Origin of the sequence: Mesorhizobium sp. M0159 (assembly GCF_040322295.1) — a bacterium.
Classification (GTDB): domain Bacteria; phylum Pseudomonadota; class Alphaproteobacteria; order Rhizobiales; family Rhizobiaceae; genus Mesorhizobium.
Genome location: NZ_JAMYTF010000038.1, coordinates 1 through 54,261, shown reverse-complemented (window position 1 = coordinate 54,261; position 54,261 = coordinate 1). Strand labels below are relative to the sequence as shown.

Genomic DNA, 54,261 nt, shown 5'->3' with positions numbered 1-54,261 from the left:
CACCGCGTCGGCGAGGATGTTGACGCCGCGCAGCATGCGCTCACGAGCGTCGCGGGAGAATTTTACGTCTTTGGCAGCCATTTTTTACTCCTGGGCATTTCGCCCGAAATTCAGATTGGATGGTGCGGATGAAAGGCGGCGTGTCAGCCGATGACGCCCATGATATCGGCTTCCTTCATGATCAGAAGGTCTTCGCCGTTGAGCTTGACTTCGGTGCCCGACCACTTGCCGAACAGGATGCGGTCGCCGGCCTTGACGTCCAGCGGGACGAGCTTGCCGACCTCGTCACGGGCGCCGGAACCGACGGCGATGATCTCGCCTTCCTGCGGCTTTTCCTTCGCCGTATCGGGGATGATGATCCCGCCGGCGGTCTTCGCTTCGGACTCGACCCGGCGAACGACCACGCGGTCATGCAGCGGCCGGAAATTCGACTTTGCCATTTTTGGATTTCCCTGGTGCGGATGTTGAACGGTTCTCCGTTGCCGGAGCGTGGTTAGCACTCACCAGAAGCGAGTGCTAACGCGGCAGTGAGATAGGCCGTAGGCTCCTGCTAGTCAAGACGGAAGAGGGACGGGCGAAGAGCAAAAGAGCGTGGAAGCACCGAGCCTTTTACGTGAACGACGTCGGAGATAGGACATGGATGAGGCGGCTCACCATTTGTAATTGAAGGCTTTATTCATTTGGCACGATCGGTGCAGCGGATGATCCGCAAACGTTGCGCGCGACCGATATAATGAGAGGTGAGCGCCATCAGGATTCCCGCGTTAACGGTCCACTCGGTCTTTACGGTGTGGCCGCCGCGCGGGCGCCAGGACTCCGGCCACCCGATAGTCACCGCAAGAACTGGCTGCGCATCGCCGCTGAAGGCGCCAGGATGGACATTCTGCTGAATTTACCTGCGGCGCTGTTTCATGGACGCGCGCTTGGGCCCCCATTTTCTATTGCCCGCCTCGGCTCATGCGGGGCGTGGCGTTCTGGGAGGATTTGCTCACCATGGTTCATAGTGGCGGCGCATACGTCCGGTGAGCGCCTCACCTGAGGCTACATGGCGGTCGTGGAGATTGCCTCAGAAGCGGCGCCCAATCGGAAACCTTAGCACCTCCGCGTTTTGGCGTGGCTGCTTGAACTCTTCGACGGCAACCGCCTCAATTAACAGGTCCAAGGCTTAGCGTCCCCTTCGACTCATCGGGTCATCGCCACAAAGGTAGTCATACGCTCGATCTAAATGCACTCGGGCGGCGGAAAAATCGCTTGTCATAGGACCCTCTCTAACTGCCCGCATTGCCGTCTACGAGGTGAAGGTCGCGCAATCGTCAATATCTACAGACAAATCTGAATTAAATCGGAGATGATCGGGGGAGTAGCTAGGATGTCACCCACGGTGACTGAACCGATCGACATCGACGCCGAGGTCTCGGCATTCCTCGCGCGGCTGGAGGCCGAAGTCCCCTGACATGATGCCGCCGTCGAGCCCGCCGACGGGTCACTCGCTGGCGCTCGGTCGGATCATAAATGCCGAGCACCCCGTTCCGAGACCACCTTTGACTTCCGTCATTCGATGCAGACGCGCGGAATCGGCCCCGATCTTTGCGGCGTAGAGCCAGAGGCCGGCCGCCAGGTCCCAGGCCGGTTGGCTCCAATCGCGCTAGGTCGTGTGGATCAGGTTTGTCCACACCACTTAGCTAGGGGCGACAATATGCCATCGAAGAAGAAATGGCGCAGGTATTGGGTATCGATCCGTCGGAGCACCCAATCCCGCCCGCAACGCGGTTCGCAGCCATCTCGACCGATTGGTGGACTCCTGACTGCGGGATCTAAGGAGCTTTTCCTAGCCTATAGCTAAATTGAAAGACGCCGGACCCCCGATCGAGCCAACCGCGACCCAACCTACTGGACTCCAGAGCGAATAGAGCGCGTGCGGCTCGAGCGACTTGAGAGGAAAAGGAAATGGCGCCTCGGCATGACTGACTCCGACTGCCTGAGCGCCGGCATCGCCTTTCAGTGCGCGCAAGGGGAGCGTTCCGGTGGCCAATGCTGCTGTTGGAACGGAGCAGGTGGGTTGTTCTAGCAACACGGTTGAGTGTCCGGGGTGCCAACAATGAACAAATGCGCAGGAACACTCGATCCGCGCCTTCGGCAGGCCTGCCTACAACCTGTGCAAGTGCACAGGTAGCGAAGGTGCGCGCGTTCAAGCACGTTTGAGTGTCGGCGCAATTTCCATGCCGAGGTTATATAGACGCCCGAGAGCCGTGGCGCACTGGCAGAAGACGGCTGGACACCTTTGACTTCGCATCAACCTTGACGAAACTCTTCCCTGGAGTTGGATACCTGTCACCGTGACCTACGCCGAGGCCGCTTGATGCCGACAATAACCCACGTCTTCACAATCGACCACGTTTCGCAAATGATCGGGGAGGATCTCGAGCTCCTTCAGGCGATCGTCAGCAACGATGACAATCTCAGCTCTGGCAGTATCATCAGTGTCCATGACGGTACGGAGAAGGCAATAACCGCTCTCACCGACGACGGCATTGACGAGCTAACACAGATGCTTACCCATGCTCGCCGCTCGGCCGAAAAGTGGAGCGACTTCCTCGATGACTTCGTCTCGGATCCCGACAGCATCGCGCGCATCAAGGCGAGGTCTTCGGCGTAAGACCGACGGCTGCGGCAAAGTTGAGGACAAGCCGATCAATATGGTTAACTTTGCCGCCACCTCGTCCAGAGTAGCGGTAAGCCGGTTTATCTGCGAGGCGGTTGCAGCCAGCTCCGGGCCGTAACGGGTCACGAGATATTCCCGGTTCTGGCTGAGGGAGTGAAGATGTTGGGCGGTTTTCGCGCGAAGGCGCAGCCTCGCTTCCAAGGCGAGTTCCGTGCGCGCCGACAGATCGTGCTGCATTTTGCGGATCTGATTGGGGCTGTGCCCACGGTGGAGCAAAAGCGCGGTCAGATAGAGTTCGATCGCATGGATTGCCGACAATCTGAACGGCGCTCGAGTGAGCGGCTTGCCTGGCCGGCCGAGCCGAAGCAGCAGGGTTGCCGCCTTGCGGTACTCTTCCGCAAGCTCGTGGATCTGCAGCGGGAAGGCTAGCTCTCCTGGGTATTTTCGTTCTTCAATCTCCATTCATGCAATTAAAATGCCACGCAGAAGTTTTGGTAAAGAGCGAACAATCGTATTCTTCGGCACTTTCCATTTCTTGGCATCGCTATCGCAATTCCGAGCAAGACCTGCGGCAGTGGGGATCTGCGTCGACGCGACCGCAGTGGTTCTCGACGGATGAGAAGGGCGCATGCCGCGCCTGGCTTATCGATGCCTCGCGGATCGGCGCGGGAAGAGATCAGGTGGGCGTCTCCCTGCGGGCCGGGCTGCGGGCTTCGCTGAAGCCGGCCTGCGGTCGTCTTCACCCCTTCGGGCACGCATCCCTGACGCACCCGCTGCCGCAGCCCCGGCGCTTGGCCTGGCTTGAGTAGGGATAAAGCGCCTTACCTCGTTACCGAGGCGGTTTCTTCATCTCCGCTGCGAACCCCGGCGTGCGCGTTTTACCGCATCCGCCTCTCCATGCGTGACTTCGACTACGGGCCGAGGGTGCCTGGTAGCATTCCAGGGGCTCGTTCAATCCATTCCCAGGCGCGGGCGCCGTGCGCATACCGCAGGCGTTTTGTGTCGGCGAACTTGGCGAGTTTTCTTCTATGCAATCTGCATCACTGACCGGGTTGAGCTCGTCAATGAGGTAGGCAAGGATTCGAGCTTCCCTCGGCTGGGGTGTCGATCCCGCCGCAAAGGAACTGCAACTTGCCGTTCGAATGCAGAGCATACCGAACGAAGCGGAGAGAACCGGCCACCGCTTGACCATTGAGAGCGCCTTGAGATGCTTCGGCCAATGGCCGATGGCATCACGCCCGCGTTTCCCTCTTGAAGCGTCATCGCGCCGACGACACTTTGTGCGACGATCGGCGGGCGCCGATGTGGCCCCTGCCTCACGTGAACTGGCTGTTCAGCAGGTCGGGAGGAACAAATGAAGGCCGAGGCTTTCAGCAGCCCCATTTTCGTGAAGCGCTCCACCTACATCGTGCAAGAGATTGCAAGTCTTGCCGAAGCCATCGATCATCTCGATGAATGGCCGCCAGATCGCAGAGATCGTGCCCACGAAACTGCCCTTAGGACGTGCCATGATGCCTACGATGGGCACAAGCCTGTAGGTGCGGCGCGTAACGCGCTTTACGACTTTGCAAAGCAGGTTGGCATATTAGAGGATGCGACCTCTGCGATGCAGTGGATTGCTGCCTGCAAAGCGGGCACCGCAAAAGTCTAAATCCTATTCGCCGATGCGACTGGGGCGAGGCGCGAGTAACATTCGGTTTAGCATTCGGCCTGCCGCCGCAGACTGGCTGTCAAGGAGGGAAGGGGGAGGGGAGATGGCCGGCTCGAGCAGATTCGAAAGGCCAGTCATTGTGCAGGTCGGCCGCCATGGCTCAGAGCGTATCGTGCTCGACGTCAATGACGCCGCCGCTATCTTGCTGCGGGATATTGGTCGTCAGACCGAGAAGAGTAGGATAGCAATGGACGTGTGTCTGCAGGTGCTGCGTGGGAAGGCTCGGTCGCCAGCTGCTCGAGGCGCTTTCGTCGTGGCCGCACTCGAAGCAAAGATTCTGCGCGGCGATTAAACCGAGCTCTGGCACGGGTCATCTCTTCGGCCTCTTGCTGCCTGGTACAGCCGTCGGATATGACCCATCAGAGCGCGGCAAGGGAGTTTGAAGCGCGTCGTCGCCGTGCTCGCGAGCGACCCGCAAGCCCAAGCGATAGGCCAACTGGCCAACTGCGCTGCGCCCTCGGCTCGCGTTGCCGCCTATCCTGTTTGCGGATTGAGACGCATACTTCCTGGAGCGCCGGACAGCAGACTTTCTATTCGTTGGAGGCTGAGCGGGAGCCGGCGCAGCGCTGCGGCCCGATCCGGCGTGGAGAGCGCGGGCGGGGCTTGGCTTCTCAACGAAAGCACCGGCCCAAACTAAACTCATCACATACCGTCGCTATGTTATGGCAGCTGCACCATATCCCGCTTTCGCCGGCAAGGGGCTCGGAACGAAACTCCGGAGTAGCCGGGAACGGTCGAATCCGGCGCAAAGGTGTGGACGGAATCAGGCCGGCGTCACCACGGCTTCCTCAATGACGTGATGAACTTATCCTACGGCATAGTCAGGAGCTCCTCGTCAGCGCGATGATCACCGCTCGGCACCATTCCCAGAACGTTCAAAGCAAATGTAGCCCTGCAAGTCGCTCTTGAGCGATATGCCGGTCAGGGCGATTTGATAGCTGCTTCAGGCCATCGCTTCGCGATGCGGTTTTGTTTTGTGTTGCCAGCCCCCGCTCGCGGGGTGGGCGACGCTCCTTTCTAAGCCCGCTGCGGCGTGCCGCAATGCCTGCTTGGCTCACATTCTCCACTCCGTTGCGGCCCTCCGGGTGCGGCCCGCCTCGTTCAGCGGGCCAAGCCAGTCGCTTTCTGCCGCCCACCCCACTCACGGGTAAGGCGCGGGAGATTAGCGACCGGAAACGAAGATCATGCGCAGACCGGCAAGCGTGGTGCCCGTGGCGAAGTGGGCGGGAACAAGAACGAGGCTCCAAGGGCGAGCCTTTATTGCGAGATCACCGACCGCATCATCGCAGATCTGGAGCGGGGCTCGCTGCCTTGGGTCAAACCCTTGGGGCAGCGCCAAATCAGCTCTTGGCTTGCCGAAGAATGCCGCCACCGGTCGCAACGTTCCGGCATCAACATCCTGATCCTGTGGGGCGCGCTGATCGAGCGCGGCCACCCCGGCCAGAACTGGCTCACCTTCCGGCAGGCGCTTTCGCTTGCGGCAATGTCGAAAAGGCGAGCACGGCTCGACTATCGTTCATGCCGATCGCTTCATCCCGAAGAACGAGAAGGAACGCGCTAGAAAAGAAGACACCGAGCCGCAGGCGGTGCCCTTCCTCAAGCGTTTCACCGTCTTCAATGTCGCGCAGTGCGAGGGCCTGCCCGAGCAGTTTTACACCCAGTCTGAGCCGCTGCCCAAACGCGAAATCATCCCGCAGGCCGAGGCGTTCATCGCTCCCAGCGGCGCAGAAATTCGCATCGGCGGCAATCGCGCCTTCTACACGCCGGGCGGCGACTTCATCCAACTGCCGCCGCAGCCCGTTTGTTTGCCGAGGCCTCGCGGACAAGCGACAGGCAAGGTACGCGTTCAACCCAAATCCCTCCCTGGCCGAGCAGTTCGCCATACTGGCGGCATGACAGCGGTCGGTCTCGACCACCTTCATGACGCAGAAAAACTTTGCAACACAACCCATCCGCCGCCGCCAGCACCTGCTTGCGTGTCGCTTCGGAGGGTCGGCCGGTTCCCGAAAGCACGTAAGATGCCGTTGCGACCGACGCCTGCCACCGCCGCGACTTCCTTGATTCCGGACCGTTTCAGGGAATGTGCCGCCGGCCGGTAACGTCAAGCGGCAACGAGCCGCATGATCGTATCGATATTGAACTGGATGCGCTGCTCCAGGGCGTCCTTGGCCATCAGGTCCCGCTCGTAGATGATCGAACCGGTGAAGCGGTTTGTCAGGTAGTAGTAGCCGACGGCCGCGATGGTGATGTTGAGCTGCACGGGATCGATGCCGTCGCGGAGGACGCCCGCCTTCACCCCGCGCTCAAGGATGCTCGAGACCAAGTTCACGAGCTTCCTGCTGGAGACCTTGACGATCTCCGACTTTTTCAGGTGCTTGGCTCGATGCAGATTTTCGCTGTTGACGAGCGTCAGAAATTCCGGGTTCTTCAGGTAGTATTCCCAGGTGAAGCGCACCAGTTTTTCGAGCGCTGCCTTCGGGTCAAGATCTTCCAGGTGCAGCTTCTGCTCGGCGTTGCGAATATCGAGATAGGCCTCTTCGAGAATGGTCTGGAACAGGCCCTCCTTGCTCTCGAAATAGTGGTAGATCATGCGCTTGTTGGCCTTCGCCTTCTCTGCGATGTCGTCGACGCGCGCCCCACCCAAGCCTTTCTTTGCAAATTCTTTTTTTGCCGCCTCGAGGATGCGCGCTTTGGTGGCTTCCGCGTCGCGGATGCGCGGTTTTCGTCCCGGTTTTTCGTTTCGTTCGCCCGTCATGTTTTGCGCCTGCCCTCTGCCGCGGTCGGGATTTCTTCCCTGCAACTCATACACGCGCGTCGCCGTCCGTCACAGCCGTTCGACGCGATTGCTTGTCTTGATCATACTGAAACCGCTTGACTTGGGCAAACTAAAAGAAGTAACTGGTTAGTGCGTTAAATGGCGTAGGTCACGCCGGAGCGCCTCGCCCGAAGGCAAGGCTCTCCTGTCGACAGCAGCGCCAGTCGTGACGCGCGAAGCGTTTCAATCGAAGATTGGGAGGAACCAATGTCGACCTTTATCAAGGATTTCATCGAGCGCGAAACGGTCAGCCGTCGCAATTTTCTGTTCGCAGCTGCGGCCGGCATGGGCGCGGCTGCCGTGCCGGGACTATTCGGTGGCGGCATCGCACGCGCCGCGCTGACAGACCCGGCGATTGCCTGGAGCTACCGCGACCGCGCCTCGGCATACTGGAACTCTGTCGTCTCCGGCGGCGAGGCCTTCGTGGAGTCGCTCGGCAAGCCGAAGAGCACACTCATCAGCCTTATCAACGAGGGCTCGACGGAAAAGTCGCTCGCTGACATCAAGGCCTTCCTTGCCAAGAACAATGGCAATTGCGCCATTGCCTGCGATGCCAATGACAGCCCGAACGCCCGTCCGGTCGTCGAGGCCGTTCAAGCTGCCGGCGCCTATGTGTCGACGATCTGGAACAAGACCGACGACCTGCACCCCTGGGACATCGGCGACAACTATGTCTCGCACATGACCTGGTCGGACGAAAAGCCGGCGGAAGAAACCGCCCGCATCCTCTTCAAAGCCATGGGCGGTGAGGGTGGCGTGGTCCATCTCGGCGGCATCGCAGCCAACAATCCGGCCGTCGAGCGCCTCAACGGCCTCAAGAACGCACTGAAGGACTTCCCGAAGGTCGAGCTGCTCGATGCCGAGCCGGCCGACTGGGACACACAGAAGGGCGCGGCACTGATGGCCTCGTTCCTGACGCGCTACGGTGACAAGATCAAGGGCGTGCATTGCGCCAATGACAACATAGCCTACGGCGTCATCGAGGCGCTGCGTGCCGAGGGCATCGAGAACATGCCGATCGTCGCCTATGACGGCAATCCGGAAGCCGTGCAGATGGTCATGGATGGTCAGCTACTCGCCACCGTCTTCACCAATCCGCATTGGGGCGGCGGCATCAGCGCTGCACTCGCCTACCATGCCGCCATCGGCACCTTCAAACCTTCCGAGGAGCCGAAGGAGCATCGCGAATTCTATGGCCCGACGATTCTCGTTACGGCCAAGGACGCGGCGGAATTCAAGGCGAAGTACCTGGATTCCGTGCCGACCTACGACTGGAAGGACTTCTGGGGCCCGTCGAACGGTCAGATCCAGTACAAGTCCTGACCATAGGCAGGGCGGCAGCCGTACGCTGCCGCCACATCTCCTGCGAAACCATTAGAGGGGTGTCTGACGTGACACGTCGCCTTTCGCGCGAAACCTTGATCAAGTGGGCGCCGCTACTGGTGCTGATCGCGCTGCTGATCTTTTTCACCGCACTCAACCCGACCTTCTTTTCCTTGCGGAACTTTGCCCGTATCGCGATCGCGGCGGCCCCGGCGCTCATGGTCGCCGTCGGCGTCACCTTCATCATCGTCATGGGTTCGATCGACCTTTCCATGGAGGGAACGGTCTCGCTCACGGCGGTCTCCTTCGCCTTCATCTTCGCCCAGCTTGGCGGCACGCTCGCCGGCTTCGGCTGGATAGCCATTCCGCTTGTGCTTGTGCTCGGCGGCATGCTCGGGCTCTTGAACGGGCTGGTGCATGTGAAACTGAAGATCCCGTCCTTCATGGCAAGCCTCGCCATGGGCTTTGTCGGCACCGGTGCCGCGATCCTGCTGACCGGCGGTGATATCGTGAAGGTCAGCGATGCCACCTTCCGCGGCCTGCTCACGGTGCGCTGGCTCGGCTTCCCGCTGATGGTCTATGTCGCGGCCCTCTTCCTGTTCGTCGGCAGGTTCATCCAAACCCACACGACGCTCGGCCGCAATTTCTACGCTGTCGGCGGCGGCGAGGACCTCGCTCACGCCTCGGGCCTCAACGTCACCCGCGTCCGCGTCACCGGCTTTGCGCTCGCCGGCGTCTTCTACGCCATCGCCGCGATCCTCGTCGTCGCCCGCATCGGGCAGGCGGAATCTGTGACGGGCGCAAACTTCATGTTCGTCTCCATCACCTCTGTGGTCGTCGGTGGCGTGGCGCTCTGGGGCGGCATCGGCGGCGTGTGGAACGCGCTCGTCGGCGTTCTTATCGTCAACGTCATCGACAACGGCATGGTCGTCATCGGTCTGCCCGATTTCCTCCAGGACGGAGTGCTGGGCCTCCTCGTCATTCTTGCGGTGGTGCTTTCCACCGACCGCAAGATGGTTTCCTTCGTTAAGTGAGGAGCGCCATGTACGAGCTGAAAGCCGTCGACAAGAAATTCCCCGGCGTCCACGCGCTGAAGTCTATCAATTTCCACATCAAGCGCGGTGAGATCGTCGGTCTCGTCGGTGAGAACGGCGCCGGCAAATCCACGCTGATGAAGGTCATCTACGGCGCCTACCAGCCGGATGGCGGCCAGGTCCTTATCAACGGCGCGTCCGTTCGCTTCGCCAATCCGCGCCAGGCGATGGAAAAGGGCATCGGGATGGTGTTCCAGGAACAGTCCCTGATCCCGAACCTCTCTGTCATGGAGAACATCTTTCTCGGCTACGAGCGCCAGTTCGTCCGCTTCGGCGTGGTCGACTGGAAGGCGATGGCGAGCGCGGCCAAGGCGCAGCTCGCCAAGGTGAAGCTCGACATCGACCCGGTGACGGTGACCTCGAAACTCTCCTTCGCCCAGCGCCAGCTTGTCGAACTCGCCAAGGTTCTGACACTGGAGGAGCGGGTGAAGGGCGACCTCGTCATCCTGCTCGACGAGCCGACCTCGGTTCTATCGAAGGAAGAGGTCGAGCTGCTCTTCAAGCTTGTGCGGGAGCTGACGACGCGCGCCTCCTTCATCTTCGTTTCGCATCGCATGGAAGAGGTGATGGAGCTCTCCGACCGCATCTATGTCATGAAGGACGGCGAGGTGGTCGACGTGGTAGAGCGGGGCGGCGCGACGGCGGAGGCCATCCAGCACAAGATGGTCGGCCGCAACGTCGACAAGCAATATTACCGAGAACACCTGCAGAAGCCGTTCGATGGCTCGAAGGTGCTGGTCGAGATGGCGGCCGTCGGACTGCCGGGCAGCATCCAGGATATCTCGTTCAAAGTGCATGCCGGTGAAGTCCTGTGTCTCGTCGGCACGGAAGGTTCCGGGCGCGAGGCGATCCTGCGCACGATCTACGGCATGCTGACGCCGGCGACCGGCCGTCTCAAGATCAAGGGCGCTGACGCCACAGGCTATTCGCCGCGCCAGTCGGTCGCCCATGGGGTCGGCTATGTGCCGCGCGAACGCAAGATCGAAGGCATCGTCGCCGGCATGAACGTCTACGAGAACATGACGCTCTCGCAGATGCGGAACCATTCGAGCGGGGGGGTACTGCGCGTTAACGAGGAGCGGGCGCTGGCGCGCGACTGGATCAAGAAACTCTCGATCAAGGCACATTCGGAATTTGCCGATTGCGGCAATCTCTCGGGCGGCAATCAGCAGAAGGTCGTGCTGGCCAAATGGCGTTCCGCCGGCTCCGACATCATGTTGCTCGACCACCCGACGCGCGGCCTCGACATCGGCGCGAAGGAAGACGTCTACGACATGATCCGCGCGATGGGCGAGGCAGGCGTCGGCATCGTGCTCGTCGCCGATACGCTGGAAGAAGGGATCGGCCTGTCGCACACCATCATCGTCGTCAAGGACGGGCGCATCCAGAAGCAATTCGCCTGTAAGCCGGGCGCCAAGCCCACGCCCTTCGACCTGCTGCACCATATGATCTGAGGGAAGAGATGGATATTCAGCGCCTCAAACCGCACCTACCCTGGATCACGCTGGTCGTGCTCGTCGCGATCGTCGGCGTCAACGATCCCGGCTTCCTGCGCCCTTCGAACCTACTCGGCATCGCCGGGGATATCGTGCCGCTCTTCATCATGGCGCTCGGGCTCACCTTTGCTATCTATATCGGGGGCATCGATCTTTCGGCCCAGTCCATGGCGAACATGGTGACGGTCGTCGCCTCGGTATATCTCGCCTCCATGGGGGCGTGGGTCGCCGTGCTGTGCGTGCTTGCCGGCTTCCTGCTCGGCATGCTCTCCGGTTATGTGACGACGCGGCTTTTCGTGCCGTCCTTCATCTCCACGCTCGCTGTCGGCGGTGTCGCCTTTTCTATTGCGCAATGGCTCTCCGGCCAGCGCGCACTCAACATGGATGCCACACAGCGCAACGAGACCTTCGGCTGGATGATCGGCCGCACCTGGGGCGTGCCGCATGAGCTGCTGATTGCCGCGGCGCTCGTCGCGATCTGCCTCTTCATCGAGCGACGCACGACGCTTGGCCGTGCCCTGAAGGCCGTCGGTGCCGGCGAACTCGCGGCCGCGGCCTCAGGCCTCAATGTCGCCCGCTACAAGATTCTTGCTTTCGCGATCTCGGGCGCACTCGCCGCCATTGCCGGCCTCCTCTTTGCTGTAAAGCTTTCGGGCGGTGCGCCGACGATCGCCAACGGCTTCCTGCTGCCGGCCATCGTTGCGGTGCTCGTCGGTGGTACGCCGCTGACAGGTGGCGTCGGCGGTGTCGTCAACACCGTGGTCGGTACGCTCATTGTTGCCGTCATCCGCGCCTCGATGCTCTATTTCGAGATCGACGCGACGCGCCAGCAGATGGTTTTCGGCGTCGTGCTGATCGTCGCCATCGCGCTGACCATCGACCGCGCAAAGCTGCGCACCGTGAAGTGAGGATCTGGCCATGAGCACCATGCGCGCCGCTGTCCTCACTGCGCCGAAGCGCTTCGAACTCCGCGACGTTCCGGTGCCGTCCGTCGGGCCGGATGATGTACTGGTGCGGGTAACGCGCACAGGCATTTGCGGCACGGATATCCATATCTTCAACGGCCACTACGCCGCTGACCAATTGCCGCTGATCCCCGGCCATGAGTTCTGCGGCACGATTGCTGAGATGGGCACCAATGTGCGCCATCTGGCGCCTGGTACGCGCGTGGTCGTCGACATTAATATCGGCTGCGGCACATGCTTCTGGTGCCGGCGTAATGAGGTGTTGAACTGCGCCGAGGTCACCCAGGTCGGCATCGGCAGGGATGGGGCTTTCGCCGAATTCGTCGCCGTGCCCGCGCGCCTCGCGATCCCCGTTGAGGCTAACATCGCTGACGAAGTTCTCGTCCTCACCGAGCCGGTCGCCTGCGTCGTCCGCGCCGCGCGCAAGGCGAGGGCGACCTTCGGCCAGTCGGTCGTAATCTTCGGCGCAGGGCCGATCGGCAATCTTCATGTGCAGATGATGCGGCTCGTCGGCGCGGCCCCCATTATCGTCGCCGATCTGTCCGCCGAGCGCTCCCGGATGGCTCTCGAAGCCGGCGCGGATGCGGCGGTGTCCGATCCGGCCGAGCTCAAGAAAACCGTGCTGCGGATGACCGGCGGACGCGGCGCGGATCTGGTGGTCGAAAGCGTCGGCAACAGAAAGCTCTATGAACAGGCTTTCGACCTGACGCGCCGCGGCGGGCACATCGCCTTCTTCGGCATCACGTCGCGGGGCGAGACGGTCCCCCTCGATATCCTCCGCACGGTTCTGGAGGAGACGAGCCTCAAGGGCTCCGTCGCGGGCATGGGGGAGGATATGCATGACGCATTGACCCTTCTATCGCATGGCCGGTTCCGCACGGATGATTTCACCAAGGCGAGCTACTCCCTGGAGAATATCCAGGCGGCTTTCGACACCCTCGGGGAACGGCCGCACGACCTGAAGACGCAAATCGCCATTGCGGCGTAAGACCTATCGAAGTGGAGGTATCCCGTGGACCAGAAAAACCCGTTCCTTTCTGCCCCGGCCGCAGCGCGCACCTTCGGCTTTTTCGTCGATGGCGAGTGGAAAGACGGCGCGCAATACTTCGAACGCACGTCGCCCGGCCACGGCACGCCTGTCACGCGCACGGTTCGTTGCACGGTCGATGATCTGAACGCCGCCGTCGCCGCGGCGCGCCGCGCCTTCGAAGATCGCCGCTGGGCTGGCCTTTCGGGTGCGGCCCGCGGAAGCGTCCTGTTGCGCGTTGCTGAAATCTTGCGCCGCCGTCGCGACGAAATCGCCTATTGGGAGGCGCTGGAAAACGGCAAGCCGATCTCCCAAGCGCGAGGTGAAATCGATCACTGCATCGCCTGCTTCCAAACGGGCGCCGGTGCGGCGCGCATGCTGCACGGAGACAGCTTCAACTCGCTCGGCGACGATCTCTTCGGCATGGTGCTGCGCGAGCCGATCGGCGTCGTCGGCCTCATCACGCCCTGGAACTTCCCGTTCCTGATCCTCTGCGAGCGCGTGCCCTTCATCCTCGCCTCTGGCTGCACGATGATCGTGAAGCCGTCGGAAGTCACCGCTGCAACGACGCTGCTGCTCGCCGAAGTGCTGGCGGAAGCGGGCCTTCCGGCCGGTGTCTACAACGTCATCACCGGTGCCGGCCGCAGGATTGGCCAGGCGCTGTCCGAGCATCCTGACGTCGACATGCTGTCCTTCACCGGCTCGACAGCCGTCGGCCGCTCCTGCGTCCACGCGGCAGCCGACAGCAACTTCAAGAAGCTCGGCCTGGAGCTTGGCGGCAAGAACCCCATCATCGTCTTCGCCGATGCCGATCTGGAAGACGCCGCCGACGGCGCGGCCTTCGGCATCAGCTTTAACACCGGGCAATGCTGCGTCTCCTCCTCGCGCCTGATCGTCGAGCGCTCCATCGCCGCCGAATTCGAAAAGCTGCTCGTCGAAAAAATGAAGAAGATCCGCGTCGGCGATCCGCTGGACGAGGCGACTCAGGTCGGGGCCATTACGACAGAGGCGCAGAACGCCACGATCCTCGACTACATCGCGAAGGGCAAGGCCGAGGGCGCAAAACTTCTCACCGGCGGCGGGCCGATCAATCTTGGTCGCGGCCAGTATATCGCGCCGACGCTCTTCTCCGCCGTTTCATGCGACATGGTCATCGCCCGCGACGAGATTTTCGGCCCCGTGTTGTGCTCCATGCATTTCGATACGTTGGAAGAAGCCATCAAGCTTGCCAATGACACGGTTTACGGTCTTGCGGCGAGCGTCTGGACGAAGAATATCGACAAGGCACTGATGGTGAGCCGCCGGGTTCGCGCCGGGCGCTTCTGGGTCAACACGATCATGGCCGGCGGTCCCGAAATGCCGCTCGGCGGCTTCAAGCAGTCCGGCTGGGGCCGAGAGGCCGGGATGTATGGGGTAGAGGAATATACGCAGGTGAAGTCCGTTCATGTCGAGATCGGCAAGCGCACGCATTGGATCGCATGATGGCCGCTGGCTATGATTATGTGATCGTCGGCGGCGGTACCTCCGGGTGCGTGCTGGCGGCGCGGCTTTCGGAAAACCCGTCCGCGCGAGTGTGCCTCATCGAGGCGGGCGGGCGCGATACCAATCCGCTCATCCACATGCCCGTTGGCTTCGCTAAGATGACGACGGGGCCGCTCACTTGGGGCCTGAAGACCGCGCCCCAGAAGCACGCCAACAACCGTGAGATCCTTTACGCGCAGGCCAAGGTGCTCGGGGGCGGGTCGTCGATCAATGCCGAGGTTTTCACGCGTGGTGTGCCCGCCGATTATGATCGCTGGGTCGAGGAAGGCGCGGAAGGGTGGGGCTTCAAGGACATCCAGAAATATTTCCTGCGATCGGAGGGCAATTCGATCCTCTCCGGTGCCTGGCATGGAACGGATGGCCCGCTCGGCGTCTCCAACATCCCCGAGCCGCAACGCATGACGCGCGCCTTCGTGCAGAGCTGCCAGGAGTTCGGCATTCCCTACAATCCGGATTTCAATGGCCCGGTGCAGGAGGGGGCGGGCGTCTACCAGACGACGACGCGCGACAACCGGCGCTGCTCGGCGGCCGTCGGCTATCTGCGTCCGGCCCTGAAGCGTCCGAACCTGACGGTCGTCACCGGTGCGCTTGTCCTGCGCATTGTCTTCGAGGGACTCCGTGCGGTGGGCGTCGACTATGAGGCCGGCGGCTACCGCACGACGGCGCGGGCGGAAAGCGAAGTGATTCTTACCTCTGGCGCCATCGGCACGCCGAAGCTGATGATGCTCTCCGGCGTCGGGCCGGCCGATGCGCTCAACAGCCACGGCATCGAGGTGGTGCAGGACATGGCCGGCGTAGGGCAGAACCTCCAGGACCATTTTGGCGTCGACATCGTCGCGGAACTGAAGAACCACGATAGCCTCGACAAATACAACAAGTTGCACTGGTCGATCTGGGCAGGCATTCAGTACACACTCTTCAAGTCCGGCCCCATCACCTCCAACCTCGTGGAGGGTGGGGCGTTCTGGTATGGCGACAAGGCGAGCCGCATCACCTCCAACGTCGTGCAGGGTGGGGCGTTCTGGTATGGCGACGAGGCGAGCCCGACCCCGGACCTGCAGTTCCACTTCCTTGCGGGCGCGGGGGCGGAGGCAGGCGTACCGAGCGTGCCGAAGGGCGCGTCCGGCATCACGCTCAACTCCTATACGCTTCGGCCGAAGTCGCGCGGAACCGTGACCTTGCGCTCGGCCGATCCGCGCGCCTTGCCCGTTATCGATCCGAACTTCCTCGGCGACCCCGACGATGTAAGGATTTCCGCTGAAGGCGTGAAGATCAGTCAGGAAATCTTTGGCCAGCCTTCCCTGCAGAAATGCATCAAAACGTTGCATTTTCCCGATAGAAACGTGCGCACGCAGGAAGACTATGTCGCCTATGCGCGCCAATACGGGCGTACCTCCTATCACCCCACCTGCACCTGCAAGATGGGGCGGGACGAGATGTCGGTGGTCGACCCGCAACTGCGCGTCCACGGCCTCGATGGCATCCGCATCTGCGACAGTTCCATCATGCCGAGCCTCGTCGGCTCCAATACCAATGCGGTGACTATCATGATCGGCGAAAAGGCATCGGACATGATCCGCGGCAATGCCTGATCGATCGAGGCGTCTCAAGCAAAAGGGCGGCCTTGCGGCCGCCCTTTTGCGTCAGTCCCATTGGGGGACCCAGGGCAGTTGCCCCGGCTTGACAATGCGGTAACCGGTCGCGTTCAGGGCGTCGATCCTGTCCATGTCGATGGACGACAGCGTGAAATCCATGATGTCGAAATTCCCCCGGATGTTTTCCGGCTTCGTCGACATCGTGTTGAGCGGCACACCCTTCTGGAGAGTCCAGCGCAGCGCGACCTGTGCAGCAGATTTTCCGTAGGTTTTGCCGATCTCGGCGAAAAGACGGTGCTTGAACACTTCGCCGCGGGCGATGGACGCGTAGGAGGAAAGCGGGATGCCCGTCTCCGATGCGGCGGCGAGGAGCTTCTGCTGGTTGACCAGCGGGTGAAACTCCACTTGGTTGGTGACGAGCGGTCCTTCGACCACGGCGCGCGCCACATGCATCATGCGTGCGGTATAGTTCGAGACGCCGATGGTATCCGTAAGACCCCTGTCCCGGGCGGATTGCAGGAGGCGCAGGGATGGCGCGACGTCACCGTCTGCCGGCGGCCAGTGCAGGAGAAGCGCATCGAGGCGATCGATCTGCAATGACTTCAGGCTGGCCTCGACCGAGGGCAGGAATTTTTCTTCTGAATAGTTGTCCGGATGCACCTTCGTGGTAATGCAGAGCTCTTCCCGCGCGACGCTGCAGACTGCGAGTGCCGCACCCGTATCGGCCTCATTGCCGTACATCTGCGCCGTATCGAACGCTCGGTAACCGGCGCCGATGGCGGCAGCGATCGCGTGTCTGAGGTCGTTTCCCTTCAGCGGAAAGGTGCCGAAGCCGCGCTGAAAGCTCTTCTGGAAATAGATGTTCATGCCTCCTCCTTGGCTGTCTGGGAGCATCGATGGCGCCATGCGCGTCGACGCGAAAAACCTGCTTGCCTGATTGCCCAGGCCGTGTTTAATCTATAACTAGTTAGTTACTTAATGCAATGCGGAACGGAGGTGAAGTCGATGAAGAAGGTAAAGACGGCGGAGGAGGCGGCCCAACTCGTCAGGGATGGTGCGGTCGTTGCAGTCAACTCTTCGTCGGGCCTGTGTTGCCCTGAGGCCGTTCTCAAGGCGCTAGGCGAACGCTTTGATCGCGAAGGCCATCCGCGCGGTCTCACCTCCATTCACCCGATCGCGGCCGGCGACTTCTTTGGCACCCGTGGTGTTGACCACATCGCCAAGCCGGGCATGCTGAAGAAGATCATCGGCGGCTCCTATCCCTCGGGGCCAAGCAATGCCGAGCCGCCGCTGGTCTGGCAGATGATCCTCAAGGAGGAGCTCGCCGCCTGGAACGTGCCCTCCGGCATCGTCTTCGACATGCTCCGGGAGGGCGCCGCCAAGCGTCCGGGCGTGCTCACCAAGGTCGGCATGGAGACCTTCGTCGATCCCGATCAGGAAGGCTGCGCGATGAATGCGAGTGCGCGCGCCGAGCCGATCGTTCAGCGGGTTTCGTTCGCGGGAGAGGACTGGCTGCATTTCCCGGCGCTTCGCCCCGATGTTGCGATCATCCGTGCGACGACCTCCGACGAGAAGGGCAACCTCACCTTCGAACAGGAGGGTGCGACTCTCGGCGCTATGGAAATGGCGCTGGCCGCCCGCAATTCCGGCGGTCTGGTCATAGCGCAGGTCAAGCGGGTGGCGGCCAGCGGCACCCTGCGGCCCCATGACGTGCGCGTCCCCGGCATCCTCGTCGACGTCATCGTCGAGGCGCCCGATCAATTGCAGACGACGGCGACGCCCTATGACCCGGCGATTTCCGGCGAGCTCTTCCGGCCGCTCGAAACCTTCCGCCTGCCGGCCCTCGATGTTGGCAAGGTCATCGCCCGCCGCGTGGCGCGGGAACTGCAGGATGGCTGGGCCGTCAATATCGGCTTCGGCATTTCGGCCAACGTGCCGCGCATCCTCATCGAGGAGGGGCTGCACGGCAAAATCACCTGGGTGATCGAGCAGGGCGCCGTCGGCGGCGTGCCGCTTCTCGATTTCAAGTTCGGCTGTGCCTCCAACGCCGAGGCCTTCGTCGCCTCGCCCCATCAGTTCTGTTACTTCCAGGCGGGCGGCTTCGACTGCTCGCTCCTGTCCTTCCTGGAAATCGACGCCGAGGGCTCGGTCAATGTCAGCCGCCTGGCGGCAACGCCACACCGCACCGCTGGCGCAGGCGGTTTTGTCGATATCACGTCGCGTGCGAAAAAAATCGTCTTCTCCGGCAATTTCAATGCAGGCGCCAAGATGCACATCGAGGACGGCCGGTTGGTGATCGACATGGAGGGCCGCATCGCCAAGTTCGTGCCAAAAGTTGATCAGGTCAGTTTTTCTGGCAAGCGCGCCCGCGCGCAGGGGCAGGAGATCACATGTGTCACGGAGCGCTGCGTAATAGAGCTTGATACGGACGGACTTGTGATAACAGAGATCGCCCCCGGCCTCGACCTTCAGCGTGACGTCCTCGACCAGGCGGCGACGCCGTTACGCGTCTCGCAGACGCTCAGGGTGATGGACGATGCGCTATTCCGCGCTGGCACCATGGGGCTGGCGCTGTGAGCGATCCGCGCATCGAACTCCGAATCGAGGGCCACCTTGCGCGGCTCACCCTGCGACGGCCGGAAAAGCTGAACGCGATCGACGAGGACATGGTCGATGCGCTGTTGCGGGCCTGCCGTACCATCGAGCGCTCGGATGCCCGAGTTGCGATCCTGTCGGGAGAGGGCGGCAGGTCCTTTTGCGCGGGGGGCGATATCGAGGCGTGGAGCAGCCTCGACGCCGACACGTTCTCGCGCCGCTGGCTGCGCGACGGACACGGCGCCTTCGATGCGCTGGCCCGCCTCACGGTTCCACTGATCGCGGTGCTGAACGGCCACGCGCTCGGCGGCGGGCTGGAGCTTGCTGCCTGCGCGGACCTGCGTATCGCCGAAGCGCATGTGAAGATCGGCCAGCCGGAGGCCGGCCTCGGCATCATTCCCGGCTGGTCCGGCACGCAGCGCGCCTCGCGCCGCTTCGGCACGCAGCTTGTCCGCCGCATGGCGCTTTTTGGCGAAGTCTACTCAGCTGATGAGGCCATCGCGCTCGGGCTCGTTGATCAGGTCGTGCCCACGGGCGAGGGTGGCGCCGCCGCAGAGGCCGCCGCGGCCCGCGTGCTGAAGCGATCTCCAAGGGCGACAGAATTGACGAAGATGCTGATCAATGCCGCCGAGCACGAGGAGAGCGAACGGGTCGTAGAGGCCTTGGCCGGCGCGGTGGCGGCTGCATCCGAAGATCTCACGGAAGGGCTGGCGGCCCACAGGCAGAAGCGGCCGGCGCGTTTCGACAGATAGCTTTCGGTCATCCCATACTCCTGATCCGTTTGGCGGTCTCATGAAGCCTGAAGACAAAGATTTTCTCGCACAACTCTTTCGCGCAGCGATCGAAGCCGCGGCTCCCGAAAAGGCCTTAAGCACATATCTACCGACCCGACCCAAAGGAAAGACCGTCGTCATCGGCGCGGGCAAGGGCGCCGCGCAGCTTGCCGCGGCTTTCGAAAGGCTGTGGGATGGCCCACTGGAAGGGGTTGTGGTGACGCGTTATGGCTATTCGGCGGCCTGCCAGAGGATCCGTGTGCTGGAGGCTGCCCATCCCGTTCCGGATGTTGCGGGGCTTGAAGCGTCTCAATCGCTTTTCGACGCTGTAAAGGGGCTCGGTGAGAATGATCTCGTCGTGGCGCTGATCTGTGGCGGCGGGTCCGCCCTGCTCCCAGCCCCGCCCGGCGATCTCACGCTGAAGGATGAAGCCGCTCTAAACAGCGCGCTGCTGGCGGGCGGTGCGCCGATTTCCGTCATGAACGCTATTCGCAAGCAGGTCTCCGGCATTAAGGGTGGGCGGCTCGCCGCCGCATGTCATCCTGCAAGGGTTGTGACGCTCGTTGTCTCCGATGTGCCTGGCGACGACCCGGCGCAGGTCGCCAGTGGACCGACCGTGCCGGATGCAAGCAATCGCAAAGAGGCTCGCGCACTGGTCAAGACATGGGGTGTCAAGCTGCCCGAGCGGATCCTGGCTTGGCTTGATGAAGACGTGGGCCAGCCGCCATCGCCTCATGACTCAGCCTTTGCCAGTCATGAGGTCCACATCATCGCTTCTGCACGCCTCTCACTGGAGGCTGCCGCGCAACGGTCGGAGGCGCTCGGCGTGCCCGCCGTCATTCTATCGGACTGCATAGAGGGGGAGGCACGCGACGTCGCGGGTGTTCACGCCGCTATCGCTCGCGAGGTCGCCAGCCGTGACCGCCCGTTCTTGCGTCCCGTCGTCATCCTCTCCGGCGGAGAAACGACGGTGACGATCAAGGGACGTGGCAAGGGTGGACGCAACACGGAGTTTTTGTTGTCGCTCGCGCTCGCAGGCGAAGGTGTGCCGTTTGCAGCACTTGCCGCCGATACGGATGGTATCGATGGCTCAGAGGACAATGCGGGGGCCTTTGCCGACGGCGCCAGCATGGGGCGCCTGCGGGAACTGGGGGCGGATCCTGCCGCACTGCTTGCCGGCAACGACGCCTGGACGGCGTTTCATCGTTTGGGCGACCTGTTCGTGCCCGGCCCGACAGGAACCAATGTCAATGACTTCAGGGCAATCCTGATCCGTTAGAGGTTGCCCGCGCCGCTTGTTGCAGCGCGGGCTGATGCGAGCTCAGCCCGGAACGGGTGCGTCCTCGCGCAATAGGCCCTGCCTCTTGAGATCCGCCCAGAACTCTGCCGGGATCGGATGGGAGAACCAGGCAAGGTTCTGGTCAAGCTGTTCGACCGTGCGCGTGCCCGCCATGAAAGAGGGTACGGCAGGATGGGCGAGCACGAATTGCAGTGCGGCGGCGGCCAGCGGCACGCCATGCGCCGCACAGACCACCTCGATCTTCGCGACCTTTTCCAGGATGTCGCGCGGCGCCGGCGCGTAATTGTACTTCGCCCCTTCCTTCGCGCCGGTGGCAAGGATTCCCGAATTGAAGCCGCCGCCCACGACGACCGCCGCGCCACGCGCCTCGCACAGCGGAAGGAACGCGTCGAGCGCGTCCTGTTCGAGGAGGGTGTAGCGGCCGGCCAGCAGGAAGCAGTCGAAATCGTGACGGCGGAGGGCCTCATGGCAGACCTGCCATTCGTTGACGCCGACGCCGATCGCCTTCACGACCTTTTCCGAGCGCAGCCGCTCCAGCGCGCGCCAGGCGCCGTCCATCGCCTGCTCGAACACTTCCGGCTGCTCGCTCCCGCGTGTGAAAACGTCGATGTCATGGATGAAACACATGTCCATCCGCTCCAACCCCAGCCGCTGCAGGCTGTCCTCGAAGGCGCGCATCGTGCCGTCGTAACTGTAGTCGAAATGCATGGTGAAGGGCGCAGCATTCGTCCACGGCGCAAAATCGATGGTGTCGCGCCGTGCCGGTCGCAGCAGGCGCCCGACCTTGGAGGAGAGGACGAAATCGTCTCGCTCCTTCCAGCGCAGGGCGTGGCTCGTGCGCAGTTCGGCAAGCCCGTGGCCATACATCGGCGCGGTGTCGAAGAACCGTACGCCGGCGGCCCATGCGCGTTCGAACATATCCCCGGCTGTGGCTTCGTCGATCTCGCGGAAAATGTTGCCGAGGGGCGCGGTCCCAAAGCCGAACGTCGTGACGTCAAGTTCTGTTCGGCCGAATTTCCTCTTTTCGCCAGGGTGCATGCCTCTCCTCCATAAGTAACCAGTTGGTGAATAAATAAGCACGGACCAAACGCCTGTGCAAGCAGCTTTCTTCCCGGTCTCAGATTTTTCCGACTTGACGTCTTGAGACTGGGGAATGTATATAACCGGATAGTTACTAAGTTGGAGTCGAGGGCCATGTATCTCACTGAAACGCAGGAGCAGGTGCGAGAGATGGCGCGCGCCTTTGCCGACGAAATGATCCGGCCCGTGGCCGAGGAATTGGACCGCGAGGAACGCTTCCCGGCGGCTCTTTACGACGAAATGGCAAAGCTCGGCCTATTCGGCATAGGCGTGCCGGAAGCCCTCGGCGGGCCGGGCTTCGACACGCTGACCTATGCCCTTGTGATGGAGGAGTTGAGCCGCGGATATGCTTCCGTCGCCGACCAGTGCGGCCTGGTCGAACTGATTTCAAGCCTGTTGGTGCGCCACGGCACTGAAAGCCAGCAGGCCCTGCTGCCGGAAATACTCGGCATGCGCTCGAAGGTCGCCTACTGCATCACCGAGCCGGAGGCGGGCACTGATGTTTCGGGCATCCGCACGACGGCCGAGCGCGACGGCGACGGCTGGCGTTTGAACGGCGGCAAGATCTGGATCCACAATGCGCCGGTGGCCGACTACGGTTTCGTGCTGGCGCGAACCGACAAGCAAGCCGGCAATCGCGGCATGTCGATCTTCATCGTCGACCTGCATGCGGCCGGCGTCGAGAAGGGGCCGAAGGAGCACAAGATGGGCCAGCGCGCCAGCCAGGTCGGCGCGCTGAACTTCACCGATGTGCGCCTTCGGGCAGATGCCCTGCTCGGCACCGAGGGGCGCGGTTTCCACATGATGATGTCGGTCCTCGACAAGGGGCGCGTCGGCATCGCGTCACTCGCCGTCGGTATCGCACAGGCCGGCCTGGAGGCCGCCCTCGACTATGCCGGGACGCGCAAACAGTTCGGCAAGGCGATCGCCGACTTCCAGGGCGTGCAATGGCTTCTGGCCGACATGGCGAAGGACATCGAGGCCGCACGCCTGCTCGTCCATTCTGCCGCTTCGAAAATCGACAGCGGCGCGGATGCGACCAAAGCCTGCTCCATCGCCAAGTGCTTTGCCGGCGACATGGCTGTACAGCGTACCGCCGATGCCGTGCAGGTCTTTGGCGGCTCCGGCTATATCCGCGGCTTCGAGGTGGAGCGGCTCTACCGCGATGCAAAGATCACGCAGATCTATGAAGGCACGAACCAGATCCAGCGCATGATCATCGCGCGCGAACTCCTGAAGAAAGGCGCTAGGGCATGAGCGCCGCGTCCGCCCGGCCGGTCGCGCTCGTCACCGGCTCCTCGCGCGGCATCGGCCTTGCCGTTGCTGAAGCTCTGGCGAAGGAAGGATTTGAGGTCGCCGTCAACGGGCCGGCTGAGGACGCCGAACTTGCCGCCGCGGTCGAGCGCGTCGCCGCCCATGGCGTCCCCGTCGTCGCCGCCGCGTTCGATGTCGCTGCGATCGGCGGTCACGGTGCGGCGATCGATGCGGTCGAGGAAAAGCTCGGGCCGCTTACCACGCTCGTCAACAATGCCGGTGTCGGCGTGCTCAAGCGCGGAGACATGATGGAGGTCTCCGAGGAGAGCTGGGACCGGTGTTTTGCCGTCAACACGAAGGCTATGTTCTTCCTGAGCCAGGCATTCGCGCGTCGTCTGCTTGCACGCGCGCGGCCGCCACTCTTCCATTCGATCGTCAATGTCACGTCTTCGAATGCGGTCGCGGTGGCGGAGCAGCGCTCGGAATACTGCGCCTCGAAGGCCGCCGCCGCCATGGTCTCCAAGACTCTCGCCGTCCGTCTCGGGCGCGAGAACATTGCCGTCTATGACGTCCAGCCGGGCCTGATTGCCACCGAGATGACCGCGCCGGTTATCGAGGCCTATCGCGAACGGGCCGCGCAGGGCCTCACGCTTTTCCCGCGTGTCGGCGAGCCGGAGGAGGTCGGTGCGCTGATTGCCTCGCTTGCGACTGGCAGGCTTCCGTACACAACCGGACTGTCGATCCCAGCCGATGCCGGCATGCTCGTCCCGCGCTTCTGAGGTTTTTCATGAAAATCGCCCTTCCCGATACCGCTGGCCGCCTTGCGCACTATGCCCTGACCGGAAAGCCAATCGCCGCCGCCACGCTTGGCAGGAACCCGGCGCGAACAGTCTACTCGGCCGCCCACGTCGTCGCCGATCCCTTCACTGCGAACGATCCGTCGGGTCGCGCTACGGTCGACTGGGCCAAGACGATGGAGTTTCGCCGCTATCTCGCCGGCCTCGGCCTCGGCATTGCCGAGGCGATGGATACGGCGCAGCGCGGCATGGGTCTCGACTGGCCGGGCGCACTGGAGCTGATCCGCCGCACCCGCGAGGAACTCCCGGATGCGGTGGTCGCCAATGGCTGCGGCACGGATCATCTCGACCCCGCGGCAGTGGCGAGTCTGGACGATGTGCGCCGGGCCTATCTGGAACAGGCGGAAGCCATTCAGAAGCTCGGCGGCCGCCTCATCCTCATGGCCTCCCGTGCTCTGGTGCGCGTCGCAAAAAAGCCGGAAGACTACGTCAAGATCTATTCCGATGTGCTCGCCGCCTGCGACCAGCCGGTGATCCTGCATTGGCTCGGCGATATGTTTGATCCGCAGCTTGCCGTCTATTGGGGCGACGCGGCGTTTGACCCCGCCATGCAGACGGCGCTCGCCGTCATCGAAGCGAACACGGCCAAGGTTGACGGCATCAAGATCTCCCTTCTCGACAAGGAAAAGGAGGCCGTCATGCGCCGTCGTCTGCCCGCCGGCGTGAAAATGTATACGGGCGACGACTTCAACTATCCGGAACTCATCGAAGGTGACAGCGAGGGCTTTTCGCACGCCCTTCTCGGCATCTTCGACCCGCTCGCGCCGGCCGCCGCCTATGCGGTGGAGCGGCTGGGCGACGGCGACAAGGCGGGCTTCCGTGCAACGCTCGACCCGACCGTGCCGCTCGCTCGCCTGATCTTCCGCGCGCCCACCCAATACTACAAGACCGGCGTCGTCTTCCTCGCCTGGCTGAACGGCTTCCAGGATCACTTCGTGATGCTGAACGGCGCCCAGGCGATGCGGCCGCTGCCGTATTTCGTCGAGGTGTTCCGTCAGGCGGACCAGTGCGGCCTGCTGCGCGATCCCAACCGCGCCGTCGAGCGCATGAAGAAGTTGCTCGCTGTTTACGGGGCGTAGGCGATGCGCGATTTCTCGACGGACCATTTGGCGCTCGCGCTCAACACCGCCAGCCTCGGACACAACTTGGATGGCCACGGTGCAGGCTGGTCACCGGAGCGGGTGATTGATGCGTGTGCTGCCCGTCGTTTCGGCTCGATCGTCTTCTGGCGCCGCGAAGTCGGTGCGCGGGCGAACGAGATTGGCGAGCGGGTGCGCTCGGCAGGCCTTTCCGTCGCCGGGCTTTGCCGCACACCGTTCCTTGTCGGTAGCGAAGCGATCGACAGGACAGCGGTTCTCGATGAGGCGAGGGCGTCCATCGATATGGCTGCCGGTCTGGGTGCCACTGTGCTGACGATTGTGGTGGGCGGCGTACATCCCGGCACCAAGGGCACTGCCGAGAGCTTGAAGATTGTCGCTGAACGTGTTGCCGACCTCGCACTCTATGCGGCGGACCGCAATGTCAAGCTGGCGCTGGAACCTCTCAATCCCGTCTACGCCGGGAACCGCTCCTGCCTGACGACCGTGCGTGACGCTGTCGATATCTGCGAGGCGGTGGATGCGCCGAACCTTGGCATTGCCGTTGACGTCTACCATGTCTGGTGGGACTGCGATCTTGACACCCAGTTGCAGCGCGCCGGCAAGGACAGGATTTTGGGCTATCACCTTTGCGATTGGCTTGCCGACACGCGCGACGTGCTGCTGGACCGCGGTATGATGGGCGACGGTGTTGCCGATCTCAAGACGATCCGCGCGAGTGTCGAAGGCACCGGCTACACCGGTCCCTGCGAGGTCGAGATTTTCTCCGCTAACAATTGGTGGAAGCGTGATCCCGGCGAGGTGCTTGACGTCATGGTCGAACGTTTCCACGCCCTCTGCTGACGAATTTTGGAGTCGAGCCATGAAGATCTTGGTCCCAGTCAAGCGCGTTGTTGATTACAACGTAAAGATCCGCGTGAAGGCGGATGGCTCCGGTGTCGAGCTTACGAATGTCAAGATGTCGATGAACCCGTTTGACGAGATTTCGGTTGAGGAAGCGCTACGCCTCAGGGAAGCCGGCAAGGCTGAGGAAGTGGTTGTGGTGTCGATCGGTCCTGCGAAAGCCGAAGAGACGCTGCGCACCGCGCTTGCCATGGGCGCCGATCGCGCCTTGCTGGTCGAGACGGACGACGCCGTCGAGCCGCTCGCCGTCGCCAAGATCCTCAAGGGTGTCACCGAGGCCGAACAGCCCGGGCTCGTCATCGTCGGCAAGCAGGCGATCGACGACGACAGCAGCCAGACCGGCCAGATGCTCTCGGCCCTTCTTGGTTGGGCGCAGGCGACGTTTGCTTCCAAGGTCGAGATCGACGACGGCAAGGCACCAGAGGGCACAGCCAGGGTGACGCGCGAAGTCGACGGTGGTCTCCAGACGATCGACGTGAAGCTTCCGGCCGTCGTTACGACCGACCTTCGCCTCAACGAGCCGCGTTATGCGTCGCTGCCGAACATCATGAAGGCCAAAAAAAAGCCGCTCGACAAGAAGACGCCGGTCGACTTCGGCGTCGACACCGCCCCGCGCCTCAAGGTGCTGAAGACCCAGGAACCGTTCGGCCGCAAGGCAGGCGTCAAGGTTAAGTCGGTCGCCGAACTGGTTGAAAAGCTCAAGACCGAAGCCGGCGTGCTCTAAGGGGGGAAAGGGAGACTAAACCATGGCCATTCTTCTTCTGGCAGATCACGACAATGAAACCCTTTCCGACCAGACCGCAAAGGCGCTGACGGCCGCGTCGAAGATCGGTTCCGACGTGCATGTGCTCGTCGCCGGCTCCGGCGTCAAGGCTGCGGCCGATGCGGCTGCAAAACTCTCCGGCGTTTCCAAGGTGCTGCTTGCCGACGACGCCAGTCTTGCCAACAATCTCGCAGAACCGCTGGCGGCGCTCATCGTGTCGATCGCCGGCAATTACGATGCGGTCGTCTCGGCCGCGACCTCGGTCGGCAAAAACATCCTGCCGCGCGTTGCTGCGCTGCTCGATGTCGCGCAGATCTCGGAAATCGTCGAGGTCGTCTCTGCCGACACGTTCAAACGGCCGATCTATGCCGGCAATGCCATCCAGGTGGTGCAGTCGACTGACGCCAAGAAGGTGATCACCGTACGCACGGCGTCCTTTTCCCACGCCTCCCAAGGCCCATCTGCTGTCGTCGAGGAAATCTCGACGGCAGCCTTTTCTTCAGAGCTTTCGACCTTTGTGTCGAACGCACTTTCGACCTCGGACCGACCGGAGCTGACCTCGGCGAAGACCATCATCTCCGGCGGTCGGGCGCTCGGCTCGTCGGAGAAATTCAAAGAAGTCATCCTTCCCGTTGCGGACAAGCTTGGCGCCGCCGTCGGTGCGTCGCGTGCGGCCGTCGATGCTGGCTATGCACCCAACGACTGGCAGGTCGGCCAGACCGGCAAGGTGGTCGCCCCGGACCTTTACATCGCCTGCGGCATCTCCGGGGCCATCCAGCATCTGGCCGGCATGAAGGATTCGAAGGTCATCGTCGCGATCAATAAGGACGAGGAGGCGCCTATTTTCCAAGTTGCCGACTACGGTCTCGTTGCGGATCTCTTCGAGGCCCTGCCGGAACTCGAAAAGGCGCTTTGAGGACTTAGCTGCTTCGATGACGATCGAACTCTCCGAACGCGAGAGCATGGAATTCGACGTCGTGATCGTCGGCGCGGGGCCTGCGGGCCTGTCGGCCGCGATCCGGTTGAAGCAGGTCAATCCTAATCTCACCGTCCTCGTGCTGGAAAAGGGCTCGGAAGTCGGCGCCCATATCCTGTCGGGCGCCGTTGTCGATCCCATCGGCATCGACCGCCTGCTGCCTGACTGGTGCGTGGACGATAGCCATCCGTTCAAGACCACGGTGACGGACGACCATTTCTTGCTGCTCGGCCCGGCCGGCTCGATCCGCCTGCCGAACTTCGCCATGCCGCCCTTGATGAACAATCATGGCAACTACATCGTATCGCTCGGCAATGTCTGTCGCTGACTGGCGACCAAGGCGGAAGAGCTCGGCGTCGAGATCTATCCCGGCTTTGCCGCAACCGAAGTGCTCTACAACCACGAGGGCGCGGTGATCGGTGTCGCCACCGGCGACCAGCACGGAAAGATGGTTAGTCCTCTGTTGCGATAGACCATCATCGGGTTACCTCGTTCCGAGAGTTCCCATTCTGTCAGCCCGAAATCCCCTTCGCTTTTCGACCGAAAAGCCAATCCAGAACCCCACAGCCATTCTCCGCCAATCACTGCCGGGACTGTGGTGGGCGATCAGGGAAAGAGTGAAGAGTCAGCGACGCTTTGACGGGCGGTCCAACGCCAACGTGGACCAACGCGGCCAATTTTTTCTTCGTTGCACCAGATCCGCGCCTTCTGTCGGCCTTGTCGGGTCCGTGACACACAGTCTCTTTGTCGGATCCGTCACACACAGTCTTGTTTAGCCGATCCTTTGTCTTTGGCTAAATAGCTGTAAAGCAACCACAAAGTTTTTTCTTCAGCTCGATCAGCCAAATTGGCACGAGTTTTGTGTCTCTTCGTTGAGGAGTGGCGGCAGCAACTGCCGACCAGCATTGATGGCGCGGTTAGCCGCGATGGATGAAACAAGAAGGAGATCTGCGTCAGACCGCATTCTGTGGGAAGGGCGCATCGCCGTCCACCAGAAAGCGACGCTCGCATTCCAGTCGACCTCGGCTAGAGGATTCTCGTTGTCCGCTGTGATTGGCCAACACGTGGTTCGCTTAGGCCCTGATGGATGGCCCCCCTATGCAAGTCCTTGGCAACTGCGGTCGCCGGCGACCCCTCAGATTCTTCTGGAGAGACGATCATGTCCAAAGTGGCATTCATTTTCGGTACTCGTCCTGAGGCGATTAAATGCGCCCCAGTCATCAACGCAATGAAGCTCGACCGCAGGTTCGAGCCACTCGTTGTTTCCACGGGGCAGCATCGCGAGATGCTTGATATCACTTTACCGGAATTCGGTATTCGACCGGACATCGAACTAAACGTCATGCAACCTCGCCAGACCTTGTCGCAGGTCACACATCGAATACTGGAAATGCTCTCCGTGCAAATGGAACAATGGGGAATGGACGCGGTGATCGTTCATGGCGATACCGCGAGCACCCTGGCAGGCGCCCTGGCCGCCTTCCAGCACCGTATCCCCATCATCCATCTCGAGGCGGGCTTACGCAGCGGCAACATTGCATCACCATATCCAGAGGAGGCCAATCGGCGCCTCGTTGCCCAGATAACGGATCTCCACCTGGCGCCGACCATCCGGAGCAGCGAGAACCTTATCCGCGAAGGTGCCCGTGAGGATCGTATCACGGTCACCGGCAACACGGTCGTCGATGCACTTCATTGGGCGGCCGAAAATGCTCCCGCCTTCGCCGAGCCCGCACTTGCCGACCTCAAGAACGATACGCGGCGAATCGTGGTCGCCTCAGCACATCGACGCGAGTCGTGGGGTGCACCGATGCACGAGATCGCAAGAGCTCTGGTGCAGCTATCATCCCAGGAGAACGTGCGTGTCATCATCCCATTGCACAAGAACCTGGCAGTGCGCGAAGTCATGTTGCCCTATCTGAGCAACCAGGCGAATATTACGGTGGTGGATCCGCTACCGTACCGGAATTTCTGCAGCCTTATGCTGCGCTCGGACATCATCATCTCGGACAGCAGCGGCGCAGAGGAAGAAGGCCCTTCACTCGGCAAACCGACGCTTGTTTTAAGGGACATCACCGAGCGGCCGGAGGCTGTCGAAGCTGGCACAGCGCGCCTTGTGGGCCGCAGCACCGCCCGCATCGTGAGTGAAGCGACCCGACTGCTGCGCGATCCGGACGAATATTCACGAATGGCCCGGCCCGTGGACGCCTACGGCGATGGAAAGGCGACAACTCGGGTTATCGATGCAATCGCGACATATTTCGCTGCACAGACGGCACGCGAGGCGCGGCTGGTCAGCTGATGGGCACCAGATGTCAGCGGCGTGGCGCGCACCGATCTTTGGATTTCGCTGCGATCCACGCCCTCCCACGAACACCACCATGTCCCTGTCGGACGGACCGGACCGGGCGACGATGGCAAGAGAGGAAGCTCATGGCTAGGCGTAACAACCGGCGAGATCTCAATTTCTCCAACGCTGTGGTTGACGCCGAACTGATTGAGGGCGCTTCGTCATTCGCACTTCACGGGCGCAATATCGTCTTCAACATCGGTGATACCGTCGTTGAGATCGCTGGTAAGCCTCGGCAAACAATCAAGCCATTTTCATCGACCACGCTCATCGACGCGGTCATCGAGAACGCACAGGCAATGATTGTGATCCGTGTTCTCGAGACAGTAGGCGCCAGGGCGAGCACTCTAGGGTGGCCGCGATATGCGGAGACGATCACCGACCCGACCGCGGAAATTCTCGGACTGCCGCTCTACCGCTCATCGCAGGACGACCTTATTGAAATTCGTCTGAGCGGTGCAGCGGCAATGCTTGCCGGGAACCCGGAGACCGACGGCATGACTTTTGCCGCGAAAGCCAATCTTTGGTTTGCTCCGGAAGCGACGGACTGCCTGATCCACAATCTCCATCCATTCATCGAGACCCATGTGCAGATCATGGGAGTGGGACGGATGCAGAAGTTTCAGACGCAGCAGCGGGAAACACTGACCGAAGAAATCCTGATGGCTCCGGGCTTCGCCCAGCCATTCTTCGATTGCACAAGCGATAGTATTGGCGGGTTTCTCTACCCATGGCATCAGTATTACGCGGATACGGATTGCATGTGGCTAGCTTTGGAGCTTCATCCGTTCGCTGGATCGCATGATTGACGTCGGCTCCATCCACAACGGAGGTTGACCACTGCATTATGAAAGGACGTCAGTCGGAGAATGGCCGTGGCAGAGAGGAAGGTGATCCAGTCGATCGATCGCGCCGTGGTTTGGGGACGGCATCCATCTATAGCAGCTCAATGTGCACACGGTTCGCTACGGCGCCTGGGAAAGGAAAGGAAAATGTCGATCTGCTTTCGGCCGGGACATGAACGTTCGTTTGGAACATATCCGCTCAAGGGCGAGGATTTGGAGAAGGCATTTGCCGCTGCGTACGAGGTCGGCTATCGATCATTCGACACAGCTCAACTGTACGGAAACGAGGCCGACTTGGGCGCGGCCATCCGCCAGGCTAACGTCTCGACAGACGACCTTCTCATCACCACGAAAGTGCATCCCGAGAACTACACCGAGGAACAGTTCCTGAAATCGGTGGAGGCGAGTCTGAACGCTCTTGGCGTGTCGAAGGTCGCCCTTCTGCTCCTTCATTGGCCGGATCCGTCCGGGGACAATCGCAAGTCTCTCGCCCTACTTCGGGACGCGAAGCGTAAGGGAATCGCGACCGAGATCGGCGTCTCTAATTTCACGGCCTCAATGATGCGGGACGCGCAATCATTCACCAATGGCGAAATCGCGATCAACCAGGTTGAATTCCACCCGCTTCTCGATCAGTCAATTCTGCTCGACATGTCCTTTCAGACGGGCGTTCCGCTGGCTTCGTTCTCTTCGGTCGCGAGGGGGGAGGTTTTCAAATATCCGCAATTTGGCCAGATCGGCATAGCCTACGGAAAGTCGGCTGCGCAGGTGGTGTTGAGATGGATTCTGCAGAAAGGCGTCGCCGTCAATACAATGTCAACCAAGCCGGAAAACATGCGGTCGAACTTCGACGTCATGGATTTCGTTCTATCTAGCGTCGACATGAAGCGGATCGACGCTCTCACATGCACGAACTTCAGGTGCGTGGACAAGAACAAGGTGCCGTGGACGCCGGAATGGGATTGACCGATTGCATGAGTATGCCATGAGCAACCGCTCTCTGCTTCCTGTCTCTCTGCAAAATCTCCCTGCTCGGTCCCAAAGTTTTTTCTGCGTCATGAAGGTGGTCGAACCGGCCGCTGTCATGCCGCCAGCATGGCGAACTGCTCGGCCAGGGAGGGATTTGGATTGAATGCGTACTTGCCTGTCGCTTGCGCATCATGTGAAGCATTTCGATCCCGGACAGGATGATGCTGGCGGTGGCCGGCGACTTGAAGGCCAGCATCGGCCGCACACGGCGATTGAATGCGCCGATGGTCCTGCTCGATCCTGTTGTTCAAGTATCGACTTTTCCTGATCGTGATCGGTTTCAGCCAGCGTACTGGGCACCACCGACAAGGGCTGATCAATGACTGTTCGCCGGGCCGGGCAATGTCGGCGAAACCATCAAGTCCGGCGACGGCAAGGTGCTTGGCCATTCCGACGTGGCAACTCTGGTCGCGGCCATGGTTGGTTTGGATCCGGCAACGTCGCCCACGGGGATCCGGCATCCAACCCATGATGCGCGGTTTGGCGACGCCTAGCAGGTTGGAACCATCGCTGCGGCAATGCAGCAGTCCTGGATGGCTAATGAAAACAAGTCCAAGATGCCGGAGGCGCGCTTACACCGCACCACCGGGGTCTTCGCCGGAGCCAAATGCAGAAAAATCCAGGCGTGTGCTGAAACATCGTGAGGAATTCGATTTGGATTATGTCAGCTGATAAAACGATCCGAATTCAAATTCGATCGATCAATCAGCGCCCTTCGCCGGGGGGCTGTCGGTCCGCATCGCGCCTGACGGTATGCCGGTGCTCCTACGGCCGCCCTGTTGGCGAGGGCTTTCGGGTCATCGCACTGTCACGCTTCGGCTATCCGCCTTCCCCCTCATGCTCAGCCCTACTCGATGCGGTGGACGCCCCCCCAACGGCATCGCGATGTGCTGTCGTTTCCGACTCTGACACCCGCATCATCAATGGCATTCGCGACTTCGCTTTGGAGCTGATCCGCGAACACTATGTCGACTTCGGTCCAACGCTTGCCCACGAAGAGTGATCGAGCGGCATCAAATCGCCGTCAGCAGAGACGCTGCGCAAATGGATGACGGAGGCCGGGATCTGGACATCGGGCCGTGAACGCAAGCGCCGCGTGCACCAGCTGCGCGGACGGCGCGACTGTCTCGGCGAGATGGTGCAGATCGACGGCTCGCATCACTGGTGGTTCGAGAATCGTGGCCCCAAATGCGCCATGCTCGTCTTCATAGACGACGCGACCGGCAAGCTGCTGCATCTGCGCTTTGCGGGGTCGGAGAACACGTGCGACTATTTTCATGCCGCAAGGCGCTGGGGCAAGCCGCTTTCTTTCTACAGGGACAAGCATGGCGTCTTCCGGACGACACATGTTCGGAGAAGGATAGAAGCAGTGGCCTGACGCAGTTCGGCCGGGCTCTCTACGAGCTCAACATCCACATCATCTGCGCCAACTCCCCACAGGCAAAAGGTCGTGTTAAGCGCCCATCAGACGCTGCAGGACCGGCTTATGAAGGAACTGCGCCTTCGCGGCATCAACACCATCGAGGCGGCCAACGCCTTTGCGCCGGCATTCATGGCGGACTTTAACGCACGTTTTCGCAAAGAACCACGCAACCCGAAGGACATGCGCCGCCCCGATCACGAGAATCTGGTCGGCGCCATGTGCCGCAAGGAGGTCCGCACGCTGTCTCAGGCCCTGACACTGCGCTACGACAAGGTGCTGTTCATTCTCGATCCGACCGATACCGCGAGGCGACTTGCCCGCAAAAAGGTCGTCGTCTGCGACTACCCCGATGGTCGCCTCGAGGTCATGCACGACGGCATTGCCCTGCCTCCTGTCCCGCCATCCCGATGTCTGCCTGGATACGAACTGAGTGGCCGGATCGTGAACTCGGTGGACGAAGGTTTCGACCTTGCCCTTCGCGCGATGGGGCGCCGTGGCCCAGTGCCAGGCTGATGGCGCTTTACATCGCTTCGCGCGGTTTAGCTTAATCAAGCTGTTTGGAAAGGAGCCGAACCCAACAAGCTCACGATGATCCGTATGCGCCGTGATGATAGATCAGCGCCGGGCCTGGCTCTCCGCTCACCACCTGCCGGACGCTGCCGAGGATCAGCGCGTGGCTGTGGCGAATAATCGTGTCCTCGACCGTACAGTCGACCGCGGCGAGCGCGCTGTCGAGTGCCAATGCGCCGCTTGTAAGGCTAGACCAGCGGGCTCCCTCGTAACGCGCCGCCCCCCTCAGGTCACCGCGTCCGGCGAAACGGTCGGCAATCGCCATCTGGTCGGCACGCAGCACATTCACGCAGAAATGCCCATGCCGGCTGATGGCTGCCCAGGTAGACGAGTTCAGGTTGATGCTCACAACCATCACCTCTGGTTCGACCGATAGGGAATGGGCGGTAGTAACGGTTGCGCCCGTCCGTTCGTCGCCAACACCTGCGGTCACCACGGAGACAGCTCCGGCCAAGTGTCGCATCGCAAATTTCAGGGGAATCCGGGTTTCCACTGGGGGAACGCGTTCGGTCAGTGTCATCTGGATAGCCTTATCGTGTTTGCAGCTTCATGACACCTTGTGGCGCAACGCCGTTTGATATCCAAGCCATTCGTCGATTTCAGCGGCGATGCGCTCGGCATGCGCGGTGACTTCGGGAATTCCCATCAATTCGCCAACGCTGCCGCGCGCCAGTGGCCCGCTGACGAAAATGCTGTCGGTCGGGCGCCCGGATGTGCCGACCGCACGGCCTTGACTGTCGGTCTCCAAACCAAGACCAATCGGGTCGAGCCGGACCAATCCCATCCGCTCGAGCGCCGCAATCGCTGTGTTGGTCCGCAAGACATCGGCGTGCGCCGGTCCGGTCGTCACGATCACACTGTCGAAAGCATCGACAACGAGGCTGCGTTGGCCACGCAGCCGCTGCCGCACGCGAATGCATCCGTCTGCCTGTTCGGCGCCGACAATCGATGCGGCGCGATAGGCAAGCCTGCCCTCGGCAACGCGGCGATCGAGCACGGCCGCGATCTGTGGCGCGATGCGGAAGCGATGCACATCCCACAGCGCACGAAGATGACGCACCACGCGGCGCTGCTCGGCTAGCGGCAAGGCCTGCCAGATGGCCTGTCCCCGACGCCGGACGGCATCAAGCACCGGGTGCCAGTCCCCTGACGCTTGGCATCATCGTGGCCCGGATGCGCCTTCCTCACCACACACAGCCTTCTTCAATGTGCCCCGCGCAGATGCCAACATTTCTGCAACCAAACCGCGTACCTGGCACGCCGATAGGTTGCTGCGGCGGATTTTCGCTGTTCGCAGCTGAACAATACCTATCAACCTTGTCATCGCACCTAGTCGCACGTAGAGGCCGTTCGAATTCTCATCGCTCCGCGCGATGTTTGGTCCGTCTGCCCAGAAGAGCGGAGCAAGCCATTGACACCCACGAAGTTGCTGATTGGGCAGATCGCTGTCGTATTCGCAATTGTCATTCTTGGCGTGTGGACTGCAACCCAATGGTGCGCCCACATGCTCTCCTATCAGCCGCCACTCGGCGCGCCATGGTTTGTCGCGGCGGCCTGGCCGGTCTACAAGCCGTGGAAACTGTTCGAATGGTGGTTTCAATTCGACGCCTATGCGCCTGAGGTTTTCGACAAGGCCGGCATGCTTGCTGGAGCCAGTGGGTTCCTAGGCTGTGCCGCCGCGATAGCTGGCTCCCTCTGGCGCGCGCGGCAGCGCGGATTGGTCACCACCTATGGTTCCTCACGGTGGGCCGCGACTCGGGAGATCGAGAAGGCAGGGCTGTTTCAGCCGGCCGGCGTTTTGCTTGGCGAACTGAAGGATCGCTATCTCCGCCATGACGGACCGGAACACGTCATGGCCTTTGCGCCGACACGTTCGGGCAAGGGCGTCGGACTCGTTGTTCCAACCCTTCTTTCCTGGACCGGCTCGGCCGTCATTCACGACATCAAAGGCGAGAACTGGCAGCTGACCTCCGGCTGGCGGTCGAAGTTCTCGTACTCCCTTTTGTTCAATCCCACCGATCCGAGATCGGCGCGGTACAACCCGCTGCTGGAAGTGCGCAAAGGTCCAGATGAGGTCCGCGACGTTCAGAACATCGCAGACATTCTCGTCGATCCGGAAGGCGCGCTGGAGCGGCGGAACCATTGGGAGAAGACCAGTCATTCACTCCTAGTTGGCGCCATCTTGCACGTGCTCTACGCCGAAGAGGAAAAGACGCTTGCCCGCGTCGCCACCTTCCTGTCGAACCCACAACGCTCATTTGTCGCGACACTGCAGCAGATGATGATGACCAACCACCTCGGCGCGGCGGACAAGCCTGAGGCCCATCCCGTTGTGGCGTCGGCGGCCCGTGAGGTGCTGAACAAATCAGAGAACGAGCGTTCAGGCGTTCTCTCGACCGCCATGTCGTTTCTCGGGCTCTATCGTGATCCAACCGTGGCCGCGGCAACATCGGCCTGCGACTGGCGCATTGCCGACCTTGTGGATGCCGAGCGACCGATGTCGCTCTATCTGGTCGTGCCGCCGTCGGATATCTCGCGCACCAAGCCACTGGTGCGATTGGTGCTCAATCAAATCGGCCGGCGGCTGACCGAGCGGCTGGAGGGCGATGCAAAGAAGAGCCGCAAGCATCAGCTCCTGATGATGCTGGATGAATTCCCGGCGCTCGGTCGGCTCGACTTCTTCGAGACTGCGCTCGCCTTCATGGCAGGCTACGGCATCCGCGCTTATCTGATCGCGCAATCGTTGAACCAAATCTCCAAGGCCTATGGCGAGAACAACGCCATTCTCGACAATTGCCATGTGCGGATTGCCTTTTCCTCCAATGACGAGCGCACGGCCAAGCGTATCTCGGACGCGCTCGGTACGGCGACGGAGCTCAGATCCATGCGCAACTATGCCGGCCATCGGCTGGCGCCCTGGCTTTCGCACGTCATGGTGAGCCGCCAGGAAACCGCACGGCCGTTGCTGACGCCGGGCGAGGTGATGCAGCTGCCGCAGGAAGACGAATTGATACTGGTTTCGGGGTTGCCGCCGATCCGCGCGAAGAAACTGCGCTATTACCAGGATCAGAATTTCACCGAACGGGTGCTGCCTTCGCCGGCGCTACGCGAGGGTCCCTACGCGGACTCCCCTGCGTCACGCCCGGACGATTGGGTCGGACAGGTGCGCGGCGTTGACCGCCGTCTTGCTGCCGAGGGCGACAGTACCGGCGCAGCAATCGAAGAGGACGGCGGTCTCCAGCAGCAGCGTCATCCAGGTCTGCCCGAAGACCATCCCCTCCTTGCCCAAGAGCCTGATCAGGAGGATTTGCTCAAGCCTGCTGACGATGATAGCGAGGCGGCTGCCGACCAACGCGTGATGGACCGGATTTCCATCGCAGCACGTGCGTACGGCCTCAACGAGGGAATGGGCGACGACAAGGACATCATTCCCGGCTTCTGAACGGCGCTCAAAGGCAGAGCGCATCTCAGCGTAGATAACGGCCATAAGCAATTTGGGGTGTCTGGCCGATGCTTGTTCCTGCCGCTGGCGCATCAGCGTCGGTCAGTTGGAACGAGCTTCATGAAGCCCCACCGCATTCGCCACCAGTTTCTGCTCGAACTCGAGTTGAGCAAGAGGCTGGATAAACTCAGTCGTGATCCCTCGACCACCAAATCCGCGATCGTGGCAAAGGCGGTCGAGGCCTTCATCGAGCGGCGCGGTGAGAACGAGCTCGATCAGCGCTACGGTGTGAGGCTCGACCGTCTTTCCCGCGACCTCGGCCATGTCAGGCGCGATGTCGAGATGATCCTGGAGAGCCTGGCGCTCTTTATCCGCTTTTCGATCACGCTTCATGCGCACACGCCAATTCCCGACAAGGCAACCCAGGCGATTGCCCAGGAGCGCTTCGACAAGTTCGTCGAGCAGGTCGGGCGCCAGATTGCTTCCGGGAAGGGTGCGCTTGGCAACAAGAACGACGGGGGAGGGGAAGGATGAGTTTTCATCCAGAGGCCGACCACCGCCGCCGCGCCATGCTGCGCACCGCCATGGGGCCGGCGATCACCGAGGCGCTCGCCGATCCGACCGTCATCGAGGTGATGGTCAATCCCGATGGCGCGCTGAGGCTCGACCGGTTGGGCGAAGGCCGGGTCGAAACCGGCGTGCACATGCACCCTTCCGAGGCCGAGCGCATCATCCGGCTGGTTGCCTCCCACGTGCGCGCCGAGGCCCATGCCGGCAATCCGATCGTCAGTGCCGAACTGCCGTCAGGCGAGCGCTTCGAGGGATTGCTGCCGCCTGTCGTTCTGGCCCCGTGTTTCGCCATTCGCAAGCCGGCAGCAAAACTCTACACGCTGGCCAACTATGTCGCCGACCGCATCATGCTGCCACTTCAGGCCGACGCTCTGAAGAAGGCAGTCCGCGAGCGGCGCAACATCCTGGTCGCCGGCGGCACATCGTCGGGCAAGACCACGCTTGCCAATGCGCTGCTGGCGGAAGTCGCTGAGTGCGACGAGCGGGTGATCCTGATCGAGGACACGCGCGAGCTGCAATGCGCGGCGAAGGACTGCGTTGCCTTGAGGACGAGGCGGGGCTCGGTCACGCTTGCCGACCTCGTGCGCTCGACATTGCGACTTAGACCCGACCGTATCATCGTCGGCGAAGTGAGAGGTGCTGAAGCCCTCGACATGCTGAAGGCATGGAACACCGGGCATCCTGGCGGCATCGCCACGGTACACGCCAACTCAGCGCGCTCGGCCCTCTATCGCATCGAGCAGCTCGCCCAAGAGGCCGTCGTCACCGTGCCTCGCCGCCTCATCGCCGAGGCGATAGATCTGATCGTCTTTATCGCCGGACGCGGATCCTCGCGTCGCATCGACGCGATCGCCGAGGTCACTGGTCTCGATGGCGGCGGCGACTACGCCCTCACCCAACTCACGCTTCCGCAACTCCAGCAGTTTTGAGAGGTCACTTCATGCGCAAGAAGATTCGCTTTCTTTCGTCCGCCGCGCTCGCGTTTGTTCTCACCGCACCGGCGTATGCGGCCGGCTCCGGCATGCCCTGGGAACAGCCGCTGCAACAGATCCTGGAGTCGGTGCAGGGGCCGGTCGCCAAGATCGTCGCGGTGATCATCATCATCACCACCGGCCTTACCCTTGCCTTCGGCGACACGGCGGGCGGATTCCGCCGGCTGATCCAGATCGTCTTCGGCCTGTCGATCGCCTTCGCGGCATCGAGCTTCTTCCTCTCCTTCTTCTCCTTTGGCGGTGGAGCACTCGTCTGATGAGCACCGGAGAGCAGCACATCGAGGGCTTCGAGGTGCCCGTCCACCGGGCACTGACCGAACCCATCCTGCTCGGCGGTGCGCCGCGGGCGGTGGCGATCCTCAATGGCACGGTGGCGGCGGCCATCGGCCTAGGCCTGCAGCAGTGGATCGCCGGTCTGGTGCTTTGGGTCGCAGGACACACACTCGCGGTCTTTGCGGCAAGACGCGACCCGGACTTTGCCAGCGTGCTTGTCCGCCATCTACGGCAGAAGGGCTGGCTTGCATGCTGAGGCTTTCGGAGTATCGCGGCAAAGCCGACCGGCTTGCCGACCATCTGCCTTGGGCAGCACTCGTTGCGCCTGGCATCGTGCTCAACAAGGACGGCAGCTTCCAGCGGACGTTGCGGTTTCGTGGCCCCGACCTTGAAAGTGCGACGGAAGCTGAGCTCATCGGCATTTGCGCGCGAGCAAACAATGCGCTCAGACGCCTCGGCTCCGGTTGGGCATTGTTCTTCGAGGCTGAGCGGATCGAAGCGCTTGGCTATCCGAGTTCGAGGTTTCCCGACGCCGCCTCATGGCTGGTCGATGAGGAGCGGCGCGCCGCCTTCGAGGGCAAGGTCGCGCATTTCGAGAGCGTCTATCATCTGACGTTGGTCTTCATGCCTGCGCCCGATGGCCAAGCGCGCGCGGAACGCGCTCTCGTCGACTCCCATCACTCGAGAGGGGAAAGAAACTGGCGCCAGGAGCTTGCCCGGTTTCGAGACGAGACCGACCGCGTTCTCGATCTTCTTTCGGGCTTCATGCCCGAGGTGCGCGCGCTCGATGATGCCGAGACGCTGACTTACCTGCACGGCACGATCTCGACCTGCCGTCTTCCGGTCGCCGTGCCGGAAACCCCGATGTATCTCGACGGCGTCCTGGTTGACGCGCCGCTGACCGGCGGCCTAGAGCCGATGCTGGGCGATCAGCATCTGCGCACGCTCACCGTTCTCGGCTTTCCGAACGTCACCCGGCCAGGAATCCTTGATGCGCTCAATCACCAGGATTTCGCCTATCGCTGGATGACGCGCTTCATCCCGCTCGACAAGACGGAAGCCACAAAGACACTGACCCGGTCGCGGCGGCAGTGGTTTGCCAAGCGCAAATCGATCGTCGCGATCCTCCGCGAGGTTGTGACCAACGAACCGGTCCCGCTCGTCGACAGCGATGCCGACAACAAGGCGCTTGATGCCGACGAAGCACTTCAGGCGTTGGGCGGCGATCATGTCGGCTTCGGCTATCTCACCACTACCGTGACGGTGTGGGACGAGGATCGCCAAGCCGCCGCGGAGAAACTTCGCGCGGTCGAGCGCATCGTCAACGGACTCGGCTTCACCACAATCCGTGAAAGCGTCAATGCGGTCGAGGCGTGGCTCGGCTCGTTGCCCGGCCATGTCTATGCCAACGTTCGCCAGCCGCTCATTCATACATTGAACCTTGCCCATCTCATGCCGCTATCGTCGGTTTGGGCCGGTCCGGCGACAAACGAGCATCTCGCGAAAGTCACCCGGATCGAAGCACCGTCGCTTCTTGTTGCCGAGACCAGCGGGTCGACCCCGTTTCGGCTTTCAACCCATGTCGACGATGTCGGTCACATGCTGATCGTTGGTCCAACTGGTGCCGGCAAGTCGGTTCTGCTTGCCCTCGTCGCTCTGCAGTTCCGCCGCTATGCCGGCGCACAGGTTTATGTCTTCGACAAGGGCAACTCGGCTCGCGCGGCGACACTCGCCATGGGTGGAGAGCACCATGGGCTTGGTGCGGACGGTGCGCTTGCCTTCCAACCGCTGCGCAATGTCAACGACCGGGCTGTCCGCACCTGGGCAGCCGAATGGATCGCCGGCCTCATCGCCCATGAGAATGTCACCGTCACGCCGGAGGTGAAGGAGGCAATCTGGTCGGCACTCACCAGCCTTGCCACCGCGCCGGCGCAGGAACGCACGCTGACGGGCCTGTCGGTTCTGCTTCAGTCCAATGGGCTCAAGGCCGCGTTGATGCCCTACACGCTCGACGGTCCCTTCGGCCGGCTGCTCGATGCCGATGAAGATCGGCTGGCTTTGTCGGATGTGCAGTGTTTCGAGACCGAAGAGCTGATGCACAGCCAAGGCGCTGTGCTGCCGGTGCTCACCTATCTCTTCCATCGTCTCGAGGAGCGGTTCGACGGACGGCCGACTCTGCTTATGCTCGACGAGGCTTGGGTTTATCTCGACAACCCGCTCTTTTCCGCCCGCATCCGCGAATGGCTGAAGGTGCTGCGAAAGAGGAACGTGTCGGTGATCTTCGCCACGCAGTCGCTTGCCGACATCGCTGGCTCTTCCATCGCGCCGGCGATCATCGAGAGTTGCCCACAGCGCATTTTTCTTCCCAATGACCGTGCCGTGGAACCGCAGGCGCGGGTGGCCTATGAGCGATTTGGTCTGAACGAGCGGCAGATAGAACTGGTCGCCCGGGCGACGCCGAAGAGGCAATACTATCTGCAGTCGCGCCGCGGCAACCGGCTCTTCGAGCTCGGGCTCGGCCCGATCACGCTTGCGCTTTGCGGAGCCTCCGACCCGGCCACGCAGACCCTGATTGACAGGGTCCTGTCGGAGCACGGACAGGACAGCTTTGCCTCCCGGTTCCTGGGTGCGCGCGGCCTCGATTGGGCTGCCGAGCTTCTCCAGCAATTCCCTCAACCAGACAAGGAGCAATCGTCATGATGCGGCGCCGCCTTCTCACCAGCCTGATCACCGTTTCCCTAATCGCAAAACCGATGGCCGACTACGTCCAGCCGGCCCACGCCCTAATCGTGTTCGATCCGTCGAATTATGCGCAGAACGTGCTGACAGCGGCACGTTCCCTGGAGCAGATAAACAACCAGATCCAGTCGCTTCAGAACCAGGCGACGATGCTGCAGAACATGGCGCGCAACCTTCAGCGCCTGGATTTTTCTTCCGTCGGGCAGCTCACAGGTTCGCTCCAACGGATCGACGGCCTGATGACCCAGGCCAGCGGCCTGAGCTTCGATCTCGACAAGCTTCAGAACCAGTGGCGTGAGCAATATCCGGAAAGCTACGACGCCACAATCAAGGTCAGCGATGTGGCGAGCGCCGCGCGCGAGCGCTGGCAAAACGCCATGCAGGCGTTCCGCCAAACCATGAGCGCGCAGTCGCAGATCGTGGAGAACGTGCGGGCCGACGGCGACCTGCTTACCGATCTCGTCAACCGCAGTCAGGGCGCGGCAGGTGCCCTTGAGGCAAGCCAGGCCACCAATCAGCTGATCGCGCTTTCGACCAAGCAGCAGATTCAGATCCAGACGCTGCTCGCGACCCAGTTCCGGGCTGAAGCCGAAGATGCTGCCCGCAAGGCGCAGTCCGAGGAAGCCGCCCGCGAGACGACGAAGCGTTTCCTGGGCACCGGAACGGCCTATCCCGGCAACTGATCAGCAGTTCTTCAAGACAACGAGGAAGGCGGCGACATGAACGACCTCGGCGTCATTGATCGCTTCATGGAGACTTTTACCCGCTATATTGATAGCGGGTTCGGTCTGCTTTCGGGCGACGTCGCCTTTCTCACCACCATCCTGATCGGCATCGACATCACGCTGGCAGGCCTGGTCTGGGCGTTCGGCGGCGAGCCCAATGTTCTTGGCCGGCTTGTCCGAAAAGTGCTCTATGTCGGCGCCTTCGCCTTCATCCTGAACAATTTTAAGAACCTCGCCGACATCATCTACCATTCCTTTGCCGGGCTCGGCATCAACGCATCGGCCGGCAATCTGTCCGCCGACAGTCTCCTGCGGCCAGGCCGCATTGCCGCGGCCGGCTTCGAGGGCGCCTGGCCGCTGCTCAATCAAGCGAGCCAGCTAGTCGGCTTCCCCGAGATCTTTGGCAACGCGCTGACCATCTTCGTGCTGCTTCTCGCCTGGTTCCTGGTCCTCATCGCCTTCTTCATTCTTTCAATTCAGCTCTTCATCACCATCCTGGAGTTCAAACTCACCACATTGGCCGGTTTTGTTCTGGTGCCTTTCGCGCTCTGGAACCGTTCGGCGTTTCTGGCCGAGCGCGTGCTCGGCAATGTGATCTCGTCGGGCATTAAGGTGATGGTGCTTGCTGTCATCGTCGGCATCGGCTCCACGCTCTTCGGCGAGTTCGCTTCCGCGCTGCAAGGCAAGGAGCCGGACTTGGCCGCGGCCATGTCACAGGTACTGGGCGCGTTGGCGCTGCTTGGGCTCGGCATTTTCGGGCCGGGAATTGCCTCGGGTCTTGTCTCGGGCGCGCCGCAGCTTGGCGCGGGAGCCGCACTCGGAACCACCGCGGCGGCAGCCGGATCAACGCTCGTTGCCGGAGGTGCGGCGCTTGCCGGCGCGCGCATGGCAACCGGCGGCGGTCTCGCCGCCGTTCGAGCCGGCACGGCCATGGGATCGGCTGCTTCCACGGCCTGGCAGATGGGGCGTGCAACATCGCCCGAGTCCGGCCTCTCCGGCGTAGCTGCTGGACTGCAAGGCGTTGCCGACGCAGCTGGCGGCGCCGCGATGCGGGGAATGCGATCTGCAACAGAACCATTCCGGCGCAGCGCCGATGCCGGCCGCGATGCCGCCTGGACCGCGGCGGGCGGCAAGCCGACCGCATCAATGACCGGAAACCCTGCCGCGTCAGGTGCCAATGCCGCGCCGGCGTGGGCGAGGCGCTTGCGTTCCGAACAGACCGCGCGCGCCCATCGCCACGCCGCCACGCACGCCGTCCGTGATGGCGATCGGGGTGGAAGCGGCGCCAACCCCTCTCTCAATGACAAGGAAGACTAGATGCTCTTCAAGCGACCTGTTCAACGCTACGGGAAGACGCCCCACCCCGTCACACCATACCAGAAGGCCGCCCAACTTTGGGACGAGCGCATCGGCACAGCGCGCGTGCAGGCAAGGAACTGGCGCCTGATGGCCTTCGGCTGCCTCGCTCTGGCCACCGGGCTCTCTGGTGGACTCTTGTGGCAGTCGATGCAGGGCCGCGTCGTGCCCTATGTCGTCGAGGTAGATCGTTTCGGCGAGGCGCGCGCCGTCGCCCCAGCAATCCGGGACTACGAGCCCACCGATGCCCAGATCGCCTGGCATCTCGGCCGCTTCATCCAGAATGTCCGCTCTGTTTCCACCGATGCGGTCCTGGTGCGGCAGAATTGGCTCTCGGCCTACGACTTTGCCACCGACCGTGGAGCCCTCTTTCTCAACGAGTACGCTAAGGCCAACGACCCGTTCGGCAAGATCGGCACGCGCAGCGTCTCGGTGCAGGTGACGAGCGTGGTTCGAGCGTCCGACAGCTCCTTTCAAGTCAAATGGACCGAGCAGGTCTTTGAGCGCGGCAGCCTCGCCAGCACAACGCGTTGGACCGGGATCCTCACCATTGTGATCCGGCCGCCGAACAATACCGATCAGCTGCGCAAAAACCCGCTCGGCGTCTTCATCAATGCCATCGACTGGTCGCGCGAGCTCGACAGTGCCGCGCAGACTTCCGTTCCCCCAAAGGAGCCCGCCAATGATAAATAGACTCTCGTCGCTCCGCACTGCGCTAATCCTCTCGGCGTTGGCTGCGGTCATCTCCGCCTGTGCCTCGAAGCCGGTGCCGCCGCCGCAGATTTCCTATGATGCTGCCAAGTTCCAACCAGCGGCAATCGAGAAGGCGCCGGAGAAGCCCGTCAAGGTCGTGGAAGTGCCGAAACCGCTGCCGCTGCCCGGCCAGTTGCAGCCCGAGCCGGGCAAGGCTGCTGAAGACAGGCGCTCGCCTGAAGAACGTGTCGCCGATGCCAACAAGGCGGCGACGCAGCAACCCTCCAAATATGGCTATGTGAATGCGGTGCAGGTTTACCCCTTTGCCGAAGGCGCGCTCTACCAGCTCTATGCAGCACCGGAGCGCGTCAGCGATATCGCTCTGCAGTCAGGCGAGAAACTCCAATCCGTGTCGGCCGGCGATACAGTGCGCTGGGTAATTGGCGACACCGTCAGTGGCTCCGGCGATGATCAGCGCACCCATGTGCTGGTGAAGCCCTTCGCGCCAGGACTTGCCACCAATCTGGTGATCACCACGGACCGGCGAAGCTATCACCTGCAGCTTCAAAGCACGGATAAGACCGCCATGGCGGCAATCTCCTGGACCTACAGCGAGGACCAGATCATCGCGCTACGCCGGCGCAATGCGCAGGCCGAGGCTGCTATGCCAGTGGCGTCGAATGTGGCTCTCGAAAATATTCGCTTCCGCTATTCGATTACTGGAGACATGCCGCCCTGGAGGCCGACGCGCGCGTTCGATGATGGCAGCAAGGTCTACATCGAGTTCCCGCGCCGCATCGATCAGGGCGAGGCCCCGCCGCTCTTCATCGTCGGTGCTGACGGGGACAACCAGCTCGTCAACTACCGCATACGGGGCAACTATTACATCGTCGATCGCCTCTTCGCCGCGGCCGAACTGCGCCTCGGCGCCAAGCAGCAGCAGGTGGTGCGCATTACGAGGACCGACGGCAGGCAAGCGCCGCGGGGGATATTGCTCTTTTCGCGTTCCAGCAGGTGAGGGACGGCCCATGACGGATACTTCCCGCTCCGATGCTCCACCGAAACTCGATCCTGAACAGCTGCAGCTGCGGGCCTCGCCTCGCCGCGCTGTGCGCTTCAAGCGCGGCATTATTGTCGCCATTGCAGCTGTTGGTTCCGGCACCGTTCTAGGCGTCACCATGATGGCGCTGCAGGGACCGGCGCTGCGCATCAAAGGGCAGGCTGAAGAGCTTTACAACACTGAGCGGAAGCCAACCGCGGAGGCAATTGAAAGGTTGCCTAAGGACTATTCCGGGATCAAGCCCAAGCCTCCGGTGCTTGGACCACCGCTGCCCGGCGACCTCGGCCGCCCCATCCTTGAGCACCAACGCCAGCTGGGCATCGCGCCGGGCCAGGAGGTTTCGGCGGAGGAGCAGCGCCTTGCACAGCAGGCGATCGAGGCGCGCGAATCGCAAGTCTTCTTCCGGATCGAAAATCGACCCCGGCAAGCGGATGCCGCCGGCAACGGGCAGGGCGGGCGTCCACCCTTTGAGGCAACGGCTCCACAATCCGATGCCGCACGCGATTCAGCTTCCGTAGCACCGGCCGAGGGCGACCAAAACAATCAAGAGCGCAAGCTCGATTTTGTCAGCCAGCGGAACACAAGTGGAATCTATAATCTGCATGCACTGCAGACGCCGGCTTCGCCGTATCAGCTGATGGCCGGCAGCGTCATCGCAGCGAGCCTGATCACTGGCATCAATTCCGACTTGCCCGGCCTCGTCGTCGCGCAGGTCACCGAGAATGTGCACGACACAGTCACCGGCAGTACCTTGCTCATTCCGCAAGGCTCTCGCCTGATTGGCGCCTATGACAGCGTCGTGGCCTTTGGACAAAGGCGCGCGCTGCTGGTCTGGCAACGGATACTGCTGCCCGACGGCTCTTCGATCGAAATCGACAATCTGCCGGCAACAGACACTGCCGGCTATGCGGGGCTTGAGGACAAGGTGGATTTCCACACCTGGCAGCTGATCAAAGGCGTTGCGCTGGCCACGTTGCTAGGGGTCGGCACCGAGCTGAGCCTCGGGGAAGACGAAAGCGACCTCGTCAAAGCAATCCGCGAATCCGCTCAGCAGAACGTCAGTCAAGCTGGCCAGCGCATCACCGAGAAGAATCTCAATATCCAACCCACCATCACTGTCCGGCCCGGTTGGCCACTGCGCGTCATCGTGCGCAAGGATCTTGTGCTGCGGCCGTACCCGAATTGACTGGAGTCATCATGACCAATCTGAAACTCGCCAAACTTCCGGACCGGACTCCTTCGAAGATCACCATAAGCGTAAGTGCAGACCTGAACCAAGCACTGAAGGACTATGCAGCGCTTTATCGTCAGACCTATGGCGAGTCCGAATCGGTAGCGGAACTCATCCCGTTCATGCTGGCGGAGTTCCTGGAGAGCGATCGAGCGTTTGCCAAGGCCAGAAAGGAAGGGCTCCCTGTCGTCGACAAGGCAGAGAAATCGCGGCGGCAGCCAATTTCAGGGTCCGCAGCGACCAGTGAGTCCGAGGGGGCACCTTTCTAGGCGGGCAAATGCATTGAAGCATTTTGCCGGCGACAAGCCGAAACATAGGGCACAATAGACGAGCTGATCTGCCCCGAACCAATGCCGGCTCTGCGCCTAATCCCGGTCATTCCGCCGGCCCCTGCCGTCCTCCAGAAGCGACGGACATCGCTGGTGGTCAATGCCATGGGCGAGTTTGCGCCTCATCCCTGGCGTTGGAGCTGGCCTTAAACCTTCCTCTAGGCAGACAACTGGAAATGACGACACGGGTCTTCATCGACACAGAAAAATTGAGGGATGGACGCATGGGCTTGTCCACATCGAAAGTGACTGATGTTTACTCGATAGGATGACAATTGGCGGACTTCCCATCTATTTGTTAAGGATGGAAATGAAATCAAAGCCCAGCGAAGTCGCCGATGATTCCATGCAATTGGGGATGTCGCCTTCGCAGTTCATGCGGCAGCTGCGTCCGGAGTATTATTCCGACACAAGTGACAGGTCAGCGTATGTGCTCGATGGGCCAACGCTGAGCTTCCACCTCGACACCATAACCGACCGCAACCAAACGCAAGGCTTCGAGCTTTTCTGCCGAAAACTTTGCGAGCGCGCAATTTGCCCCAACCTTCGCCCTCAAACCGGTCCTGAAGGCGGCGGTGACAGCAAGGTCGATAGCGAGACTTATCCCGTCAGCGACGAGATAAGCCAGACCTACATCGGCGACTTGAAAGCAGCCGGTGAACGCTGGGCATTTGCCTTCAGTGCTAAGAAGACCTGGGCAGATAAAGTGCGCAAGGACGTAAAGGGCATCATAGATACGGGCCGGAAATATGACCGTATCATCTGCGTAACGAGCCGTCCGGCAAGATCGAAAGACCGCGCGCGCCTCGAAGATGAGCTTCTCGACACAGGTGGTGTTTCAGTCACGATCCAAGATCGTTCATGGATTGCCAAGGAAATCATAGAGAACGACCGGAAAGATATTGCCTTCAATTACCTCGGGGTCGGACAGGAAATCACCGACCGGCTTCGGCTAGGTCCGGCGGACTATTCGAGAACCCAACAGCTTGAAGACGCGGAAGCCGCGCTGAGCAACCCTGAGGCATTCACTGGTCTGGAGGTTCAGCGGGCGTCTGAAGCACTTATCGCCGCCAAACTTTCCCGTGGATTGGAACGGGCTCGTACAGATACAGACGGCAGATTCCTTCGCGCGATCCGGTTCGCGAAAGATGGAGGCACATTCAGACAGCAACTCGAAGCCCGATACGAATATTTGTGGACCGCTATCTGGTGGTATGACGACCTCGCTCTCGCCAATGAATCATATGACGATCTGGCAGATTTCGCTCTGAAGGCGGATTCAGCGAAGAATGTCGAATTCCTCTGCAACCTCATGCAAGCGTTTTGCAGCGCTGTCATCCACGGTCATCTGACGCGAGAGGATGTAAAATTCGATGAAAGAACGAACGCGCTCATTGCCGCCTTGGAAGACATGGCGGCTGATCGGAATCGACCGAACAACAGGTTGGAATCGCAGATTTCCCTTCTTCTTTTGAAGATGAATATTGAACTGCTTAATTCAAATCGCGAAGCGCTGTCGGAGATATGGAAGTCGTTTTCGGAAGTTCTGGTTGATGCGCGCGGGTTGGGTGAATTCGATGCCGAGCGCTTCATCAAATTAGTCGGCGTTACGGGAATGATTGCCGTTTCTGACCCGTCTTACGGTCAGCTAGTTGAGGACGTTGCCGCTTTTGTATCGGAAAGGAAAAGCGAGGGAGAAGGTGCTCTGATCCTCCTTGCTCGCGCCAGCAAGCTCGATCTTACGAAGCCCTTCGAGATCATAAGGCTCGCAGGTAAAGCAGCGATTCAGCTCACCAAGAAAGAATACGCGGACAGTTTGATCGAGGCTCTGCGCCTTCTGACACTTGCCTACCGTAGTGCGGGCATGCTGTGGGCTGCACGGGCCAGCTGTATTTTCCTCGCTGCTTCCCTTGTGATAGAGGGCGAGGAAGAGAGTGAGATTCCGGTTGCCTTTATCCCAACGATGAAGATGTTCGCGTGGATTGCGCTCGAACTTCGGTGCGTTCCGGATTTCTTGAACGCCATCAGATTATTGAACGGGTCTCTCCGTTCTATTCCGCTAACCGATGAATCCAAAAAAGCGCTCTACAACGAAATTCGCGAGTTAGAGTACGCGTTCGCTTGCCAGCTTTTGAACCTCGACGACGAACAGTTGGAAAAGCTGGAAGCTCTTCCTGATGTACTTGAAGCCCTAGGGCTCATGTTGGCTAGGTCGGCTTTGCTTTTCGCATTGGGTCACCGTGAACTGTTGCGATTAGATGGCAGCCTTCCTCCCGAGGAAAGTGATGAGGATATTGATCGGATGTTTTCGATCCTCATGAGTCAGCCAGTGGCAGATTCTATCGCTGGCGTCCTTGTCCTGAATGGGGACAAGCCGGAAACAATATCCACGTCAATCATGGGAATGCGGATCGACGTTGCTACTTTGGGGAATGAAGCGAGTTCGCTTCTTGCACAGACATTGGTTGGAGCGTTGGAGGCGTTTTTCGCGACCGCACTCGATGCGGATCTAGTTCCACACACCGAGATAGTGGAAATCACTCTACAATTCACTGAAGATGGCGCCGCGCCTGTTTTCATATTTGACCCGATGACGATGAAGAGCAAGTTGCATTGGCCATTGGGTTTGTCGCTGACCAGCTTCGACAATCAGCGCGTCGTTCAGGATTTGCTTGCCGTGGTAGCTTCCAGAATTCTTGCCACCGCTTTCTTGATCCAGCGGCCAAAAGACTTCATCGAGCAATTGTTCGTGGGTGAGGCGATCATGAACCGCGCCACAATGGTTGCTGTAAGCCCGAACAGTTATCACCGCGTGCTGAACGAGCACATAGGATCGCTTAAAAACTGGAAGCGAGACGGGCATCGCTCTTATTCCGCAGGTGAAAGACCGTCGCTCCCACGCATAGATTTTCACCAAGAGGAAGAAACAGAATCCTCCCATGAGAGGCCCGTCCGAGAGGGGCCACCCAAGATCACCGATCATCGTAAGATGGGGATCAAATCCGTGATCGACATCCATTCCTGGGATGAGGCAACGTGGAGAGGCACTGCCTATATACAGTTTGACCCACGGGTTCCGCCCGCCATGGCTTTGCTGTTCGAGAACAGAGCCGCTGCCATAAGCATATTCGAACGTTGGCGGGAACGTGTGGGCGAAGAAGACAAAGACGAAGCGATCAGAATTTCCATCATCAGAAATCTACCATCGCAGCCTCCGTGCCACTATACAGTGATGATAACTGCCAACCCCGATAAGGAAGATTTCAAGAAGCAGGACACGGTTATTATCGCGTCACGCATGAGGACGATGCAACCCGATGATGATGTGAACCTACAAAGGTTCCTGAGATCATATGAGCATTTCAAAGCTTACCTGCTAATGCCCGCGATTTTCGATGGAGCGGGGGCACCGGACCCTCTTTCCGAGCTGACCATTCTCAAGCGGGAGATCATAGTACGAAATGCCGACGATGTCGGGGAACATGATGTGGACCATATGGCCCTGCGTAGCCACCTTGCACCGCCTCGCAAGCCAAAAGATTAGAAACCTTTTCAGCAGCCGTGGGAACTTAGCGCCAAGCAAATTCGACGAAAGTTAGATGCCATACGTCGAGGACGGACAAATGCTGGAACGTTCAAGAATTCGGCCATTGTCCGAGGATCGGGATATCGATTTCGTTATCACTCAGGCCGGCGGTGGACGAGCACACGAAGATTCGGATCGGAAAGATACCAGAAACTCGGATTACCTCCTTGGGCAATCAATAATCGAACTCAAGCTGCTCGAGGACGAACGGCTCGAAAAGCCCGAAACCCAGGCGAAGATCGGTTCCCTGTTCGGAGCGCTCCAACCGGATCGCCCGGTGGTGGTGATCGATCCGACAATAATCGAGTTCAACGATCGGCACGCGTACGCGTCAATCATGCAAGGGCCGATCAAGGGTGTCGTGAGGTCGGCAAGAGGACAACTGAAGCAGAGTCGCAGAGAAATCGGCGGAGGCGCCACTACGGTCCTTTTCGTCATCAACAACGGCTTCAACGCGCTCACTCACGAGGAGCTTTTGGATCACGTCGTGAGGCGGGCGCGGAACGACACCGATGAAATCGACGGGGTTGTGGTCGCGGGGTGCTATCTTCATGGAGACGGGTTCGACACCTTCGCTCTGTGGCCGATAGACTACGTGCTGATCCGCGAGGAACGCCCATTTTCGGAATTCGAAGCCCTGAGGTCGGCTTGGAACAAGCTTGCCGATCGACATATGACCGAGTTCGTAAGAGGCGAGCATGGTCCGGCGGCGGCGAAGGAAGCTCAGACCGACATCGTGTTCGAGTGGGAAGGGCGTACCTTCGTAAAGCCTGCAACACCTATCGGTGCCAAGAGCGCGTTCTTCGGAGCTCGGCGGCCGAGGCTCCACCATCTTCGCTTCGAACGTGTGAAGCACGTGGCTTTGACCGTTCCGCGGCTTTCGCCAGCAGAATACCGCCGAGTCAGAGCCGCGCTGAAGGACGAACCGCTGTTGGAAAGTTTGGACACCTGGAACGATCATGTCGGCGAGGCGCTCTCATACGGTACGCCTCTCAAACCGGTGGTCCCGGTCGCGGTTTCACGGGGCGGCTGGGAGGCATGGAAGCGTCGCAATCCAGGCTCCTCGGGATTGGACTCTCTGCGAGCCGCCGCGAATGTCCGCTACGGTGTTGAAGCCAGCAGGTTGGTACATGCAGCAAAGGAGCTCCATTCGGGCACCGTCGTTCCTCAAAGGTACATCGCTGTGGTCACTGAACTGATCGGACAGGACGAAAACAATGACGTCTCACGCATCGGCGTTTGTACCGGCGGAGATGTCGAGTGGATCGTTTTGAATGCCAGAGTTCCACATTTTGGAGCTTTGGCTTTGGCTGCCGCTCATGCACTACGTCTTGGCCTGACCAACATTCTCTGGAGACACGACCTGAGATATGCCTGGGTATAGGTTGCGGGCAATTTCTTCTCTGACCTGGGTAGGTCCCAAGCACGCGTCCAACTTCCGTTGTTATAGCGGACTGACAGCTTTCGGCCCATAGGCTGCCGGGCGGCAATGCGCCTAATATCAGACGTAGAGCCAACCGCCTCGTGATCTCAAAGGCGGTCATTGAGCGGTCAGTTGAGGTGGCTGAGGCACCGGTTGCCCCGCCGCTACCGTCCGGGTAAACTCTGGGTCTGAGATTTGACTGTCGGCCATTCATCTTGGCTTGTGCCAGAAGTCTCGCAAAGGTCTTTCCAGTCCTTTGTGCCAATGTCCTTCACGATCTATGATCTGGCGAGGGCGTTTTCGTTTGTATTAAAAAGACAGATATCGATTTTTTAGGTATTTATAAGGCTTGCTGTTGCCAATCCAAGTAGCGCCGTTAGCAGCTCAAACGCATGGGTTGCTAGATCAATCATAGGGATATTCTAGGCGGCTGGCCGGAATAACGCAAGACCATACCGCCAGACCATACCGCCTGCCGCGCGCCCGCTAGGTCTGAATGGCCTGAGTTTAGACGCGTGATGCCCAAATGACAGAGAGTTCACAGCTGACTACAGTGCCGAGCTGGCTCTTGGGAAACTGTTATGATCATCGACCAGAAGCATCCCATCTCTTGGTCACTCGTCGAGCGCGGCGCAGACGGCCGGAAAGTGATGAAGGACCCCGCACTCACAAAACCATTCCTCTACCATATGCTCGAATGGCGTTACGCCAAGCTGATTTTCGAAACTAACAAACTGCGGCTCTCGCCCGTCCGATGTTGGCAGCACCCCTATGAGCGGTGGTGGTGCGATGGTCTGTTCAATCGCCCCGGTCCCCTGTCGGGGTTTCAACCGTACGGCTCGTGTTGGACCACAGGTGCACATGACGAACCGCGTTGGCGAATGGCAGGCTTTGGTCCCGACAAGGAAACTCCTATTGTTCGAATCCGCTGTCGGGTGGACGCTATGGTGAACGCGGCAAAAGGCCTCCTCAAGAACAGCGCCGGCTCCGCTTTTCTAGGCCGCGTCCAATATCGTGGCGAGAGAACTCTTGTTCGTCTGGCGCAGTCGGTCGCAGAAGGATCGAAGAAAGAAGTTACCCGGATGGCCGCGACCATGCTGTTGCACAAGCGGCGTGCCTTCAAGTTCGAAGACGAGGTGAGACTCCTTTGGCTGGACAAGCAGGCATTGAGAGAGGGTGTCTATATCGACATCGAGGCGAAGACGTTCATCGACCAAGTGATGATTACACCTCACGCAAGCCCCGCTGAAACGGCGAACATCAAACGGGAGATGAAGCCTTTTGGCGTACCTTGCCTCTCGTCTGGTGTGTTGAAGTCGCCGCGTTAGGCGCGGTCCGCGAATCCTTGTGCCACGCAGTTCGTCACCACCTTCAATCTTCAATCTGCGACGGTCGCTCGCGCTGCGCTATGCCAAAGGCTCCGCGCCAGCGCCCGTCGCTTCACCCGCCCAGCAGGGCACAACCCACGCCGGAAACGATCTCAAAACTGGATAGAAACTGGGGGCAACGTCAGCTCCACTTTGCATTCTGTTAGAGCTTCGTCGAAGAAGATTCCTACCGCTAACCCAAAGGCTGTCGTGGAATTTTGCTAGCCACTTTCTTTGCAAGCGGCTTGGCTTCAATCGCTCCTTGAGGATAGGTGCTTTGCTTCAACTTTAGTTGGCGACGCTCTTGATGCCAGATGCGACCGCTGCGTTATCAGCGGATTGGGATATGCTGTTGAAAAGGACACACGCACTTTCTTTTTTGCGGAAATTGAACCCTAAGCAGGATTTGTCGTTTGCACATTGCAGTATG

The 54,261-nt window shown here is 61.0% G+C and carries 45 protein-coding genes and 5 pseudogenes; 40 read left to right on the top strand and 10 right to left on the bottom strand.

All coding sequences use genetic code 11. The features are described 5' to 3' along the window. Positions 1 to 143 precede the first annotated feature (143 nt). Together groES and NKJ32_RS27145 are read right to left on the bottom strand one after the other, a co-directional pair. Complete coding sequence (gene groES, locus NKJ32_RS27150) at positions 144 to 440, bottom strand: co-chaperone GroES (protein ID WP_352458515.1); 297 nt, start codon at positions 438 to 440, stop codon at positions 144 to 146. 626 nt (positions 441 to 1,066) lie between these two features. Continuing rightward, positions 1,067 to 1,258, bottom strand: a pseudogene (locus NKJ32_RS27145) (hypothetical protein). A gap of 1,101 nt (positions 1,259 to 2,359) precedes the next feature. Between NKJ32_RS27145 and NKJ32_RS27140 the strand changes: the two are divergent. After that, complete coding sequence (locus NKJ32_RS27140; protein ID WP_352578175.1) at positions 2,360 to 2,656, top strand: hypothetical protein; 297 nt, start codon at positions 2,360 to 2,362, stop codon at positions 2,654 to 2,656. Here the strand turns inward: NKJ32_RS27140 and NKJ32_RS27135 are convergent. Further along, positions 2,540 to 3,124 (bottom strand): hypothetical protein, encoded by a 585-nt coding sequence (locus NKJ32_RS27135; RefSeq protein WP_352578176.1) that lies wholly within the window; start codon positions 3,122 to 3,124, stop codon positions 2,540 to 2,542. The two genes, NKJ32_RS27140 and NKJ32_RS27135, sit on opposite strands and share 117 nt — an antisense overlap. A gap of 892 nt (positions 3,125 to 4,016) precedes the next feature. Here NKJ32_RS27135 and NKJ32_RS27130 point away from each other — a divergent pair. The 3 genes and pseudogenes from NKJ32_RS27130 to NKJ32_RS27120 form a co-directional block, all read left to right on the top strand. Then, positions 4,017 to 4,313, top strand: a complete 297-nt coding sequence (locus NKJ32_RS27130) for a DUF982 domain-containing protein (RefSeq protein WP_352578177.1) — start codon at positions 4,017 to 4,019, stop codon at positions 4,311 to 4,313. Positions 4,314 to 4,416: 103 nt separating this feature from the next. Beyond that, on the top strand, positions 4,417 to 4,665 hold the full coding sequence (locus NKJ32_RS27125) for a DUF982 domain-containing protein (protein WP_352578178.1): 249 nt from the start codon (positions 4,417 to 4,419) through the stop codon (positions 4,663 to 4,665). 741 nt (positions 4,666 to 5,406) lie between these two features. Beyond that, positions 5,407 to 6,121, top strand: a pseudogene (locus NKJ32_RS27120) (ArdC-like ssDNA-binding domain-containing protein); the annotation flags it as partial. 353 nt (positions 6,122 to 6,474) lie between these two features. Here NKJ32_RS27120 and NKJ32_RS27115 read toward each other — a convergent pair. Continuing rightward, positions 6,475 to 7,128 (bottom strand): TetR/AcrR family transcriptional regulator, encoded by a 654-nt coding sequence (locus tag NKJ32_RS27115; RefSeq protein WP_352517369.1) that lies wholly within the window; start codon positions 7,126 to 7,128, stop codon positions 6,475 to 6,477. 267 nt (positions 7,129 to 7,395) lie between these two features. Here NKJ32_RS27115 and NKJ32_RS27110 point away from each other — a divergent pair, with 267 nt between their 5' ends. From NKJ32_RS27110 to NKJ32_RS27080, 7 genes are all read left to right on the top strand, one after another. After that, positions 7,396 to 8,511, top strand: coding sequence for a sugar ABC transporter substrate-binding protein (locus tag NKJ32_RS27110; RefSeq protein WP_352578179.1), 1,116 nt, complete (start codon positions 7,396 to 7,398; stop codon positions 8,509 to 8,511). Between the two features lie 68 nt (positions 8,512 to 8,579). Next, positions 8,580 to 9,545: an ABC transporter permease gene (locus NKJ32_RS27105; RefSeq protein WP_352496350.1), complete on the top strand. Its 966-nt coding sequence runs from the start codon at positions 8,580 to 8,582 to the stop codon at positions 9,543 to 9,545. 8 nt (positions 9,546 to 9,553) lie between these two features. Beyond that, a complete protein-coding gene (locus NKJ32_RS27100) occupies positions 9,554 to 11,059 on the top strand; it encodes a sugar ABC transporter ATP-binding protein (protein ID WP_352578180.1) in 1,506 nt (501 codons plus the stop codon). Positions 11,060 to 11,067: 8 nt separating this feature from the next. Beyond that, complete coding sequence (locus NKJ32_RS27095) at positions 11,068 to 12,009, top strand: ABC transporter permease (RefSeq protein ID WP_352496352.1); 942 nt, start codon at positions 11,068 to 11,070, stop codon at positions 12,007 to 12,009. 73 nt (positions 12,010 to 12,082) lie between these two features. After that, on the top strand, positions 12,083 to 13,054 hold the full coding sequence (locus NKJ32_RS27090; RefSeq protein WP_352529041.1) for a zinc-dependent alcohol dehydrogenase: 972 nt from the start codon (positions 12,083 to 12,085) through the stop codon (positions 13,052 to 13,054). Positions 13,055 to 13,078: 24 nt separating this feature from the next. Continuing rightward, a complete protein-coding gene (locus NKJ32_RS27085; RefSeq protein WP_352829427.1) occupies positions 13,079 to 14,575 on the top strand; it encodes an aldehyde dehydrogenase family protein in 1,497 nt (498 codons plus the stop codon). Next, positions 14,575 to 16,227 (top strand): GMC family oxidoreductase, encoded by a 1,653-nt coding sequence (locus NKJ32_RS27080; RefSeq protein ID WP_352642356.1) that lies wholly within the window; start codon positions 14,575 to 14,577, stop codon positions 16,225 to 16,227. The genes NKJ32_RS27085 and NKJ32_RS27080 overlap by 1 nt, the downstream gene beginning before the upstream one ends. A gap of 51 nt (positions 16,228 to 16,278) precedes the next feature. Here NKJ32_RS27080 and NKJ32_RS27075 read toward each other — a convergent pair whose 3' ends face one another. Next, on the bottom strand, positions 16,279 to 17,097 hold the full coding sequence (locus tag NKJ32_RS27075; protein WP_352829425.1) for an aldo/keto reductase: 819 nt from the start codon (positions 17,095 to 17,097) through the stop codon (positions 16,279 to 16,281). A 138-nt stretch (positions 17,098 to 17,235) separates the two neighbouring features. On the opposite strand from NKJ32_RS27075, the gene NKJ32_RS27070 reads away from it, so the two are divergent. The 3 genes from NKJ32_RS27070 to NKJ32_RS27060 are packed head-to-tail and all read left to right on the top strand — an operon-like array spanning position 17,236 to position 20,877. Then, entirely contained in the window at positions 17,236 to 18,807 is a 1,572-nt protein-coding gene (locus tag NKJ32_RS27070) for an acyl CoA:acetate/3-ketoacid CoA transferase (RefSeq protein WP_352578182.1), read from the top strand. Continuing rightward, positions 18,804 to 19,577, top strand: coding sequence for an enoyl-CoA hydratase/isomerase family protein (locus NKJ32_RS27065; protein WP_352797355.1), 774 nt, complete (start codon positions 18,804 to 18,806; stop codon positions 19,575 to 19,577). The genes NKJ32_RS27070 and NKJ32_RS27065 overlap by 4 nt, the downstream gene beginning before the upstream one ends. 40 nt (positions 19,578 to 19,617) lie before the next feature. Beyond that, positions 19,618 to 20,877, top strand: a complete 1,260-nt coding sequence (locus NKJ32_RS27060) for a glycerate kinase type-2 family protein (RefSeq protein ID WP_352642352.1) — start codon at positions 19,618 to 19,620, stop codon at positions 20,875 to 20,877. Between the two features lie 42 nt (positions 20,878 to 20,919). On the opposite strand, the gene NKJ32_RS27055 is transcribed toward NKJ32_RS27060, so the two are convergent. Beyond that, entirely contained in the window at positions 20,920 to 21,936 is a 1,017-nt protein-coding gene (locus tag NKJ32_RS27055) for an aldo/keto reductase (protein WP_352578185.1), read from the bottom strand. Between the two features lie 156 nt (positions 21,937 to 22,092). Here NKJ32_RS27055 and NKJ32_RS27050 point away from each other — a divergent pair, with 156 nt between their 5' ends. The 10 genes and pseudogenes from NKJ32_RS27050 (at position 22,093) to NKJ32_RS27005 (ending at position 31,989) form a co-directional block, all read left to right on the top strand. Continuing rightward, positions 22,093 to 23,235 carry an acyl-CoA dehydrogenase family protein gene (locus NKJ32_RS27050; protein ID WP_352496361.1) on the top strand — a complete coding sequence of 381 codons (1,143 nt, stop codon included), beginning with the start codon at positions 22,093 to 22,095 and terminating at the stop codon, positions 23,233 to 23,235. Then, the gene (locus NKJ32_RS27045) at positions 23,232 to 24,011 is read left to right on the top strand and encodes a 3-ketoacyl-ACP reductase (RefSeq protein WP_352783818.1); all 780 of its coding nucleotides are present in this window, start codon (positions 23,232 to 23,234) and stop codon (positions 24,009 to 24,011) included. The genes NKJ32_RS27050 and NKJ32_RS27045 overlap by 4 nt, the downstream gene beginning before the upstream one ends. Before the next feature lie 8 nt (positions 24,012 to 24,019). After that, positions 24,020 to 25,168, top strand: a complete 1,149-nt coding sequence (locus tag NKJ32_RS27040) for a dihydrodipicolinate synthase family protein (protein ID WP_352783821.1) — start codon at positions 24,020 to 24,022, stop codon at positions 25,166 to 25,168. Between the two features lie 3 nt (positions 25,169 to 25,171). Continuing rightward, on the top strand, positions 25,172 to 26,029 hold the full coding sequence (locus NKJ32_RS27035) for a sugar phosphate isomerase/epimerase family protein (RefSeq protein ID WP_352690713.1): 858 nt from the start codon (positions 25,172 to 25,174) through the stop codon (positions 26,027 to 26,029). 19 nt (positions 26,030 to 26,048) lie between these two features. Continuing rightward, on the top strand, positions 26,049 to 26,813 hold the full coding sequence (locus NKJ32_RS27030; RefSeq protein ID WP_352496365.1) for an electron transfer flavoprotein subunit beta/FixA family protein: 765 nt from the start codon (positions 26,049 to 26,051) through the stop codon (positions 26,811 to 26,813). Between the two features lie 22 nt (positions 26,814 to 26,835). Beyond that, the gene (locus NKJ32_RS27025) at positions 26,836 to 27,768 is read left to right on the top strand and encodes an electron transfer flavoprotein subunit alpha/FixB family protein (protein ID WP_352829422.1); all 933 of its coding nucleotides are present in this window, start codon (positions 26,836 to 26,838) and stop codon (positions 27,766 to 27,768) included. A 16-nt stretch (positions 27,769 to 27,784) separates the two neighbouring features. After that, positions 27,785 to 28,264 (top strand): annotated as a pseudogene (locus NKJ32_RS27020) (NAD(P)/FAD-dependent oxidoreductase); the annotation flags it as partial. A 723-nt stretch (positions 28,265 to 28,987) separates the two neighbouring features. Further along, complete coding sequence (wecB, locus tag NKJ32_RS27015) at positions 28,988 to 30,130, top strand: non-hydrolyzing UDP-N-acetylglucosamine 2-epimerase (RefSeq protein ID WP_352622103.1); 1,143 nt, start codon at positions 28,988 to 28,990, stop codon at positions 30,128 to 30,130. A gap of 131 nt (positions 30,131 to 30,261) precedes the next feature. After that, the gene (locus tag NKJ32_RS27010) at positions 30,262 to 30,987 is read left to right on the top strand and encodes a hypothetical protein (protein WP_352829420.1); all 726 of its coding nucleotides are present in this window, start codon (positions 30,262 to 30,264) and stop codon (positions 30,985 to 30,987) included. Positions 30,988 to 31,170: 183 nt separating this feature from the next. Further along, entirely contained in the window at positions 31,171 to 31,989 is an 819-nt protein-coding gene (locus tag NKJ32_RS27005) for an aldo/keto reductase (RefSeq protein ID WP_352829418.1), read from the top strand. A gap of 116 nt (positions 31,990 to 32,105) precedes the next feature. On the opposite strand, the pseudogene NKJ32_RS27000 reads toward NKJ32_RS27005, so the two are convergent. Then, positions 32,106 to 32,333 (bottom strand): annotated as a pseudogene (locus tag NKJ32_RS27000) (DDE-type integrase/transposase/recombinase); the annotation flags it as partial. Positions 32,334 to 32,983: 650 nt separating this feature from the next. Here NKJ32_RS27000 and NKJ32_RS26995 point away from each other — a divergent pair. Continuing rightward, positions 32,984 to 33,865: pseudogene (locus tag NKJ32_RS26995) on the top strand (ISNCY family transposase); the annotation flags it as partial. A gap of 193 nt (positions 33,866 to 34,058) precedes the next feature. On the opposite strand, the gene NKJ32_RS26990 reads toward NKJ32_RS26995, so the two are convergent. Continuing rightward, a complete protein-coding gene (locus NKJ32_RS26990) occupies positions 34,059 to 34,565 on the bottom strand; it encodes a flavin reductase family protein (RefSeq protein ID WP_352578191.1) in 507 nt (168 codons plus the stop codon). A 27-nt stretch (positions 34,566 to 34,592) separates the two neighbouring features. Further along, the gene (locus NKJ32_RS26985; protein ID WP_352622100.1) at positions 34,593 to 35,177 is read right to left on the bottom strand and encodes an FAD/NAD(P)-binding protein; all 585 of its coding nucleotides are present in this window, start codon (positions 35,175 to 35,177) and stop codon (positions 34,593 to 34,595) included. Between the two features lie 279 nt (positions 35,178 to 35,456). On the opposite strand from NKJ32_RS26985, the gene NKJ32_RS26980 reads away from it, so the two are divergent. From NKJ32_RS26980 to NKJ32_RS26910, 15 genes are all read left to right on the top strand, one after another. Beyond that, on the top strand, positions 35,457 to 37,487 hold the full coding sequence (locus tag NKJ32_RS26980) for a conjugal transfer protein TraG (protein ID WP_352824633.1): 2,031 nt from the start codon (positions 35,457 to 35,459) through the stop codon (positions 37,485 to 37,487). Between the two features lie 120 nt (positions 37,488 to 37,607). Beyond that, positions 37,608 to 38,021, top strand: coding sequence for a CopG family transcriptional regulator (locus NKJ32_RS26975; RefSeq protein WP_352824635.1), 414 nt, complete (start codon positions 37,608 to 37,610; stop codon positions 38,019 to 38,021). After that, on the top strand, positions 38,018 to 38,986 hold the full coding sequence (gene trbB, locus NKJ32_RS26970; RefSeq protein ID WP_352824636.1) for a P-type conjugative transfer ATPase TrbB: 969 nt from the start codon (positions 38,018 to 38,020) through the stop codon (positions 38,984 to 38,986). Before NKJ32_RS26975 ends, trbB begins: the two co-directional genes overlap by 4 nt. Before the next feature lie 11 nt (positions 38,987 to 38,997). After that, positions 38,998 to 39,306, top strand: a complete 309-nt coding sequence (locus tag NKJ32_RS26965) for a TrbC/VirB2 family type IV secretion system protein (protein WP_352824639.1) — start codon at positions 38,998 to 39,000, stop codon at positions 39,304 to 39,306. Then, entirely contained in the window at positions 39,306 to 39,578 is a 273-nt protein-coding gene (locus NKJ32_RS26960; RefSeq protein ID WP_352824642.1) for a VirB3 family type IV secretion system protein, read from the top strand. Before NKJ32_RS26965 ends, NKJ32_RS26960 begins: the two co-directional genes overlap by 1 nt. Then, positions 39,572 to 42,022: a conjugal transfer protein TrbE gene (gene trbE / locus NKJ32_RS26955; RefSeq protein ID WP_352824645.1), complete on the top strand. Its 2,451-nt coding sequence runs from the start codon at positions 39,572 to 39,574 to the stop codon at positions 42,020 to 42,022. Before NKJ32_RS26960 ends, trbE begins: the two co-directional genes overlap by 7 nt. Then, positions 42,019 to 42,744: a P-type conjugative transfer protein TrbJ gene (trbJ, locus tag NKJ32_RS26950; protein ID WP_352824648.1), complete on the top strand. Its 726-nt coding sequence runs from the start codon at positions 42,019 to 42,021 to the stop codon at positions 42,742 to 42,744. Before trbE ends, trbJ begins: the two co-directional genes overlap by 4 nt. A gap of 36 nt (positions 42,745 to 42,780) precedes the next feature. Next, the gene (trbL, locus tag NKJ32_RS26945; RefSeq protein WP_352824651.1) at positions 42,781 to 44,103 is read left to right on the top strand and encodes a P-type conjugative transfer protein TrbL; all 1,323 of its coding nucleotides are present in this window, start codon (positions 42,781 to 42,783) and stop codon (positions 44,101 to 44,103) included. Further along, entirely contained in the window at positions 44,104 to 44,835 is a 732-nt protein-coding gene (gene trbF / locus NKJ32_RS26940) for a conjugal transfer protein TrbF (protein ID WP_031212913.1), read from the top strand. It abuts the gene before it with no gap. Beyond that, entirely contained in the window at positions 44,825 to 45,853 is a 1,029-nt protein-coding gene (gene trbG, locus NKJ32_RS26935; RefSeq protein WP_352829415.1) for a P-type conjugative transfer protein TrbG, read from the top strand. The genes trbF and trbG overlap by 11 nt, the downstream gene beginning before the upstream one ends. A gap of 10 nt (positions 45,854 to 45,863) precedes the next feature. After that, complete coding sequence (locus NKJ32_RS26930) at positions 45,864 to 47,081, top strand: TraB/TrbI/VirB10 family type IV secretion system protein (RefSeq protein ID WP_352829433.1); 1,218 nt, start codon at positions 45,864 to 45,866, stop codon at positions 47,079 to 47,081. An 11-nt stretch (positions 47,082 to 47,092) separates the two neighbouring features. Next, the gene (locus NKJ32_RS26925; RefSeq protein WP_352829413.1) at positions 47,093 to 47,395 is read left to right on the top strand and encodes a DUF2274 domain-containing protein; all 303 of its coding nucleotides are present in this window, start codon (positions 47,093 to 47,095) and stop codon (positions 47,393 to 47,395) included. 370 nt (positions 47,396 to 47,765) lie between these two features. Next, positions 47,766 to 50,999 carry a hypothetical protein gene (locus tag NKJ32_RS26920; protein ID WP_352829412.1) on the top strand — a complete coding sequence of 1,078 codons (3,234 nt, stop codon included), beginning with the start codon at positions 47,766 to 47,768 and terminating at the stop codon, positions 50,997 to 50,999. Between the two features lie 55 nt (positions 51,000 to 51,054). Next, positions 51,055 to 52,425, top strand: coding sequence for a beta/alpha barrel domain-containing protein (locus tag NKJ32_RS26915; RefSeq protein ID WP_352829410.1), 1,371 nt, complete (start codon positions 51,055 to 51,057; stop codon positions 52,423 to 52,425). Positions 52,426 to 53,045: 620 nt separating this feature from the next. Continuing rightward, a complete protein-coding gene (locus tag NKJ32_RS26910; RefSeq protein ID WP_352829409.1) occupies positions 53,046 to 53,792 on the top strand; it encodes a hypothetical protein in 747 nt (248 codons plus the stop codon). Between the two features lie 327 nt (positions 53,793 to 54,119). Here NKJ32_RS26910 and NKJ32_RS26905 read toward each other — a convergent pair whose 3' ends face one another. After that, entirely contained in the window at positions 54,120 to 54,257 is a 138-nt protein-coding gene (locus tag NKJ32_RS26905) for a PAN domain-containing protein (RefSeq protein WP_352829431.1), read from the bottom strand. Positions 54,258 to 54,261 lie beyond the last annotated feature (4 nt).

What these genes read in the sequence shown, in the direction of transcription:
- groES (WP_352458515.1), bottom strand. Translation starts at nt 440, where the DNA reads ATGGCAAAGTCGAATTTCCGGCCGCTGCATGACCGCGTGGTCGTTCGC.
- NKJ32_RS27140 (WP_352578175.1), top strand. Translation starts at nt 2,360, where the DNA reads ATGCCGACAATAACCCACGTCTTCACAATCGACCACGTTTCGCAAATG.
- NKJ32_RS27135 (WP_352578176.1), bottom strand. Translation starts at nt 3,124, where the DNA reads ATGGAGATTGAAGAACGAAAATACCCAGGAGAGCTAGCCTTCCCGCTG.
- NKJ32_RS27130 (WP_352578177.1), top strand. Translation starts at nt 4,017, where the DNA reads ATGAAGGCCGAGGCTTTCAGCAGCCCCATTTTCGTGAAGCGCTCCACC.
- NKJ32_RS27125 (WP_352578178.1), top strand. Translation starts at nt 4,417, where the DNA reads ATGGCCGGCTCGAGCAGATTCGAAAGGCCAGTCATTGTGCAGGTCGGC.
- NKJ32_RS27115 (WP_352517369.1), bottom strand. Translation starts at nt 7,128, where the DNA reads ATGACGGGCGAACGAAACGAAAAACCGGGACGAAAACCGCGCATCCGC.
- NKJ32_RS27110 (WP_352578179.1), top strand. Translation starts at nt 7,396, where the DNA reads ATGTCGACCTTTATCAAGGATTTCATCGAGCGCGAAACGGTCAGCCGT.
- NKJ32_RS27100 (WP_352578180.1), top strand. Translation starts at nt 9,554, where the DNA reads ATGTACGAGCTGAAAGCCGTCGACAAGAAATTCCCCGGCGTCCACGCG.
- NKJ32_RS27095 (WP_352496352.1), top strand. Translation starts at nt 11,068, where the DNA reads ATGGATATTCAGCGCCTCAAACCGCACCTACCCTGGATCACGCTGGTC.
- NKJ32_RS27080 (WP_352642356.1), top strand. Translation starts at nt 14,575, where the DNA reads ATGGCCGCTGGCTATGATTATGTGATCGTCGGCGGCGGTACCTCCGGG.
- NKJ32_RS27075 (WP_352829425.1), bottom strand. Translation starts at nt 17,097, where the DNA reads ATGAACATCTATTTCCAGAAGAGCTTTCAGCGCGGCTTCGGCACCTTT.
- NKJ32_RS27070 (WP_352578182.1), top strand. Translation starts at nt 17,236, where the DNA reads ATGAAGAAGGTAAAGACGGCGGAGGAGGCGGCCCAACTCGTCAGGGAT.
- NKJ32_RS27060 (WP_352642352.1), top strand. Translation starts at nt 19,618, where the DNA reads ATGAAGCCTGAAGACAAAGATTTTCTCGCACAACTCTTTCGCGCAGCG.
- NKJ32_RS27055 (WP_352578185.1), bottom strand. Translation starts at nt 21,936, where the DNA reads ATGCACCCTGGCGAAAAGAGGAAATTCGGCCGAACAGAACTTGACGTC.
- NKJ32_RS27050 (WP_352496361.1), top strand. Translation starts at nt 22,093, where the DNA reads ATGTATCTCACTGAAACGCAGGAGCAGGTGCGAGAGATGGCGCGCGCC.
- NKJ32_RS27045 (WP_352783818.1), top strand. Translation starts at nt 23,232, where the DNA reads ATGAGCGCCGCGTCCGCCCGGCCGGTCGCGCTCGTCACCGGCTCCTCG.
- NKJ32_RS27040 (WP_352783821.1), top strand. Translation starts at nt 24,020, where the DNA reads ATGAAAATCGCCCTTCCCGATACCGCTGGCCGCCTTGCGCACTATGCC.
- NKJ32_RS27035 (WP_352690713.1), top strand. Translation starts at nt 25,172, where the DNA reads ATGCGCGATTTCTCGACGGACCATTTGGCGCTCGCGCTCAACACCGCC.
- NKJ32_RS27030 (WP_352496365.1), top strand. Translation starts at nt 26,049, where the DNA reads ATGAAGATCTTGGTCCCAGTCAAGCGCGTTGTTGATTACAACGTAAAG.
- NKJ32_RS27025 (WP_352829422.1), top strand. Translation starts at nt 26,836, where the DNA reads ATGGCCATTCTTCTTCTGGCAGATCACGACAATGAAACCCTTTCCGAC.
- wecB (WP_352622103.1), top strand. Translation starts at nt 28,988, where the DNA reads ATGTCCAAAGTGGCATTCATTTTCGGTACTCGTCCTGAGGCGATTAAA.
- NKJ32_RS27010 (WP_352829420.1), top strand. Translation starts at nt 30,262, where the DNA reads ATGGCTAGGCGTAACAACCGGCGAGATCTCAATTTCTCCAACGCTGTG.
- NKJ32_RS27005 (WP_352829418.1), top strand. Translation starts at nt 31,171, where the DNA reads ATGTCGATCTGCTTTCGGCCGGGACATGAACGTTCGTTTGGAACATAT.
- NKJ32_RS26990 (WP_352578191.1), bottom strand. Translation starts at nt 34,565, where the DNA reads ATGACACTGACCGAACGCGTTCCCCCAGTGGAAACCCGGATTCCCCTG.
- NKJ32_RS26975 (WP_352824635.1), top strand. Translation starts at nt 37,608, where the DNA reads ATGAAGCCCCACCGCATTCGCCACCAGTTTCTGCTCGAACTCGAGTTG.
- trbB (WP_352824636.1), top strand. Translation starts at nt 38,018, where the DNA reads ATGAGTTTTCATCCAGAGGCCGACCACCGCCGCCGCGCCATGCTGCGC.
- NKJ32_RS26965 (WP_352824639.1), top strand. Translation starts at nt 38,998, where the DNA reads ATGCGCAAGAAGATTCGCTTTCTTTCGTCCGCCGCGCTCGCGTTTGTT.
- NKJ32_RS26960 (WP_352824642.1), top strand. Translation starts at nt 39,306, where the DNA reads ATGAGCACCGGAGAGCAGCACATCGAGGGCTTCGAGGTGCCCGTCCAC.
- trbE (WP_352824645.1), top strand. Translation starts at nt 39,572, where the DNA reads ATGCTGAGGCTTTCGGAGTATCGCGGCAAAGCCGACCGGCTTGCCGAC.
- trbJ (WP_352824648.1), top strand. Translation starts at nt 42,019, where the DNA reads ATGATGCGGCGCCGCCTTCTCACCAGCCTGATCACCGTTTCCCTAATC.
- trbL (WP_352824651.1), top strand. Translation starts at nt 42,781, where the DNA reads ATGAACGACCTCGGCGTCATTGATCGCTTCATGGAGACTTTTACCCGC.
- trbF (WP_031212913.1), top strand. Translation starts at nt 44,104, where the DNA reads ATGCTCTTCAAGCGACCTGTTCAACGCTACGGGAAGACGCCCCACCCC.
- trbG (WP_352829415.1), top strand. Translation starts at nt 44,825, where the DNA reads ATGATAAATAGACTCTCGTCGCTCCGCACTGCGCTAATCCTCTCGGCG.
- NKJ32_RS26930 (WP_352829433.1), top strand. Translation starts at nt 45,864, where the DNA reads ATGACGGATACTTCCCGCTCCGATGCTCCACCGAAACTCGATCCTGAA.
- NKJ32_RS26925 (WP_352829413.1), top strand. Translation starts at nt 47,093, where the DNA reads ATGACCAATCTGAAACTCGCCAAACTTCCGGACCGGACTCCTTCGAAG.
- NKJ32_RS26920 (WP_352829412.1), top strand. Translation starts at nt 47,766, where the DNA reads ATGAAATCAAAGCCCAGCGAAGTCGCCGATGATTCCATGCAATTGGGG.
- NKJ32_RS26915 (WP_352829410.1), top strand. Translation starts at nt 51,055, where the DNA reads ATGCCATACGTCGAGGACGGACAAATGCTGGAACGTTCAAGAATTCGG.
- NKJ32_RS26910 (WP_352829409.1), top strand. Translation starts at nt 53,046, where the DNA reads ATGATCATCGACCAGAAGCATCCCATCTCTTGGTCACTCGTCGAGCGC.